Here is a 57,671-nt window from a genome sequence, read left to right as displayed (position 1 = left end):
ACGCGGGGCGAATTGAGCGTCAGCGTGCGACCGCGCTGGCCGCTGGCAGAACTGCCCGCCATCTGATGTGAAACTGGAAAGCCTGAACCAGGAATCTGGCCGCAGCGGATACGCGCCACGCACATGGAACAGAGACAACAGAGACAGAAGAGGGACGCGCTACGGATGGTGCGGGCCGGGCGGTCAGGGATGACGGCTTTTGCGTCTTTCCGATCTGCCCCTGCTTCCTGTGCAGTCCCGGTCGCACAGCCACCGTTTTTGGACAACCACTTTCCCGCTTTTTTATGGCTGAGATTTCTTTTTGCGCTTCCAGATTTTGCCTTCCTGACCCCGCCACAGCCGCTGAATATTATCGTGATGACGCAGCAGAATCAGGCAGGAGAGCATGGAAACCGGGAAGGTGAACTGCGGTTTGAACCACCAGACATAGAATGGCGCAATCAGAGCACTGACAATGGCACCCAGCGATGAGTAGCCACTGAGTAATACCGTTAACAGCCAGGTGCCGGTGACCAGCCCGGTTAAGTCCCAGCCAATCGGCGCTATCGCGCCAAACGCCGTGGCGACGCCTTTGCCACCGCGAAAGTGAAAGAACACCGGATAGATATGACCGAGGCAGGCGGCAATGGCGGTCAGGCCGAGGTAGAGCGGCGTCACGTGCATCAGGTAAGCCAGCCAGACCGGCACCATCCCTTTCAGCACATCAAACACCAGGACGCTGGCGGCTGCGGCTTTACCACCCAGACGCAATACGTTGGTAGCACCCGGATTGCCGGAACCGTGCGTGCGGGGATCGGGCAGGCCAGCGAGTTTGCAAACCAGAATCGCACTGGAAATCGAACCGCAAAGATACGCGAAAATAATCATACCAAGCGCGAAAGCACTCATAACACCGTACCGTTCCCTTTAGGGTCGTTTTGATCTCATCAACCGTGGATAATACGCATAATCCGCCGGAAGTGGTATCCGGCTTAGCCAAAAACAGAGACCCTCATCATGGATATCGTATTTATAGAACAACTCACGGTGTTCACCACCATTGGCGTTTACGACTGGGAACAGGGTATACAGCAGAAGCTGGTGCTCGATGTCGAAATGGCCTGGGATAACCGTCTGGCGGCCAGCAGCGACGATGTGAAAGACTGCCTCAGCTATGCCGATGTCTCCTCGGCGATCCTGACGCATCTGAACGGCGGTCGCTTTGCCCTGGTTGAGCGCGTTGCTGAAGAAATCGCGGATCTGTTGATGAACCGTTTCAATTCGCCTGGCGTGCGCATTAAGGTAAGCAAACCGGGCGCTGTAGCCCAGGCGGCGCAGGTTGGCGTGCGAATTGAGCGCGGGACTATTCCTAAATAAATACGATGTGATTGCCATCACAATGAAACCAAACCAAATTACTGTCTGTCATAGCATGGACCGTTTCGTTACAGCAGGCGAAACGGGACGGACCTTAAGGTTTAATTCAGGCTAACAGCGGCATGATTTCAGGCGATAGCGACGCGCTACCGCCTTTTTAATGGTTTTGAAACGGATAGAGGGAACATTTGATGGCAGATATTCATCAGCTTTGGGTAGCTGCAATCCTGGGCGTTGTGGAAGGGCTGACCGAATTTTTACCGGTCTCTTCCACAGGGCACATGATTATAGTGGGTCACCTGCTGGGCTTTGAGGGTGAAAAAGCCGAGACCTTTGAAGTTGTGATCCAGTTAGGATCGATTCTGGCTGTGGTAGTGATGTTCTGGCGCCGTCTGTTTGGCCTGATCGGCATCCACTTTGGCGAAGTGAAACATGAAGGTGTTGGCACCGGACGTCTCTCACTGATCCATATCCTGCTGGGCATGGTTCCGGCGGTAGTTGTGGGTCTGGTGCTGCACGATCAGATCAAAACGCTGTTTAATCCGATCAACGTGATGTACGCGCTGGTCGTGGGCGGTGTGCTGCTGCTGGCTGCTGAGTATCTCAAGCCAAAACAGCCAAAAGCGGTAGGCGTCGATGATATTACCTATCGTCAGGCGTTCATGATCGGCTGTTTCCAGTGCTTAGCGCTGTGGCCGGGCTTCTCACGTTCCGGTGCAACCATCTCGGGCGGGATGCTGATGGGCGTGAGCCGCTATGCCGCGTCGGAGTTCTCCTTCATTCTGGCGGTGCCAATGATGATGGGGGCGACCGTACTGGACATGTACAAAAGCATCGGCTTCCTGACGATGGCAGACTTCCCGATGTTCGCAGTGGGCTTTGTCACGGCGTTTATCGTGGCGCTGATTGCGATTAAAGCCTTCCTGGAGCTGATTAAACGCATCTCTTTTGTTTCGTTCGCCATTTATCGCTTTATCGTGGCGGCAGCGGTTTACATGGTCTTCATGTAAACCCGTGGCAGCCTGCTAGTCAGGCTGCCCGATCGCCAGACCCTGCGCGACGGCGGCAATTCGTCGTCGCGTCATTTCTTCCCGCACGTCCACGCCTTTGAATCCCGCGTCGATGACCGCTTTGGTCGGCACCGCCTGCGCCAGTGCAAAGGCACGACGCAGATAGTCGCCCTGCGGATAAGGCATGCTCTCCAGTCCGGCACGCCCGCGCGCATCTGCTTCACTGGTCAGCGCCATCTGCTCAACGCGCTGCGGCTTACGCCAGGCATCGATCCGATCAAACAGAGTGACCAGTGACGCTGCAGACTGCCGTTCAATAGTGTGCACCACGTCGTGAAATTCGGTCACAATCAGCGCCAGATCGCGAATTGCGTTGGGCACCCGCAGGCGCTGGCACAGCGCCTCGACCAGTGGAACGCCCGCCAGACCATGACCATGGTGACTGGGCCACAGCGCAGGGGGCGTCAGCGCCTTGCCGACGTCATGGAAAAGGGTGGCGAATCGCACATCAATCTCATCGGAGAGCGCGGCGGCCATCGCCAGCGTCATCAGCGTATGCACACCGGTGTCGATCTCAGGGTGCCATTTTATCGGCGCAGGAATACCAAACAGATTATCCAGCTCAGGGAACAGAACGTTTAACGCACCGCAGTCGCGCAGGACCTGAAAATAGACCTGCGGATTACGGGTACTCAGCGCTTTTTCCGTCTCTTTCCACACCCGCTCGGCAGTAAGATTCGACAGCTCACCGCTTTCAGCCATCTGCTGCATCAGCTGCTGGGTTTCGGGAGCAATACGAAAGTTAAGATGGGCAAAACGTGCAGCAAAGCGGGCGACGCGCAATACGCGCAGCGGGTCTTCGCTAAAGGCTTCCGAGACGTGACGCAGCAGGCGACGGGCAATATCACGCTGGCCGTTGTAAGGGTCGACCAGTTCGCCGTTTTCATCCTGCGCGATAGCATTAATGGTGAGATCGCGGCGCTCTAAGTCCTGCTCCAGCGTCACGTCGGGCGCAGACCAGGTGACAAATCCGGTGTAGCCTTTCCCGTTTTTCCGCTCGGTCCGTGCCAGCGCATACTCTTCGCGACTGACGGGATGCAGGAAAACGGGAAAATCGCGACCGACCTGTTGATAGCCCTGCTCAAGCATGGCTTCGGGCGTGGAACCTGTAACCACCCAATCTTTGTCTGTAACCGGCAGATTCAGCAGCGCATCACGCACCGCACCGCCAACAAGAAACATCTTCACGCAAAACTCCAGAGAAAAAGAAATGACCTGCACGCCGTGCGCCTCCCGCGCCTGAAATCAGCGGTGCATCTCATTTTATTGTTGCACAGATTCCCCGGATTGCAGACATGCCAAAAGGGGGATCCCGCGATCCCCCTCAAACCCGACAGCATGTTGTCAGTTCATCCAGCGATCGCTTTTCTTACGGCGAGGCAGCATGTGCGGCAGTAACAGACCCAGCAGCAGGCCAACGCCCAGCACGCCACCGCCATACATAAACCACTGCATGATGATGGTGCGCTGCTTGTCATCCAGCTGAACGTTAGCGGCGCTGACTTTCTTCTGCGCGACGATCAGCTCATTTTTCAGCTTCTGATTCTCACCTTTCAGCCCGTTGATCACGCCGTCGCTGCTGGCGACTTTGTTCTGCATCTCAGCGGTACGCTGATTCCAGCTGTTGTCGATGTTATCCAGTTTGGCGGTCAGGTCTTTAACCTGTTGCTCAAGCTGAGGCACACGGGTGCGCAGGCTCGGGTTGGCGCTGAGCTGCGACAGGGGGATCCAGGTGGTACGGCCTTCCGAATCACGGATCTGACCATAATGGGTGTCGTTGTTGGTCTGTAACAGCTGTACCTCTTCCCCGGCATTCAGCTTACCGAGCAGGCGGAACTGGTCGCCCGGCCCGCTGCGTACCCAGGTCGAGAGTTCATCAGAAACATAGCGTTTTTCGTCGGCATGGGCAGGTGCAAGGGTGCTGAGGGCCAGCAAAGTGAGTCCAGCGAGTGTGATTTTTTTCATTCGTTTTCGTTTGGCTTAGTCTGACTAAAATTTACCGGCACAGTCTGGAGAGGGCTCACATAAATCTGAATGAGAACTATCCTGGTCTCATGAGAGTGCGAAAAGGTCTGCGAAAGAACAAAGAAAGCAGAGACAGCGCGGCTTCTGTGCATTAATCTTCGCCTGATAACCCCTTGCCCTCAAGGCGACAGCTTGAATAACCTGCTGATAATCGCCTGAAATATGCAGGAAACACCCTCTAAAGTGCCAGCGGCGTAGTGAATAAAAAATTATGACCATCGAAATCGAACTAAAGTTCATTGCAACTCCACAGGCGGCCGGGAAACTGGCTGAACTGCTCTCCACTCTGCCGCATCAGCATCAGGCTGCTCGCGAGCTGACCAACATCTACTTTGAAACCGACGACAATCAACTGCGACGCTGGGATATGGGATTGCGTATCCGCGGCGTTGACCAGCGTTATGAAATGACGCTGAAAGCAGCGGGCCAGACGCTCGGCGGGCTGCATCAGCGCCCGGAATACAACGTTGAACTCAGCGAGCCGGTGCTGGATATTGCCCGCCTGCCAGCAGAAATCTGGCCGCAGGGCACGGATGTCGCGGCGCTGCAAACGCGCTTACAGCCGTTATTCACCACCCATTTCCAGCGCGAAATCTGGCTCGTCACCACTGGCAACAGTGAAATTGAAGTGGCGTTTGATCAGGGTGAGGTTACGGCAGGTGAGCTCAGCGAACCGCTTTGCGAGATCGAACTGGAGCTGAAACGCGGCGAACGCCAGGATCTGCTGGCTTTTGCACAGCAGCTGGCGGCGCTGGGCGGCCTGCGCATGGGCAGCCTGAGCAAAGCCGCCCGCGGCTATCAGCTGGCACAGGGTAATCCGCCACGCCAGACTGAGGCTTTCCCGCTACTGAAAGCCGGCGGCAAAGCCACAGTAGAGCAGGGCATGGTCGCGGCGATGTCGGCTGGTCTCCGTCACTGGCAATATCATGAGGAAGTGTGGCTGCGCGGCAATGCGGCGGCACAGGATGCGGTGCGTGAAGCGCTGGATCTGCTGCGTCAGGCGTTCAGCCTGTTTGGTGCGCTGGTCCCGCGTAAAGCCAGCAGTGCTTTGCGTCAGCAACTGACCACGCTGGAAGAGACACTGGTGAATGAAGAGCAGGAGGCGGCAACATTCTGCTTATCTTCCCTCTCGGTTGAAACGCAGCTGGCGCTGACCCACTGGCTGGCTGAATCGCAGTGGCGTCAGTGGATTGATGCCAAAGGGGAAGCCAAGCTGCAGGGGTCATTTAAGCGCTTCAGCGACATCATGCTGAGCCGCGTCAATGCTGACCTGAGGGAAACATTCATCACCATCAAACAGCCCAATGAGTATCAGGACAAAGCCACCCGTCTGGCGCGTCAGCTGCTCACGGTTCATCTGCTGGCGGGATCCTATGCGCCTGAAACGGTCGCCAGCTGGCTGGAGCCCTGGCAGCAGCTGCTGTCAGCCATTCATGAAAAGCAGGAATCTGGCTTAGCCTGGCTGGCGTCGCAGGCGATGAAACAGCAGCCGTTCTGGCTCACCAGCGGCGCTGGCCGCTAACGGGCAATACGTACCGTCATCAAGGAGGGAGTTATGTTGTCTGCACTTCCCGCGTTGCTACGCGATCAGGCCGAAGAGGCCGCCCGACAGCTTGGGGTTCCGCTGGCTTCGCTGAGTCCCGAGCAGGTCGCCGGGCTGGCTTTCAGCGATTTTGTGCTGGAAAACCTGCAACAACATCCCGACTGGTGGCAAGCGATGCTCGACCAGCCGCCACAGCCTGAGGAGTGGCAACACTATTCTGCGTGGCTCAGCGAGGCGCTCAGCAGCATCGACAGTGAAGCGAGCCTGATGCGCGAACTGCGGCTGTTTCGCCGCCGTATGCTGGTGCGTATTGCCTGGATGCAGGCTCTGCAACACGCAACAACCGAACAGAGTCTGCAGCAGCTTAGCGTGTTAGCTGAAGTACTGATTAGCCGGGCGCGTGACTGGGTTTATCAGGATTGCTGTCGTGATTTTGGCACCCCCAGCAATGCGGATGGCGACGCGCAGCCGCTGCTGATTCTGGGCATGGGCAAGCTGGGTGGCGGCGAACTCAATTTCTCCTCAGACATCGACCTGATTTTTGCGTGGCCGGAAAACGGCACCACGCGCGGCGGGCGGCGTGAGCTCGACAACGCCCAGTTCTTTACCCGCATGGGCCAGCGGCTGATTAAAGTGCTGGATCAACCCACGATGGATGGCTTTGTTTATCGGGTGGATATGCGGCTGCGCCCGTTTGGCGACAGCGGTCCGCTGGTGATGAGCTTTGCCGCACTTGAAGATTATTACCAGGAGCAGGGACGCGACTGGGAGCGTTACGCCATGGTGAAGGCACGCCTCATGGGCGATGACCACGACCGCTGGAGCCTGGAGCTGCAGCAGATGCTGCGGCCATTCGTCTACCGGCGCTATATCGATTTCAGCGTGATTCAGTCGCTGCGTAACATGAAAGGAATGATCAGCCGCGAGGTGCGGCGACGCGGGCTGAAAAACAATATCAAACTGGGCGCGGGCGGCATCCGTGAAACCGAGTTTATCGTGCAGGTGTTCCAGCTGATCCGAGGTGGACGTGAGCGCTCGCTACAGCTGCGTGCGCTGCTGCCGACGCTGGAGGCGATCAAAAATCTGAGCCTGCTGCCTGCTGAACAGGTTGATGCGCTACGTGTTGCCTACCTGTTCCTGCGGCGGCTGGAGAATCTGCTGCAAAGCCTGGGCGACGAGCAGACCCAGACGCTGCCAGAGGATGCGCTGCATCGCGCCCGGCTGGCGTGGGCCATGGATTGTGCGGACTGGCCAGCGCTGATGACCCGGCTCGATGGTCAGATGGCGGCGGTACGCGCCATCTTTGACGAGCTGATTGGCGAAGATACGCCTGAGATTGGCGATCAGCGTGAGCTGGCGGAGTATCAGGTGCTGTGGCAGGACCAGCTGGAGGATAGCGAACTGGCGTCGCTGGTGTCGCAACTGAGTGACGATCAGCGGGTTACGCTGCATCAGACGCTGGAAGCGTTTCGTCAGGATATCAGCCGTCGTACCATTGGCCCGCGTGGCCGTCAGGCGCTGGACCAGTTGATGCCGCGTCTGCTGAGCGAAGTCTGTCCGCGTGAAGACGCGGCGGTGACGCTGAGCCGCCTGACGCCGCTGCTGCTCGGTGTGCTGACACGCAGTACTTATCTGGAGCTGCTGACCGAATATCACGGCGCGCTCCGTCACCTGATTCGTCTGTGCGCGGCCTCACCGATGGTGGCCAGCCAGCTGGCGCGTCATCCGCTGTTGCTGGATGAACTGCTTGATCCCGCTACGCTCTATCAGCCGACCGCTACCGACGCCTATCGCGATGAGCTGCGACAGTATCTGCTGCGTATTCCCACTGAGGATGAAGAGCAGCAGCTGGAAGCGGTGCGGCAGTTTAAGCAGGCGCAGCATCTGCGTATTGCCGCCGCTGACATTGCTGGCACGCTGCCGGTGATGAAAGTCAGCGATCATCTCACCTGGCTGGCGGAAGCGATCATCGATTCTGTGGTGCGTCAGGCGTGGAATATGATGGTGCAGCGCTACGGACGTCCTTCTCACCTGAGTAATGAACATGAACGCGGTTTTGCCGTGCTGGGCTACGGCAAATTGGGTGGCTGGGAGCTGGGTTACAGTTCCGACCTCGATTTGGTTTTCCTGCATGACTGTCCGGCAGACGCCGTGACAGAAGGGGAACGCAGCATCGATGGCCGTCAGTTTTACCTGCGTCTTGCCCAGCGCATCATGCACCTCTTCAGTACCCGTACCGCCTCCGGCATTCTCTATGAAGTGGATGCGCGGCTGCGTCCATCCGGCGCGGCGGGCATGCTGGTCAGTACCTTTGAGGCATTTGAAGAGTATCAGCGCAGTGAAGCCTGGACCTGGGAGCATCAGGCGCTGGTCCGGGCGCGTGTGGTGTTTGGCGAGGCGGCACTGGGCGATCGTTTCAACGCGATTCGTCAGGCGATTCTGTCGCTGCCACGCGCTGCGGAAGCACTGCAAACCGACGTGCGTGAGATGCGTGAAAAGATGCGTGCTCACCTCAGCAACAAACATAAAGGTCGCTGGGATATCAAAGCTGACGCGGGCGGCATTACCGATATTGAATTCATCGCCCAATATCTTGTCTTACGCTACGCCGCTGAGCTGCCTGAACTGACGCGCTGGTCTGACAATGTGCGCATTTTTGAGCTGATGGCGAAGCACCATAAAATGCCCGCCGATGAAGCGCAGGCGCTGACGCAGGCTTACGTGACGCTGCGCGACGCCTTGCACCATCGCGCCCTGCAGGAACTGCCGGGTCACGTTGAGCCAGAGGCTTACGCAGCGGAGCGGCAGACGGTTCTGAACAGCTGGCAACGCTGGCTGATAACGCCAGCGTCTATCCTGGCGTGATGCTGATAGCACAAATCGCAACTGTGCTATCATCCGCGCACTATTTTTAATGCAGTCTGGAGTGTCTGGAATGAAAGTGACTCTGCCCGCGTTCGGCCAAGCCTCAGTGCTGGTTGTAGGCGATGTAATGTTGGATCGTTACTGGTATGGCCCAACCAGCCGTATCTCACCTGAAGCACCGGTTCCGGTGGTGAAAGTGGACACGGTTGAAGAACGTCCTGGCGGCGCGGCAAACGTGGCGATGAACATTGCAGCACTCGGTGCCGCGTCTCGCCTGATCGGCCTGACCGGTGAAGATGATGCGGCGCGAGTGTTAAGCAACACGCTGAAAGACGTCAACGTTCACTGTGACTTTGTGGCGGTGAAAAGCCATCCGACTATTACCAAACTGCGCGTGCTTTCCCGTAATCAGCAGCTGATCCGTCTCGACTTCGAAGAAGGCTTTGAACAGGTTGATCCGGAGCCGATTCACCAGAAAATGCGTGCGTCACTGGCAGCAGCAGGTGCGCTGGTGCTGTCCGATTATGCCAAAGGCGCGCTCTCCAGTGTGCAGACCATGATTACCCTGGCGCGTGAAGCGGGCGTGCCGGTGTTAATCGATCCGAAAGGTACCGACTTTGCGCGCTACCGTGGCGCGACGCTGCTGACGCCGAACCTCTCCGAATTTGAAGCCGTGGTTGGCAAATGCAAAAACGACGAGGAGATCGTGGCGCGTGGCACGCAACTGATTGCTGATTTTGATCTCTCTGCGCTGCTGGTGACCCGTTCAGAAAACGGCATGACGCTGCTGCAGCCGGGCAAAGCGCCACTGCATCTGCCAACCCAGGCGCAGGAAGTCTATGACGTGACCGGTGCAGGCGATACGGTGATTGGCGTGCTGGCGGCGGCGCTGGCTGCAGGCGATTCACTGGAAGAAGCCTGTTTCCTGGCCAACGCGGCTGCGGGTGTGGTGGTGGGTAAACTCGGCACCTCGACCGTCAGCACCGTTGAGCTGGAAAATGCGATTCACGCCCGTCCTGAACAGGGTTTCGGCATCATGACGGAAGCGCAGTTAAAAGCCGCCGTTGAGATGGCCCGCCGTCGTGGCGAGAAAGTGGTAATGACCAATGGCGTGTTCGACATTCTGCACGCGGGACATGTCTCTTATCTGGCAAACGCACGCAAACTCGGCGATCGACTGATTGTCGCGGTGAACAGCGATGCATCGACTAAACGTCTGAAAGGCGAAAGCCGTCCGGTCAATCCGCAGGAAAACCGGATGATCGTGCTCGGTGCGCTGGAAGCGGTCGACTGGGTGGTTGTTTTTGAAGAGGATACGCCGCAGCGGCTGATTGCGGGCATTCTGCCTGACCTGCTGGTGAAAGGCGGTGATTACAAGCCGGAAGATATCGCGGGCAGTAAAGAAGTGTGGGCAAATGGCGGCGACGTGCAGGTGCTGAACTTCGAAGATGGGATCTCCACCACCAACATCATCAAAACCATTCGCGGCAGCTGACGCAGAGAGTAAGCGGGAGCCAGGCTCCCGCTAAAACGCTTATTCTGGCTTGTTGTCCGGCACAGGTTTCACGACATCAGCAACCGGTGGCGGAGAAACCGCGGGTGATGTGGCTACTGTGGCAGAAGGGGTAGCCGCTGCAACAGGTGTTGCCGGTGCGGTTGCCGTCGGGGGCGTACCGGCGGATGAACCCTGACTTTCCAGCTGGGCCAGACGCTGCTCCAGGGCCGCCAGTTTCTCCCGCGTACGCAGTAATACCTGCGTCTGCACATCAAACTCTTCACGGTTGACCAGGTCCATGCGGGTCAGCTGCGCCTGAAGAACCTGACGAATTTTCTTTTCGACATCATCACCAAACTCACGAACACCTTTAGGCATCGCTTCGTGAACCTGACGGGCAAGTTGTTCAATTTTTTTCGTGTCGATCATGATGATTTCCTGGTTACGGGGAGCTGTGTCAGCGTGTTTACCAACGTAATAAGTGTTAAGTGTAATGCCAGAAATGAAAAGGATAAACCTCAAATCGGTAACGCAGGAAATGCAAAAGCAATTGCGCTATTGATGATTGCCGCCTCTGACGATCGGCGTTATAGTTGAATAGCTTATTCTCAGGGCGGGGCGCAATTCCCCACCGGCGGTAAATCAGCTTCGGCTGAAAGCCCGCGAGCGCTTTATCTTGATGAAAAGAGAGGTAAAGGTCAGCAGATCCGGTGTAATTCCGGGGCCGACGGTTACAGTCCGGATGGGAGAGGGTAACGACATCTGTCGGACAATTGTGTCTGCTTCACGTTATTGCCACGTCTTTTTGACGTCACTCCTAAGCACGCCCTGATTCTGGTAACCCATACATTTTAAGGTTTTTATTACCATGAATCAGACGCTACTTTCTGAATTTGGCACGCCTGAACAGCGTGTAGAACGTGCTATCGCCGCCCTGCGTGAGGGACGCGGTGTGATGGTACTCGACGATGAGAATCGTGAAAACGAAGGCGATATGATCTTCGCCGCAGAAACCATGACCGTGGAACAGATGGCGCTGACTATTCGTCACGGCAGCGGCATCGTCTGCCTCTGCCTGACCGAAGCGCGTCGCCAGCAGCTTGATCTGCCCATGATGGTGGAAAACAACACCAGCTCGTTTGGTACCGGCTTCACCGTGACCATTGAAGCGGCGGAAGGTGTTACCACCGGCGTCTCTGCACAGGATCGAATCACCACTATCCGCACGGCCATTGCCGATGATGCCAGGCCTGCCGATCTGAACCGCCCAGGTCATGTCTTCCCGTTGCGTGCCAGCGAAGGCGGCGTATTAACCCGTGGTGGACATACTGAAGCGACCATCGATTTAGTTACCCTGGCTGGTTTCAAGCCCGCAGGCGTACTGTGCGAGCTGACCAATGACGACGGCACCATGGCCCATGCGCCTGAGGCGATTACTTTCGCCCGTCAGCACAACATGCCGGTGGTGACCATCGAAGATCTGATCGCCTGGCGTCGCGGGCACGAAACGCGCCACGCCAGCTAATCGCTATGCAGCAATAACAGGCCCTGACCCGGGCCTGTTTTATGTCTGCCCTGTCATCATAGTGCAACCCGAAACCTGACTTCTCCTCTCCCTTTTCTGCTAAATGCCTGTCCGTACTGCCACCATAAATCTCATTCAAATTTCCTGGTGATCATCATCATGCTTATCCGCGTGATAACCTGGCGAATGCGCGTATCGTAATGGCTATCAGATAACCGATTCCGGGAATAACACATGAGCCAGTTACGCATGCCCGCGCTGTTTTTAGGTCACGGCAGCCCGATGAATGCCCTTGAAGAGAACCGCTATACCGCCGCGTGGCGTCAGGCGGGTGACACTCTGCCACGTCCACGCGCAATCCTTGCGGTGTCGGCGCACTGGTATACGCGTGGCACCGCCGTGACGGCAATGGCACAGCCTAAGACCATCCATGATTTTGGTGGTTTTCCACAGGCGCTGTTCGATACGCGCTATCCGGCTCCGGGGTCGCCTGAGCTGGCACAGCAGGTGGCTGAACAGTTAGCGCCCGTCGAGGTAAGACTCGATCATGAATGGGGACTGGATCATGGCTCATGGGGTGTGCTGATTAAGATGTACCCGGATGCCGATATTCCGGTAGTGCAGCTCAGTATTGATGGTACACGACCTGCGGCATGGCACTTTGAGATGGGCCAGAAACTGGCTGCACTGCGCGATCAGGGCGTAATGATTGTCGCCAGCGGCAACGTCGTCCATAACCTGCGTAAAGTTCGCTGGGATGGCAACAACGACGTTTATCCGTGGGCCAGCAGTTTTGAACAGTTCGTCCGGGATAACCTGGCGGTGCAGAGCGATGCGGCTTCTCATCCGCTGGTTAACTTTATGGATCACCCCGGTGCAGCGCTCTCTAACCCGACGCCTGAGCACTATCTGCCGCTGCTTTATGTGCTTGGCGCACGTCAGCCGGATGAGGCTGTCAGCATTCCGGTTGATGGCATGGAGATGGGTGCCATCAGCATGTTGTCAGTTCAGGTAGGTTAGGGCGACGCTGGCAGCAATCGAAGAGCGTATTGTGCAGGGAACACGATCAGAAGAGGAAAGCGTCCCGCCGCCCGGAAAAAAACGCCGGGAGCGTTTTTGAACAACGCAAAGCGTTGGCCCGACAAGGGCGTACCTCAGGGATGAGGTGCGTAATCGCGCGGGCCGAGCGTGTCATGGATAACGGCTTTTGCCTCTTTCCGAACTGAGCGTGTTTCCTGCATCTGCTCAGTCTCACCGCTAAACTAACCTGTTGATATCGCGGTGCGTTAACCGATAAAGGCGTGGGGGTAGAATCGGGAAAGATCCTGGGTGATCAGTTCGCGATCTTCACGCAGGCCGATCCCGGCGGGTTGATCGTCAATCAGCCAGCTGCCGATCAGCGTATAGCTGTCGCCAAATTGAGGCAGCGGATGGAACTGCTGGACGATCATTCCCTCTTCACCGTACGGCCCATCAACGCGGGCAATCTCCTGACCTTTTTCCACGATGCGGATGTTAGCCCCTTCACGCGAAAACAGCGGCTTCACCACATACTTGTCCATGTGCGGCACGTCATCTTCGGCGAACCAGGCGGGCAGCAGATTAGGGTGATTCGGGAACATCTCCCACAGCAGCGGCAGCAGAGCTTTGTTCGAAATGATGCTTTTCCATGCCGGTTCCAGCCAGCGCACGCCAGCATCGCCCAGCTTGGTGGAAAACATCTCCCGTAGCATGAACTCCCACGGATAGAGCTTGAAGAGATTACTGATCACCTGGTCCTGTGCGTCGGTGAATTCACCTTTTTCGCCCAGACCAATCTCATCAATGTAAAGAAACTCGCTGGGCAGGCCCGCTTCCGTGGCGCAATCCTGAAGATACTGCACGGTGCCGCGATCTTCGTCAGTGTCGCGGCAGCAGGCAAAGTGCAGCCAGTTAAAGCCGTGCTGCTGATGCAACGCGGCAAAACGTTCAATCAGCTTCTCCTGCAGGCTATTAAACTGATCGCTGCCGGCGGGGAGCTGACCGGCGTTAAGCTGGTCTTCAAGCCAGATCCACTGGAAAAATGCCGCTTCATACAGTGAGGTCGGCGTGTCGGCATTGTTCTCCAGCAGCTTGATATCGCCTTTGCCATCCCAGGCGAGATCCAGACGCGAGTAAAGCGACGGCTGACGCTGATGCCATGAATCGCGCACGAAATCCCAGGTGTGTTTGGGAATGCGGAATTTCGTCAGCAGCGCTTCGCTGTTGACCACTTTTTCTACCACCTGAAGGCACATCTGATGCAACTCAGCGGTTACCTCTTCCAGATGCTCGATTTGTGCCAGCGTAAACTGGTAATAGGCATCCTCACACCAGTAGGGCTCGCCGTGCATGGTGTGAAAACGAAAACCGAACTCGGTGGCTTTTTCGCGCCAGCCCGGGCGCTCTGAAATGGCAATGCGTTCCATCGGGGCGTCAGCCTCCCATTGAGCGGCTGGAGGTGCCGGTGGCGCTGCTGCGCTGCATGCTGTTCTGCTTCGCGACAGTTTCACCGAAGCCACCACGGGTAATAGTGGAGGTGGTAGCGGGTTTCGGTGCCAGCGCTGTTTTTGGCACGGTCATGGTCTTGCCGGAGGTGGCAGCGCCGTAATTACGGCCGGACGCATCAACAAACTGGCCGTTGGCCGGACTGCGGGCGTTTTTCGGCGAGAACAGCGGTTGCTGCGCAAAGCCCGAACCACCACCCATCATGCGGCCCATCATGTAACCCGCCATCAGTGGCATCCAGAAGCTGCCGCCACTCTGCTGCGATTCCGCATTGGTTGTGCCCACGCCTGCCTGAGCCGGTGTCTGCTGACACTGGTTCTCGCCAAATTCAGCGACGCAATCTTCACGCGTGGCATATTTTGGCGCGGTGCGTTCAGCCTCTTTTTTGGCCTCATTGAATGCGGTCGTACATTGCGCACTCTGGCCCGGATTGGCTTTCGAACAGTCATCGGCGTTCTGGTACATCGAAACCGTTTCATCGTTCTGTTCACAGCCAGCCAGCATAAATACCGCCGAAACGGCGATAGCAACGGGCGTTAAATGGCGTGCCTGCCAGCTCTTACGAAAAGCGGCATAGCGAATAGATTTTGTGCGTTTCATTATGATTATCCTGTGCCCAAAGGTAGCGCATAGAATAGGGGATGGGGGGGTAAAATTGAAGCTGGAGGCCTGATGCAACAGGGATCTTTACTTAGTTATACGTTCAACAGAGAGACGGGCCGCAAAGCAGCCCGTCCACTGATTAATTACCGAAAGGATTACCGCTGCTGTGGCGAGCCGCAGGGCGCGCTGCCTCAGAAGAGCCGGTTGCCACCGGACCGTTATCCACACGGGCGGTCTGGCTGGCATTTTCCGGTGCCACCGTTTCCGGTGAGGTCGGGATCTCTTTGCCCAGCTGGCTGTTCAGTTTCTGCAGGCTCTGCTCATTGAGCGTACCCAGTGCATAACTGATATTCAGCTGGTTAATCAGATAGCTATAGCGGGCATCAGAAAGCTGCTGCTTAGCGTTATAGAGCACGGTGGTCGCATCCAGCACATCGACGATAGTACGCGTACCGACCTGATAGCCCGCTTCTGATGCATCCAGAGAGCTTTGCGCAGAGACGACGGCCTGTTTGTAGGCGTTGATGCTGCTGATAGACGCATTCACGTTGTTAAACGAGGAACGTACCGTCTGAACCGCAGAGCGGTGCGCGCTTTCCAGCTGTTCGCTGGCGCTGACAAAACTGTACTGCGCCTGTTTCACCTGAGAGGTGACGCTGCCGCCGCTGTAGAGTGGCAGTGAGAAGCTCAGGCCAACCTGGTTTGAACCGGTAATGGAGTCAGTTGAACCCTGACTCTGGTTCGCACGGCTGCCGCCATATTTGCTGTTCGACATACCGGTAGACGCGGTCAGATCCAGCGTTGGCATATGACCTGTTTCCGCAGAGCGGATCTGCTCACGGGCTAAATCCTGATTCAGACGTGCAGAGAGAAGCGACAGGTTGCGGCTTTCTGCCTGCTTCAGCAGCGCACTGACCGCTTCAGGCTTATCGGTTCTGAAACGATCGATGCTCAGCGAAGCCAGCGACATATAATCCATGCCGGTGATCTGACGCAGCGTTTCTACGTTGTTATCCAGGTTATTACGCGCGGTGACTTCATTGGCCAGCACGCTGTCATATTGCGCACGGGCGTTCTGTACGTCAGTGATGGCAACCAGGCCCACGTTAAAGCGCTGCGTGGTCTGATCCAGCTCGCGGTAAATCGACTGTTTCTGCGCTTCGGTGTAAGAAAGCGTATCAATCGCTTTCAGCACGTTGAAGTAGGCGGTCGCGGTGTTCAGAATCAGATCCTGCTGCGCCACCTGATAGGTCACATCCTGAATACCGGCAGCTTTTTCCTGCAGGGTCAGTGCGCGCCATTTCGACATGTCGAAAATCGTCTGGGTTAATTGCAGCGAGCCACTGGTCGTGTTGGAATGAAGTCCGCTATTGTCGCGATAGCCGCTGTTATAGGTGTAATCTGCACCCAGGCCGAGCTGGGGTAATAATGGGCTACGCGCTTCGTTGATTTTCTCAAAAGCCGAATCGCGATCGGCAGCGGCGCTGCGCAGATCCGGGTTGCTCAGACGCGCTTGCTGGTAAACCTGAAGCAGGTCTTCGGCCTGGCTGGCGAAGCTGAAACCGCCCAGGCTCAGCCCAATAAAAAATGGGAGCAGTTTTTTCATTTGCATTCCTTTTGTTGCAGCAAATTGCAGTGGGTGCGCTGCCGGGTAAGCCAAAAAATTATCGCCGATTCTAGCAGAGGGCAACTGTGAGATAAGTTGGCTGAACGTGCCTTCTCCCTCTAATTTACGTAAATAATTCAGAAAGAACACCTTACATGGAGCACAGTTACAGGCTTTTTTCGCTCCACCCCAATCTGCACAAGGACCCTGAAGATGCCAGACGAAAAAAAATCCCCTGTGACTTTCACAAAAAACGATGTAGAAATTATTGCACGCGAAACCGTCTACGATGGTTTTTTTTCCGTTGAACGTTACCGCTTCCGTCACCGCCGGTTTAATGGCGAAATGAGTGGAGAAGTGCAGCGTGAAGTTTTTGAGCGCGGACATGCCGCCGTGCTGCTACCTTATGATCCCTTACGCGATGAAGTGGTGCTGATTGAGCAGATCCGCATCCCGGCATATGACAGCAGTTCTTCACCCTGGCTGCTGGAGATGGTCGCTGGCATTATCGACCCCGGCGAAACTGTTGAGCAGGTTGTACGCCGTGAAGCCGTTGAAGAAGCAGGATTAGACGTTGGCCGGGTTAAGCCCATGCTTAGCTATCTGGCCAGCCCCGGGGGCACCAGCGAACGTCTGTCGGTGCTGATCGGGGAAGTGGATGCCAGCCAGGCAGAGGGATGTCATGGGCTGGAGGAAGAGAATGAGGATATTCTTGTGCATGTGGTGAGCCGCGAACAGGCTTATCGCTGGGTGGAAGAGGGGATAATCGACAATGCGGCGTCTGTCATCGCCTTGCAATGGCTGGCGTTGCATCATGAAAAACTACGCGAAGAGTGGATACAAAAATGAAACAGCGCTATACCCCTGACTTTCCCGAAATGATGCGGCTCTGCGAAACCAATTTCGCCCAGTTACGCCGCCTGCTGCCGCGCAACGATGAGGCGGGTGAATCGGTGATTTATCAGGTGAGTGGCGCCCGTTATCAGCTGACTATTCAGGAGTCGACGCGCTACACCACCCTGGTAGAAATCCGCCAGGTCGCGCCTGCCGTAAGTTACTGGAGCCTGCCCTCAATGTCGGTACGGCTCTATCACGATGCGATGGTCGCCGAAGTGTGTTCAACTCAACAGATCTATCGCTTCAAAGCGCGCTATGATTATCCTAATAAAAAATTGCATCAGCGCGATGAAAAGCATCAGATAAACCAGTTTCTCGCAGACTGGCTGCGCTACTGCCTGGCACATGGCGCAATGGCAGTTCCGGTCTGCTGATGCGTATAATGCAGTAAATGGCGTGGAGACGAAGGAAACGCTTTGGATAGCCTGCTAACTCTTCCTGCAGCGAACGGTTCCGAAATCAGGATTTTGCAAATCACGGATACCCACCTGTTCGCGGGAAAACATGAATCGCTGCTTGGGGTGAACACCTGGTCAAGCTACGACGCCGTGCTGGATGCGATTATTGCGCAACACCGCGACTACGACCTGATCATCGCCACCGGCGATCTCGCCCAGGATCACTCTGTCGAAGCCTATCAGAATTTTGCTGAGGGTATCTCACGTTTACCGCGGCCCTGTGTCTGGCTGCCCGGTAATCACGATTTTCAGCCCGCAATGGTCGACACGCTGGCAGCGGCACACATCAATGCCCACAAACAGGTGCTGGTGGGTGAGCAGTGGCAGATTGTGTTGCTCGACAGCCAGGTTTACGGTGTCCCGCATGGGATGCTGAGCGACTATCAGCTGGAGTGGCTCGATAACGCGCTGGCCCGCTATCCGCAACGCCATACGCTGGTCCTGCTGCATCATCATCCACTGGCCTCGGGCTGTACCTGGCTCGATCAGCACAGCCTGCGCAATTCTCATCAGCTTGATGCGGTGCTACAGCGTTACCCGTTAGCCCGGACGCTGGTCTGTGGTCATATTCATCAGGAGCTGGATCTGGCGTGGCATGGCCGCCGCGTGCTGGCCACGCCGTCAACCTGCGTCCAGTTTAAACCGCACTGCACCAGCTTTACGATTGACACCGTGGCACCCGGCTGGCGCTGGTTTACCCTGCACCCGGATGGCGGCCTTGAGACCGAGGTTAACCGGCTCAATACCGACGCTTTTCGCCCGGATTTAGACTCAGAAGGATACTGACGCGTGGCGGCATTGCTTTATCTGCACGGTTTTAACAGCTCGCCGCAGTCGGCGAAGGCAACGCAGTTCCGGCAATGGTTAGAGGCGCAGCATCCGGCGGTCGACATGATCGTGCCACAGCTGCCGACTTTCCCGGCCGATGCCGCCGCTATGCTGGAAGATCTGGTGCTGAGCCGGAGTGGCGAAACCCTGGGTCTGGTAGGCTCTTCGCTGGGCGGTTATTACGCCACCTGGCTGTCGCAATGCTTTATGCTGCCCGCCGTAGTCGTTAATCCTGCGGTGCGACCTTTTGAGCTGCTGGCGGATTTCCTGGGTGTAAATCAGAATCCCTACACCGGCCAGCAATATGTGTTAGAGTCACGCCACATTTACGATCTCAAAGTAATGCAGATTGAACCGCTGGAAGCGCCCGATTTACTCTGGCTGCTGCAACAGACCGGCGATGAAGTTCTCGATTACCGACAGGCGCTCGACTATTACAGCGCGTGCCGTCACACGGTAGAAGAGGGCGGAAATCATACATTTACTGGATTCGAGCGCCATTTCCCGCAGATTCTGGACTTTCTCGGTCTGAATCACCCCTGAGTAATGCGGAAATCGCACCCCCTTTCACCCTTCTAATCAGACATTTACGATGAGTCAATCTAACTATAACGCGGATGCCATTGAGGTCCTGACTGGCCTTGAGCCTGTTCGCCGTCGTCCGGGCATGTACACCGATACGACGCGGCCCAACCATTTGGGTCAGGAAGTGATTGATAACAGCGTCGATGAGGCGCTGGGCGGCCATGCGAAGCGGGTTGAAGTGATTCTGCACGCTGACCAGTCGCTGGAAGTTATTGATGATGGTCGCGGCATGCCGGTGGATATTCATCCGGAAGAGGGCGTGCCAGCCGTCGAGCTGATCCTGTGTCGCCTGCATGCGGGCGGCAAGTTCTCCAATAAAAACTATCAGTTCTCGGGCGGTCTGCACGGCGTCGGCATCTCGGTGGTCAACGCCCTGTCAAAACGCGTCGAAGTCACGGTGCGCCGTAATGGCGAAATCTATGACATGGCGTTTGAAAATGGCGACAAAGTGCAGGATCTCACCGTCACCGGCACGGTAGCGAAACGCAACACCGGTACGCGCGTCCATTTCTGGCCTGATGAAAGCTTCTTCGACAGCCCGCGTTTCTCGGTATCGCGTCTTTCCCATCTGCTGAAAGCCAAAGCGGTGCTCTGTCCTGGCGTCGAGATTGTCTTTAAAGACAAGCTGAACAATACCGAACAGCGCTGGTGCTACGAAGATGGTCTGACCGACTACCTGTGTGAGGCGGTGAATGGCCTGCCGACCCTGCCGGAAAAACCGTTTGTCGGCAGCTTTGCCGGTGATGTGGAAGCGGTTGACTGGGCGCTGTTATGGCTGCCGGAAGGCGGCGAGCTGTTAACGGAAAGCTACGTTAACCTGATCCCGACCATGCAGGGCGGTACGCACGTCAACGGCCTGCGTCAGGGGCTGCTGGATGCGATGCGCGAGTTCTGTGAATACCGCAACATCCTGCCGCGTGGCGTGAAGCTTTCAGCGGAAGATATCTGGGATCGCTGTGCCTATGTGCTGTCGGTGAAGATGCAGGATCCGCAGTTCGCCGGGCAGACTAAAGAGCGTCTCTCTTCCCGTCAATGCGCTGCCTTTGTCTCTGGCGTCGTAAAAGATGCCTTCAGCCTGTGGCTGAACCAGAACATTCAGACGGCAGAAATGCTGGCTGAGCTGGCGATCTCCAGCGCCCAGCGGCGTATGCGGGCAGCCAAAAAAGTGGTGCGTAAAAAGCTGACCAGCGGCCCGGCTCTGCCAGGAAAACTGGCGGACTGCACCGCACAGGATCTGAATAAAACAGAACTGTTTCTGGTCGAAGGCGACTCGGCAGGCGGATCGGCCAAGCAGGCGCGCGATCGCGAATATCAGGCGATCATGCCGCTGAAAGGCAAGATCCTGAACACCTGGGAAGTCTCCTCCGATGAGGTGCTGGCGTCGCAGGAAGTGCATGATATTTCGGTGGCGATCGGCATCGATCCCGACAGCGAAGACCTTTCACAGCTGCGCTACGGCAAAATCTGCATTCTGGCGGATGCTGACTCCGATGGTCTGCACATCGCCACGCTGCTCTGTGCGCTTTTCGTGAAACATTTCCGCTCGCTGGTCAGAAACGGTCACGTTTACGTTGCCATGCCGCCGCTCTACCGCATCGATCTCGGCAAAGAGGTCTACTACGCGCTGGACGAAGATGAGAAAGAGGGCGTGCTGGAACAGCTGAAGCGCAAGAAGGGCAAACCCAACGTTCAGCGTTTTAAAGGACTGGGTGAGATGAACCCGTTGCAGCTGCGCGAAACGACGCTCGATCCGAATACCCGCCGCCTGGTACAGCTGACCATCAGCGAAGAGGATGTTGATCAGACGCTGCGCATGATGGATATGCTGCTCGCGAAAAAACGCTCTGAAGACCGGCGTAACTGGTTGCAGGAAAAAGGCGATATGGCCGACATTGAAGTGTAAAAAACAGGACGCGAAAGCGTCCTGTTCTCTTTGTGCCCGCTTCTGACCCGGTTCCCTGCGTGTTGCGCTAATCTGTTGCTGCCAGAGGCTCTCTGCTTTATGTTTTCTGCAGTCTTAACAACATCTGAAGACTGCAGAAAGATTCGCAACAATCAGGCGCTGGGTTCCAGCACCAGAATCTTCACATCCACCACATCATCTTTAATGATGGCGCGATGCGCATCCATGTGCGGCATCTGCTGATGCTGCTCCAGATGGCGCAGGGTTTCCCACTGCTCAAGCATAAAAATAGAGTCTGGCGAATTTTGCTTCCAGGGCACCTGCGCCTGATGGTCCAGCAGCGCGTCATACTGATGGCAGCCTTCTTCTTCCAGCACCTGCGGGATCAGCTTTTTCACTGCATCCAGCACGGCCTGACGGCGACCGGGTTTAATACAAATTTCAGCAACGACTGTTAACATTCGCGAATTCCTCTTTCGTGGAAAATAGGGGGTATCCCCTGACTATCTTACGCAAAAACGTGGCTAAGATGGGTCCGATAAGCGGCGATATCGCGTGGCACGTCCGGTGCTTTGATCACGTCGTTGCAGATAAAGGTCGGCAGCGCTTCCATTCCCAGGAACTGGTTGGCCTTGTGGAAGTGCAGATAAAGACCATCAACGCCGACGCCTTCAAAGAACTGTTCCGGGTCGGTAAAGGCCTGCAGCGGCGCATTCCAGGTCAGTGACAGCATATATTTTTTGCCCTGCAGCAGACCGCCGGAACCGTATTTCTTGGCCGCGTCGGAGCGGGTACGGCCATCACTGGCGTAAAGTGAGCCGTGGCCTTCAGTAAACACTTCATCGATGTAACGCTTCACGGTCCAGGGTTCACCCATCCACCAGCCTGGCATCTGATAAATCACCACATCGCTGTCGACATATTTCTGCACTTCATCGGCGACCACATAATCGCTGTCCGCCACGGTGACTGACACGTCATGGCCCATGTCACGCAGCTGGCTGGCCGCAACGTCGGTCAGCGTGTGGTTAAGTTCGCCTTTAGAGTGGGCAAATGTTTTACCGCCATCGATAATTAAAATTCTGCTCATGAATAGGTTGCCTCGTTTTCTGAATATGGCGCTCAGCTTACGCGGGCCTCAGCCGCAGAAAAATGCGGGGTTGATCACAACACTTTTGCTGTAGCAGCAATAATGCGCCGGTTTATGGCACCATCGGTGGGGCAAACTCACCCTGAAAATCACAGAAAAAATCAGAATGAAAAAATTAATTCCCGCCTTGCTGCTGGTCAGCGGCGCTGTCCATGCACAATCTCACCTCGACACCGTTCTCAGCACCAAAACGCTTAAAGTCTGCACCACCGGCGATTACAAGCCGTACAGCTATCTGCGACCTGATGGTCAGTATGAAGGGCTGGATATCACTATGGCGAACGCGCTGGCGACCTCACTCGGCGCAAAAGTTGAGTGGGTACAGACCAGCTGGAAAAACCTGATGCCCGACTTTCTGGCAAAGCAGTGTGACATCGCCGTCGGCGGCGTCTCGGTTACGCTGAAACGTCAGCAGACCGCCTGGTTCGCTCAGCCGCTGGACGTGGACGGTAAAATTCCGCTGGTGCGCTGCAGCGACAAAGATCGCTTTCAGACGCTCGAACAGCTCAACCGGCCTGACGTGCGGCTGATTGAACCGGCTGGTGGCACCAACGAAGCCTTTGTACACAGCCATCTGCCAGAGGCCTCGCTGACGCTGTTCCACGACAACGTCACCATCTTCCGGCAGCTGGTCGACAACAAGGCGGATGTGATGATCACTGATGCCTCAGAAGCACGTTATCAGCAGCAGCATTACCCGACGCTCTGCGCGATCAATCCCGACAAACCGCTGCAGTATGGCGAGAAGGCGTACATGATTCCGCGTGACGACATCAGCTGGAAACTCTATGTCGACCAGTGGGTGCATCTCAGCACCGCCACCGGCGACTATCGTGATATTGCCCGTCAGTGGATGGGGGCAAAGCCCTGATTCACGTCCGCAGAGTGGCCTTGCGCCTGGCGGCCGGAATCAGACGGGCATCCGGCAGTTAAAATCGCGCTTCAGAACGCCTGCTGCCCCGTGCTTCCCCTGTGACTAACATCAGGGAATAAGGTACTATCCTCGCCAAACCACCGCCGGGTGTCCCGCCGTTGTGGGCCACGATGTGAGGATGAGAAATTAATGAGTGAACTGACTCAGGATGGTGCAGAGCGTCTTGCCCTGCACACATTCACCGAGAATGCGTACTTAAACTATTCGATGTACGTCATCATGGACCGTGCCCTGCCTTACATTGGCGACGGATTAAAGCCGGTTCAGCGACGTATCGTCTACGCCATGTCCGAGCTGGGCCTGAGCGCCAGCGCAAAATTCAAAAAATCGGCACGTACCGTCGGTGACGTACTGGGTAAATACCATCCGCATGGCGACAGCGCCTGTTATGAAGCGATGGTGCTGATGGCCCAGCCGTTCTCCTACCGTTATCCGCTGGTCGACGGTCAGGGCAACTGGGGTGCGCCGGATGATCCCAAGTCGTTCGCGGCGATGCGTTACACCGAATCCCGTCTGTCAAAATATGCCGAGCTGCTGCTGGGCGAGCTGGGTCAGGGCACGGTCGACTATCAGCCGAACTTTGACGGCACGCTGCAGGAGCCGAAGATGTTACCGGCTCGGCTGCCCAATATTCTGCTGAACGGCACCACGGGTATTGCCGTGGGCATGGCGACCGATATTCCGCCACACAACCTGCGCGAAGTGGCTCAGGCCGCTATCGCACTGATCGACGCGCCAAAAACGACGCTGGACCAGCTGCTGGATATTGTTCAGGGGCCTGATTATCCGACCGAGGCGGAGATCATTACGCCGCGTGACGAAATCCGCAAAATCTATCAGACCGGGCGCGGCTCCATCCGTCAGCGTGCGGTATGGAAGAAAGAAGAGGGCGAGGTGGTTATCACCGCGCTGCCGCATCAGGTGTCGGGCGCACGCGTGCTGGAGCAGATTGCTAACCAGATGCGCAATAAAAAGCTGCCGATGGTGGAGGATCTGCGTGATGAATCGGATCACGAGAATCCGACCCGCCTGGTGATCGTGCCGCGTTCCAACCGCGTCGATCTCGATCAGGTGATGAACCATCTGTTCGCCACCACCGATCTTGAGAAGAGCTACCGCGTTAACCTCAATATGATCGGCCTGGATAACCGCCCGGCGGTGAAAAACCTGCATGAGATCCTGACCGAATGGCTGGTGTTCCGCCGCGATACGGTTAAACGTCGTCTTAACTACCGACTGGATCGCGTGCTGCGTCGCCTGCATATCCTGGAAGGTTTGCTGGTTGCGTTCCTGAACATTGATGAAGTGATCGACATCATCCGGACTGAGGATGAGCCGAAGCCGGTCCTGATGTCGCGTTTTGGCATCAGTGAAACGCAGGCCGAATCGATCCTCGAACTGAAGTTGCGCCACCTGGCAAAACTGGAAGAAATGAAGATTCGTGGCGAGCAGGCGGATCTGGAAAAAGAGCGCGATCAGCTTCAGGCTACGCTGGCCTCTGAACGCAAGATGAACACCCTGCTGAAAAAAGAGTTACAGGCTGACAGCGCCAGCTACGGCGACGATCGTCGTTCGCCGCTGTGTGAGCGTGAAGAAGCCAAAGCCCTGAGCGAAACCGAGCTGGTGCCGTCTGAACCGGTAACCATTGTGCTGTCGCAGATGGGCTGGGTGCGCAGCGCCAAAGGTCACGATATCGACCCGGCCGGACTCAGCTACAAAGCGGGCGACAGCTATCTGGCTGCGGCACGTGGCAAGAGCAATCAGCCGGTGGCCTTTATCGACTCTACCGGTCGCAGCTACACGCTGGATCCGACGTCGCTGCCTTCCGCACGCGGACAGGGTGAGCCGCTGACCGGTAAGCTGACGCCACCGCCGGGTGCGGTGGTTGAACAGGTGCTGATGGAGCCGGACGACCAGCGTCTGCTGATGGCGTCTGATGCGGGCTATGGCTTTATCTGTACCTTCAGCGATCTGGTGTCGCGCAACCGCGCCGGTAAAGCGCTGCTGACGCTGCCGGACAATGCCCGCGTGATGACGCCGATGGCGGTCCATCATGAAGATGACATGCTGCTGGCAATCACTCAGGCGGGACGGATGCTGATGTTCCCGGTCGGGGAACTGCCGCAGATGTCGAAAGGCAAGGGCAACAAAATCATCTCGATTCCATCCGCGGAAGCGGCCGCCGGTCAGGATAAACTGGCCTGGCTGATGATTCTGCCGCCGGGCAGCGCTATCACGCTGCACGTGGGCAAGCGTAAAATGCTGCTGCGCAGTGAAGAGTTACAGAAATTCCGCGCCGATCGCGGACGTCGCGGCACGCTGTTACCGCGCGGCCTGCAAAAAATTGATCGTGTTGAACTGGATGCGCCAGCGCGTCCGGCGAGCCCGGATAGCGAAGCGTAAACAACCCGGCTGACACTGCGTCAGCCGTGGCTCAATGAGGGAACTATGTTACTGATTCTGCGCACCATTATCGTCGTCATCTATTCGATCTTAGTCTGTATCTTTGGCTGTATCTGGTGTCTTTTTTCACCGCGTAATCCGCGTCACGTCGCCACCTTTGGCCATCTGTTTGGCAAATTGTCGACCGTGTTTGGCCTTAACGTCGAACTGCGCAAACCGGAAGGCGCAGAGAATTATGGCAATGCGATTTACATCGCCAACCACCAGAACAACTACGACATGGTCACCGCGGCCAAAATTGTGCAGCCCTCAACGGTGACGGTGGGCAAAAAAAGCCTGCTGTGGGTGCCCTTTTTTGGCCTGCTCTACTGGCTGACCGGCAACCTGCTGATTGACCGCGATGACCGGGCTAAAGCACGCGGCACCATCGGTGAGCTGGTGGATCAGTTTAACCGTAAGCGCATCTCCATCTGGATGTTCCCGGAAGGGACGCGCAGCCGTGGCCGTGGCCTGCTGCCGTTTAAAACCGGTGCCTTCCACGCCGCCGTGGCAGCGGGTGTGCCGATCATTCCGATTGTGGTCTCCAATACCCATGGCAAGGTCGATCTCAATCGCTGGAACAACGGGCTGGTCATTGTGGAGATGCTGCCACCGGTTGATGTCAAAGCTTTCGAGTCTTCGTCGGTGCGTAAGCTGGCTACCCACTGTCGCGAACTGATGGCGGCAAAGCTGGAAGAGCTGAACGCCGAAGTCGCAGAACGCGAAAAAAACGGAAAAATCTGACCGGCGAGTCATTCGCCGAACTATCCTGCATGGATGCCGCGCGGCGGGCCTTTTCCGACTCGCCGTGAACGCAGCACAGCAAAAACAGATCAATAAAAACAGGGCCGGCGCTTAGCGCCACGCGTAAAGGGTCAGAAGTTTTATGTCTTTCAGCAGACGTCAGTTCATCCAGCTTTCTGCTGGCGCAGCGCTCAGCGCCAGTTTACTCCCGCCTGCGGCGCATGCCGCGTCGTCAGCCAATGGTGATACGCCACTTCCGGTGCCGCCGTTGCTGGAATCCCGTCGCGGCCAGCCGCTGTTCCTGACGATGCAGCGCAGCCACTGGTCATTTAATGGCGACAATAACAAAGTGCCGGTGTGGGGCATCAATGGCCTCTACCTTGGCCCGACCGTTCGGGTTTACAGCGGTGACGACGTTAAGCTGATCTACAGCAACCGGCTGAATGAGCCTGTTTCCATGACTGTCAGCGGCCTGCAGTTGCCGGGTGCGCTGATGGGGGGCGCGCCACGGATGATGTCGGCCGGTGTTGACTGGTCGCCGGTGCTGCCGATTCGTCAGGCGGCCTCAACCTGCTGGTATCACGCTAATACCCCGAACCGCATGGCTCCGCATATCTACAACGGTCTGGCGGGCATGTGGCTGGTGGAAGATGATATCGGCAAACAGCTGCCGCTGCCGAAGCATTACGGCGTAGATGACTTCCCGATCATCATTCAGGACAAGCGGCTCGATAACTTCGCCACGCCGGTCTATGACCCGCCGCAGGATGGCGGCTTCCTGGGTGACACGCTGCTGGTGAATGGGGTGCGCAATCCCTATGTTGAGGTGTCACGCGGCTGGGTGCGCCTGCGTCTGCTGAACGCCTCAAATGCGCGACGCTATGAGATGGTGCTCAGCGACAATCGTCCGTTTATGGTGATTGCCAGCGATCAGGGCTATCTGCCTGCGCCGGTTGCGGTGCAGCGTCTGTCACTGGCACCGGGCGAACGCCGCGAAGTGCTGGTGGATATGTCGCAGGGCGATGAAGTGTCGATTACCGCCGGGACGGCGGCGGGCATTATGGATCGGCTGCGCGGTTTCTTTGAGCCCTCTTCGATTCTGACCTCCACCCTGATCCTGACGCTGCGGCCAACCGGCTTACTGCCGCTGGTGACGGATAACCTGCCGATGCGGCTGCTGGCCGATCAGATTCTGGATGGCGTGGCGGTTCGCACACGCGAATTCCGCATCGGTGACAGCATGCCGGGCATCAACGGCGCGCTCTGGGATATGAGCCGCATTGACACCACTGCGCAGCAGGGCACCTTTGAACGCTGGATCCTGCACGCCGATCGGCCACAGGCGCTGCATATTCAGGGCGTCATGTTCCTGATTAAAAGTGTGAATGGGGCACAGCCGATGGGCGAAGATCGCGGCTGGAAAGATACGGTGTGGGTCGATGGCAGCGTGGAGCTGATGGTCAGCTTCCCGCAAAGTTCGTCAGATCACTTCCCGTTCGTCTATTACAGTCAGACGCTGGAACTGGCCGATCGCGGCACGGCGGGGCAGCTGGTGGTGCAGCCCACCACCTGACCGTGCGGTCAGGCAGGCGAACCCGCCTGACCGCCTGACGCGCGTACTGCCCGGCACCCGCAGGGCAGTCAGCGCGTAACAGGATGACGCTTAGTTAAAGGTTTCCGGGTCCGGCCCCAGACGATTGCCGCTGTCCAGTTTCGCAATATCACTCACTTCATGCTTATCCAGACGGAAGTCGAACACCTTAAAGTTCTCTTCAATGCGTGCTGGCGTTACCGACTTCGGAATCACCACCAGACCGCTGTCCAGATGCCAGCGGATCACAATCTGTGCCGGTGTCTTGCCATACTTCTTCGCCAGCGACTTAATGATCTCCTGATCAAAGACGCCTTTGCCGCCCTGTGCCAGTGGGCTCCAGGATTCAGTCTGGATCTGGTGCAGTGCGTTCCACGCGTGCAGCGTGCGCTGCTGTAGCATCGGGTGCAGCTCAATCTGGTTCACGACCGGCGTCACACCGGTTTCATCCAGCAGACGCTTCAGGTGCGCTTCATGGAAGTTACAGACACCGATACTTTTGGTCAGTCCCTGCTGCTGCAGTTCGATCATTTTCTTCCAGGCATCAACGTAGTGGTCTTTCTCCGGGCACGGCCAGTGCATCAGATAGAGATCGACCTGCTCCAGTTTGAGCTTTTCCAGACTGGTTTCCATCGCCTGCTGCACGTTCTGCTGATCGTCGTTCCACAGTTTGGTGGTCACGAAAATCTCGTCGCGTGGTACGTCGGTTTCCTGCAGAGCCTGACCAATCGCCTCTTCATTCTTATAGGCGGCGGCGGTATCGATTGAGCGATAGCCGACCTCAAGCGCTTTCAGTACTGCATGACGCGCATCTTCGATGCTGGCCTGCCACACACCGAGTCCGAGTTGCGGCATCATATTGCCATCGCGCAGTTTAATAATGGGCTGGTCTGCCATAGTTGCTCCTTTCCGTTGCGGTTAACCCGTGAAATTTCACTGTGCTTAAGTCTAGCCAACAATTTTCAGCCTGCTCAGCTCCGGCAACAACCGCGGTGCTGTTCTTCTGCCCGATTCGGTAAATTTCTTGCCTGATTCTCCAGGCTGCTGGCGGTTCAGGCATTAGCACGGCACACTGGCTTTTTGCCCCGAAAAGGAGTCGCTATGGCGCACGATGCACTGTGTCACCGGCTGGCACAGCAGGTAGTCACCTTAATGACCCACGGTCACGACCGTCTTTGCCCGGTCGAAAATGTGTCGCTGATTTATGCGAATCAATATCGCCCCCGCACGCCGATGATGTACCAGCCCGGCCTTGTCATCCTGTTTCAGGGCAGCAAAACCGGCTATCTCGGCAGCACCGTGTTTCAGTATGACGCCAGTAAATACCTGATGCTGACCGTGCCGCTGCCGGTGGAGTGTGAAACCTGGGCCTCGCCGGAGATACCGATTGCCGGGCTGTGTCTCAGGGTTGATACCGCCAGCCTGCAGGATCTGCTGATTGAGATCGGCGACGACGATCAGTTCCAGCCACAGCCGCAGACCTCGGGTATCCACTCGGCGTGGCTGACGGAACCCATGCTGTGTGCTGCAGAGCGGCTGCTGGATGTGATGACCCAGCCGCGTGATGCGCGAGTGCTGGGGCCGCATATCGTGCGGGAAATCATCTACTATGTGCTGACCGGCCCGATCGGCGGCGCGCTGCTCTCACTGGTGAGCCGCCAGACCCAGTTCAGCCTGATTGCGCGTGCGCTGCGCCGGATTGAGAATCACTATGCGGAAAACCTCAGCGTTGATGCGCTGGCAGCGGAAGTGAACATGAGCGTCTCAGCCTTTCACCATAACTTTAAAGCGGTGACGCAGACTTCGCCGTTGCAGTATCTCAAGCGCTATCGCCTGCATCAGGCGCGACTGCTGATGCTGCACGATGGTGTGAAAGCGAGTGCGGCGGCGGTGCGGGTTGGCTATGAAAGCCCCTCGCAGTTTTCGCGGGAATTTAAACGCTATTTTGGCGTGACGCCGGGGGAAGAGGTCAATCGTGTCAGGCAGACGGTAGCCGATCCGTCCGCCTGAGTGGCGGCGGATCTGAACGCCAGACGCGCGTCAGGCGCGTTTCTGGCGACGCTTTTTCCAGATCACCACAATGCTGCCGGACAGGCCGAGCACCAGCAGCACCATCGGCAGTATCATCAGAATCGCCATGACCTGATCTTCATGACGCTTGATAAAGGGCACCTGGCTGATGCCATAGCCAAAGGCAACCACAATGCCGACCCACAGCACGCCGCTGAGCCAGTTAAACAGCTGAAAGCGGCCATTCTGCAAGCCTGCAATACCCGCCATCGTTGGCAGGATGGTGCGGACAAAGGCGAGAAAGCGGCCAACCAGCAGAGCCATCAGCCCGTGACGGTTAAACATATTCCAGGCGCGCTGGTGATACTGTGCGGGCAGATGCATCAGCCAGCTTTTCACCAGTCGGGTATTGCCCAGCCAGCGACCCTGCAGATAACTCAGCCAGCAGCCAAGGCTGGCGGCGGTCGTGAGGATCACCATCGTCGGCACAAAATCCATCACCCCTTTAGCCACCATCGCCCCGGCCAGCAGCAGCAGGCTGTCGCCCGGCAGGAAAGAGGCGGGCAAAAGACCATTTTCCAGAAACAGCGTCAGGAACATCACGCCGTACACCACCCACACCACATCCGGGTTTGCCAGGGCGGCAAAATCCTGATGCCAGAGCGCCTGGACAATCTCGTGTAAAACACCCATTAGCGATTCCATCACGTCACAAGGAACAATCCGTCTGCGTTCAGACCGTGCAGCGATCTCACTGACAACCTGAACGATGCGGGATAAATTTTAGCAACAAATGCGCCGCTGCCCGGCAAACTCTGCGGACCGCCGCGACGTGGTTTGTTTTCTGTTTACTCTTTGTTTAACTGACTTAGCGTGTCAGGCGAGCGAAACCGGCCTCCAGGTCAGCCAGCAGGTCATCAACGTGCTCCAGACCAATATGCAGGCGCACCAGCGTGCCGGTGAAATCCACACCGCCCGCCGGACGAATCTCTGCCAGCTCGTCCGGCTGATTCGCCAGGATCAGCGATTCATAACCGCCCCATGAATAAGCCATGCTGAAATGATGGAAGTGATCGAGATATTCCGCCAGCTGAGGCGCACGCAATTTTTCCTGCAGAATAAAGGAGAACAGGCCGCTGCTGCCGTTAAAATCGCGCTGCCAGAATTGATGTCCTTTGCTTTGCGCCAGCGCCGGGTGATTCACCCGCGCCACTTCCGGCCGCGCCGCCAGCCGCTCTGCCACCTGTATCGCGCTCTCTTCATGCTGACGCAGACGGGTGCCCAGCGTACGCAGACCGCGGCTCGCCATGTAGGTGGTATCGGCATCGACCATCTGGCCCATCAGATAAGAGTTTTCACGCAGCTGGTCAATGCAGCGCGCATTGGCGACGGCAGTGCCAATCATCGCATCGCTGTGACCAATCAGATATTTGGTGCCCGCCTGAATGGAGATGTCGATGCCGTGTGCCAGCGCGTTAAACAAAATACCCGCAGCCCAGGTGTTGTCGATCATGATGATCGCCTCAGGCGCTTTAGCGCGTACCGCTGCCACAATCGCCGGAATGTCCTGCACTTCCATAGTGATAGAGGCGGGTGATTCCAGGAATACCACACGGGTATTGGGCTGCACCAGTTCACCGATTTCACGGCCGATGCAGTGATCGAACCAGGTGGTGGAAACCTGCAGCTTAGCCAGGATTTTCGTACAGAAGTCCTGCGTCGGTTCATAGACCGCGCCGCTCATCAGCACGTGATCGCCTGCTTCGACAAACGCCAGAATCGCATTCGCCACGGCAGCCGCGCCGCAGGGGTAGAGCACGCAGCCCGCACCGCCCTCCAGCTCGGTCATTGCATCCTGCAGCGCAAAGTGCGTCAGGGTGCCACGACGGCCATAAAAAAGTTCGCCTTTTGCCCGACCCGCGGTGGCGCGTTTCTTCTCTGCGACCGTATCAAAAACCAGCGAAGAGGCGCGTTGAATAACGCTGTTTACCGAACCCTGGGTATAACGCTTGCTGCGTCCTGCACTGACGAGCGTGGTATCAATTTTTCTGGTGGTCATGAGTCGCCCTTGCCGCTTCTGACTAAGCTCTCACGTTATCACGAAACGGCCAGCGGGGTTGAGACTCAATGGTGATTATCAGAGTGCATCGCAGGAAAAAAACCGGCCTGTGAACAGGCCGGTTTTCAGCGTGCTACATCACGCCCATCAGGCGCGGCAACCAGAGTGAAATTGCGGGAACATAGGTAATCAGGAGCAGCACCAGGAACAGCATGCCGTAGAACGGCAGCATCGCCCCGACGACCTGCTCAATCTTCTGCTTACTCACCGCGCTGGCAACAAACAGCACGGTGCCCACCGGCGGCGTAATCAGCCCGATGCCCAGGTTCGTCAGCATGATCATGCCAAAGTGAACCGGATCCACCCCAAGTGCGGTCGCGACGGGGAGCAGCACCGGCGTCAGGATCAGAATCAGCGGGGCCATATCCATCAGCGTGCCCACGACCAGCAGCAGAATGTTGATGCACATCAGGATCACATATTTGTTGTCAGAGAGGCTGGTGAACGCTTCGGTAATCAGGGTGGGCAGCTGCATAAAGGTCATTACCGCGCCAAACCCGGCGGCGAAAGCGATCAGCACCATCACGATGGTGACGGTTTTAATGGTGCGGAACAGCAGGATATGCAGCTGGCTCCATTTAAAATCACGATAGACAAACATGGTGACGAAGAAAGCCCAGATGCAGGCGATCGCGGCGGACTCCGAGGCGGTAAAAATGCCGGAGAGAATTCCCCCCATAATGATGACCACGGTAAACAAACCCCAGAACGCGTCGAAGAAGATTTTCAGCGCCTGACGAAACGGAATGCGTTCGCCTTTGGGATAGCCGCGTTTGCGGGCAAAGCCCAGGCACATCACCATCAGGCAGGCCCCCAGCAGCAGGCCGGGAAAGATGCCCGCAACAAACAGCGAGGAGATGGTCACCATGCCGCCGGTCGCCAGTGAGTAAATCACCGAGTTGTGGCTGGGGGGCGTCAGCACTGCCTGAACGGAGCCACTGGCGGTTACGGCAGCCGCGAAGTCACGCGGATAGCCTTTCTCCTCCATTTGCGGGATCATCACCGAACCAATCGAGGCGGTATCCGCCACTGACGAACCGGAGATGGCACCAAAGAAGGTTGACGCGACGATGTTAACCAGCGACAGCCCGCCGCGGATAAAACCGACAAAGATATAGGCAAAGTTGACCAGCCGCCGCGCAATGCCGCCCTCCGCCATGATGGCGCCAGCCAGGATAAAGAACGGAATGGTCAGCAGCGAAAATTTGTTAATCCCGTTGGTCACCTGAATTACCACCGCCTCCAGCGGCAGATCGATCCACCAGGCACCGATAAAGGCGCTCAGGCCCACGGCAAAGGCGACAGGAAAGCCCACCATCAGCAACACCAGCAAACTGCCTAACAAGATCAATGCATCCATTATTCTGCTCCGCGTTAGTGGGTGCCGCCCAGCGTGACAATCGGCCGCTGGCTCTGATCGCCGCTCAGCAATCGCTCAATGACAAACAGCAGGGTGAAGATCGCGCCAATCGGGATGGGCAGATACATCTCGCCGTAGGTCACCGCCGGAAGTGAGGCGAGGGTCTGCACCCACATGGCTTCGCACAGGCTGTAACTGGCCTGGAAGATCACCAGACAGGTGATGATCATCAGCAGATCGCTGACGCGCAGCATCAGGCGCTGCCGGGCAGGCGACAGGCGATCGGTCACCATCGATACGCAGATGTGCGTTCCGGCGCGCAACCCCACCGGCGCACCGATAAAGGTAAAAATGATCATGCAGATAATGGCAACCGGCTCCGGCCAGGAGAGCGCGCCGTTCATCACGTAACGGGCGAAGATCCCAACTGGGATCACCGTGACCATGATCAACAGCGCCACGGCGGCCACCAGCATGCAGAGCAGATACAGCCCATCCATCAGACGCGTATAAGCAGACATAATTGATCCCTGATTAAGCACGCCACACGGCAGTGTGGCGTCTGGATTATTTCACCTCAGCGATCCGGGTCATCAGATCCTGATATTTGCCGCCAAACTGATCGCGCACCGACTGGGTCGCTTTGACGAAGTAGTCGCGGTCGGTCTGCTGGAAGGTGACGCCGCCCGCCTTCATTTTGGCGATCGACGCGTCGGTATACGTCGCCCAGAGCTGGCGCTCCTCATCCTGTGCCTCTTTGCCGAGCTTTTTCAGCAGGGCCTGATCGTCGGGTTTCAGCCGATCCCAGGCGCGTTTCGAAAACAGGATCATCTCTGGCTGGATAAAGTGGCCGCTGAGGGTGTAATACTTCGCGACCGGCATGTAGTTATGGGCAACAAAGGTAGGGGGGTTGTTCTCGGTGCCGTCTACTACGCCGGTCTGCATGGCACTGAACACTTCACTGACGCCCATCGCCACCGGATTGGCCCCCATCGCTTTCAGCGTCGCCAGCGAGATGGCGCTGTTCTGAACCCGGATCTTCATGCCTTTGAGATCGTCCGGTTTCGCCAGCGGCTTTTTGGTGATCATGTTTCGCTCACCGGCATCGGTCCAGCCGAGGAACACCATGCGCGCATTGGGATCGTTATCGAACCTGTTGGCAATCTCGCGGCCTATCTCGCCATCCAGCACCTTATGCATGTGGTCAACGTCGCGGAAAATGTAGGGCAGGGTCAGCACGCTGGTTTCCGGTGCAATGGAGGTGACCGGCGCCAGTGAGACGCGGATCATATCGATGGCACCCAGCTGCACCTGTTGTAGCGTCTGATCTTCATCACCCAGCACGCCACCGGCGTAGATCTTCATCTCCAGCCGTCCATCAGTGGCCTGTTTCAGTTTGTCGCCCATGTGTTGCAGGGCGACCACGGTGGGATAACCGGCAGGCTGCACTTCAGCCACTTTGATCACCTGTGCCGTGGCCGTCGCGCTCACCATCATCGACGCCAGGGCACTGGCCAGGCATGTTTTCATCATTCTCATTATGTTGTCTCCCGCAGAGGTAAGACGGCCTGAGATCGGGGCTGATAGCAGAAGGCCGTGTGGAGCCAGCATAGTGAAAACGCGCCTGAGTAAAATGCAGCAATGCTGATTGAATGAATGCCGTCACATTTTGAAACGTTGTTTTAATAAATTTTCATGCAACTTCACATTTTCGAAACATCCCTGAAAACAGGTCTGAACCCGCTTAATGACAGGTCAGTCGCGGGATCAGCTTTGTAAATACTAATGAGAACTACTATCAATTCGCCGTCATTTTGCTATCATTCGCGCTTGTTTCGCATCCCTGAATCAGAAGTTGGAGAAGCAGCGTGGTAGCCAGTGATTTGATGCAAACGGACCTCTCCGTTTGGGGCATGTATCAACATGCCGATATCGTGGTAAAGATGGTCATGATTGGCCTGTTGTTGGCCTCAGTGGTGACCTGGGCGATCTTCTTCGGCAAATATGCCGAACTCAGCGCGGCTAAGCGTCGCCTGAAGCGTGAGCAACTGGCTCTGGGCGACGCCCGCACTCTGAATGACGCCGCCCGCATTGCCCAGTCGTTTACCGGTCAGAGCCACAGTGTGGTACTGCTGAACGATGCGCAGAATGAACTTGAACTGTCGGCGGGTGTGGAAGATACCAACGGCATTAAAGATCGCACCAGTTTCCGCCTTGAGCGCCGTGTCGCTGCCGTCAGCCGCCATGCAGGGCGGGGCAATGGCTTTCTGGCAACCATCGGATCTGTGGCACCCTTTATCGGCCTGTTCGGCACCGTATGGGGCATCATGAACAGCTTTATCGGCATCGCAAAAACCCAGACGACTAACCTTGCGGTGGTGGCGCCGGGTATCGCCGAAGCGCTGCTGGCGACGGCGGTGGGCCTGGTTGCTGCGATCCCGGCGGTAGTCATCTATAACGTTTTTGCCCGCATGATCGCCAACTACAAAGCCTCGCTGGGTGATGTCGCCGCTCAGGTGATGCTGCTGCAGAGTCGTGATATCGACCTGGGCACCGTTGCCAAAGATGTTCCGCGTCCTGCGACGGCCCAGAAACTGCGCTTAGGGTAAGTTCTTATGGCCATGCGATTAAACGACGATCTGGAAACCGATGGTGAAATGCATGAGATCAACGTGACGCCGTTTATCGACGTCATGCTGGTTCTGCTGATCATCTTTATGGTGGCCGCGCCACTGGCCACGGTCGACGTGCGTGTCAATCTGCCCGCCTCCACCAGCGCACCGCAGCCGCGCCCGGAAAAGCCGGTTTATCTGTCGATCAAAGCGGATAAGCAGCTTTACGTTGGCAACGACGAGGTGACGCCAGACTCGCTGGTTAACGTGCTGACCAGCCAGACGCAGGGCAACAAAGAGACCACCATTTTCTTCCAGGCAGACAAGTCAGTAGATTATGAAACGCTGATGAGCGTAATGGATAAGCTGCGTACGGCGGGCTATCTGAAAATCGGTCTGATGGGCATGGAAACCGTGCAGAAATAGCAGGTTATCCGGCACCACAACAAGGCGACTGTTTCAGTCGCCTTTTTTATGTCAGCTGTTCAGCCACACAAAATCAGGCAAATCCGCGTACAGAGTGATCACTTATGCTGCCTGATCTAAATTGTTAATTGGTTGTTACTTATGTACATAGAATTGTAAAGTGCAATGGTGAGCCAGGTCACATTAATCTCACTTCAGGCAGGCTAAAACGGCTAAAAAACAACAGGAAGCCGTTATGAGTCACACCCCGTCTTTACAAACGCCGCCGAAAAGTGCTGCCCGAACCATCTTCAACGTCACCAGTGGTAACTTTCTGGAGATGTACGATTTTATGGTGTTTGGCTATTACGCCACCGCCATTGCCAAAACCTTCTTTCCCGGTGATGACCCGTTTGCTTCCCTGATGCTGACGCTGATGACCTTTGGTGCTGGCTTCCTGATGCGGCCGCTGGGGGCCATTATTCTGGGGGCTTATATCGATCATCACGGTCGTCGCAAAGGCTTGTTGCTGACGCTGGGCCTCATGGCAATTGGCACCCTGACCATTGCGCTGGTGCCGGGCTATGCCACGCTGGGCGCGGCGGCACCGATTCTGATCTTGCTGGGACGTCTGTTGCAGGGCTTCTCGGCAGGCGTTGAGCTGGGCGGCGTGTCCGTCTATCTGGCGGAAGTCGCACCCAAAGGCCGTAAAGGCTTTTTCGTCAGTTGGCAGTCGGGCAGTCAGCAGATTGCGGTGATTTTTGCCGCCCTGCTGGGCCTGATGCTGAATCATCTGCTGGCAAAAGAGGCGGTGACGGAGTGGGGCTGGCGTATCCCGTTTGTGGTCGGCTGCCTGATTGTGCCGTTCCTGTTCTATATCCGTCGGATGCTGGAAGAGACTGAAGCGTTCAGCAAACGTAAACATCACCCCTCCATGACGGAAATTATGCGGTCCGTTGCCAGCAACTGGGCGCTGGTGCTGGCCGGGATGCTGATGGTGGTCACCACCACGGTCATGTTTTACATGATCACCGCCTTTACCCCTACCTTTGGTAAAACCGTGTTGATGATGAGCGACAAGCAGGCGTTCCTGGTGACCCTCTGCGTCGGGATCTCAAACCTCTTCTGGCTGCCGCTGATGGGTGCGCTATCAGACCGCGTGGGTCGCCGTCCGCTGCTGATCATCTTTACCCTGCTGATGATTGTGACAACCTGGCCGGTGCTGCACTGGCTGGTGGGGTCGGCCAGCTTCGCCCACCTGCTGGAAGCAGAACTGTGGCTGTCATTTCTTTATGCCAGCTATAACGGTGCGATGGTGGTTTATCTGGCAGAGATTATGCCTGCGGAGGTGCGCGCCGCCGGTTTCTCCATGGCCTACAGCCTGGCGACGGCGCTGTTTGGCGGTTTTACACCTGCAATCTCCAGCTATCTGATCCACGCCACCGGTGATAAGGCGATGCCGGGCGTCTGGCTGACCTTTGCTGCCGTCTGCGGGCTGATTGGTACGCTGTTGATTGGCCGGATGGTGAAGCAATATCAGCTGCGCCACAGCGCGTCGCCGGTCAGCGCGTCACTTTAAAAGGACAAGTCGACCACCACGCTGTCGCTGTAGTTGCCAGCAGGCGGCGTGTTCTGGGTGGTCAGGATACGCGCGGTGTAGTTAAAGCCGCGCGTCAGTCCATCCGCTGATACCGCCGTCGAGGTGGTACTGCTCCAGCGCTCCGTGCCTGCCGTTCCCCAGCGATTACTGGTCGTGTCTTTGTAAATCTCATAGCTCAGACGATTCGCGCCGCTCGCCATATTCCTGACGCTGCCCACTGCATAACTGCCATTGCTCAGCCCGACGGTATAGGTGCTGCCTTTGCTGCATAACACGTTGATGGTCTGCGAAACGGCAGAGAAGCTACTGACCAGCGGCGCGCTGCCAAAACTGATGTTGGGTGCGGTAATCGTTGTGCAATCATTGGTAAGAACAGCCGTGATGTTAATCGGGATAACGCCGCTGCCGTTCTGCTCACTCAAACAAATATTGCCAATACTGACGCTGGTACAGACGCGGTACGTCACCGCCATGTTCAGCGTGACCTGATAAGTCCCGGCGGCCACCACCTGACCGGGCACGGTGCGCAGATAGACCGGAATGGCGAAGTTGAGACTGCCCAGCAATCCCGCCAGGTTGATCAGCGTCTGCGACCCATAAACAAACGGCGTGCCGCCAATCGTCAGTTCACTGGCACAGGCGCTGTCGGTGCAGAGCCGCACCGGCACATTATCAGTGCCGGTGTCACCGCTGCGCTTCAGAGTACCGCGCGTGCCGCTGACGGTGGTTGCGCCAGTCAGCTGGAAGGTTATCTGGTTATTGCCGAGCAGCGACAGCGTCGAGCCGGAGCCACAGTTAACGTTGGCGTTGGTGGTCGTTGAACTGACGGTGGTATTCGCCACAAAGGTGGTGACCGAACCAAAGCTGGCCGTGGCGGCGGGCAGAGTGCAGGCGGCAAAGCTCAGTGACGGCAGTAACAGCAGCAGGCCAGCCAGTAACAGAGATTTCATCATGGTGCGGTTCCGGACGTAAAAGATTCAGCAGAAGAAGCGGCGCTGCCTGCGGCAGGTGCGGGCAGCGCACAAGTCAGGGGGCCGTAGGTTTTCAGCGCCTGCGGCTGACCGCTGGCGATAGGCAGTTCGGTTTCGCAGCGGCGACCATCAGGCGTCACCACCGCCATCGGGTTACGGGCAGAGAGATCCTCCATCCAGACGATGCCATCCCAGCCTACATATTCGGTGGGATGACCGGGCCGCTGCACCTGACTTGAGACCGGCAGCGGCTGGCCCTGCGCATCGAGCAGGATCACGCTGGCGGAACGCAGTTTCTCCACCGGGAAGTTGAGCAGATAGCCGCTCTGGCGCTTCACCGCGAAACGCTGCTCAACCTGTGGCGTGGTCATATCGGCGGGCAGGTCGAGGGTGTCGATGTCATATTTGGCCGGGTAGTAGCTGCTGATGGCGGGCACCAGCAGATAGCCCTGTTTGCTGGTGCGTCCCATCGACTGATTTTCATAGCGTACGTTCACGTCGGGATAGCGGGTTTTCACCAGCACAAAGGCGTCGTTGATGGCGTTGGCAGCAAAAACACGGTTATCCATCAGCACCAGTGCGCCGGAGAGATCGGCCCACTGGGTGAGGTTGTCATCGTCGCCATAAAACCCTCCTGACGTGTCAATCTGGTTGTTGCGATAGCGCAGGCTGCCCTGACGATAATCGCCGCTGTCACCGCTCTGATTCGCCCAGGAAGCATCCCAGGCAAACCCGCCGTCGCTGGGCATGGCGCGTGAGGTATAAACGCGCTGGCTGTCGCGGCCGCGCTGATCGCGTTCGGTGCTGATCGCCGCGCTGCCCTGCTCGCCAAAGGGGATCACCAGCGAGATAGCACCGGTCCAGCTTTTCTCCTGCTGATCGCGGCTGGCGGAGACATAGAGGCTACTGTTGCCCCACAGATTTTTACTCCATGAGAGGTTCCACAAGCGGGTGCGGTCACCCTGACCGTCGGTGATGTCGATAAAGGCGGCACCGACGCTGCCAAAGCGGTTCAGCGAGAGGCTGGCGCTGTACTGCGCACTGCGGCGCGACAGCGCGTAGCGACTACTGGCCTGGCTCCCGGCACGGCTGCCGACCAGCGCCAGATTGCCGAAGTCACTGCTGCGCTGCGTCTGCTGCGTACCGATGTTGAACCAGCTGTTGTTGTACTGATAGCCCCAGCTGTATTGCCTGCCGTGCTCGTCATCGAGCTGACTTTGTGCCACCGCGCCGTTGACCACTCCCCAGCTGCCGACGCGCAGCTGACCGCCCAGCCCGCCCATCGCCAGGCTTTCGCTGCCTTCGGCGTGGCTCTCCAGCGTCAGCCAGTCGGTCATGCCATAGCGATACGAACCGCTGGCGGCGGCCTGCCCATAATCAAAGTTTTTAATGCCGTAGTTTTCGCGGATGGCACCTGCAGAGAAGGCGTAGTCCGACAGGCCCGCTTTCAGCAGGCTGCTGGAGACGTAAAACGGCATGGTGGTCGTGACGCGCCGGCCCACGGCATCGGTGGTTGTGATAACCGCGTTACCCGCGCCGTTAACAAAGGGCACATTGGTCATCGACCAGGGGCCAGGCTGCACGTTTGCCTGGCTGGAACGATAGCCGTTGATAAAGAGATCGACGGTCGAGGGGACGGCAGCCTGGCCAGAAAAGGCGGGCAGCGGATAGGTCACCAGATCGGGACGAACGCTGAAGTCGCGGCCGACGCGGATACCGCCGAGCCGCACGCTGCTGCTCCAGGCGAGCGAGTCGGTGACCAGATCGCCGACCCGCCAGCTCACCGCCGCGTTCTCATCTTCATTGCTCCACCAGCTGTCGTAGCGGATATAGCCGTTGTCCTGAGAAGGGGTACTGCCTTCCAGCTGCTGCTGCCAGACGCCGTTGGTGGAGACGTGCCCGGCGTCACCAAAAAGCCGCAGTTCGTTCCAGGCAGAAAGGCGCGTGCCGCTGGTATCAGTGCGGCTGGCGTAGAGGTCGTAGTTAATCAGCGCGCCGTTGCTGGTACGCCCCGGATAGCGCGGCCCGTTCTTCGCCTCGCCAATAACCTGACCAGGCAGCCACTCAGGCGGCACGGTCAGCAACAGGCGCTGCCGTGCAGCGTCATACTCGGTGCTGATGGCAGACAGGCTGCTGACATCAACCTGTGGTTGCTGGCCCAGCTTATCCGGTGGCAGACCGGCACGCTGCAGATCGCTGCTGCGCAGCCAGAAATGACCGTCGCGCTGCTCTGCCTGCACAATGTTGCCGCTTGCCTGCTGGTTAATCACCAGCTCCAGCATATATTGCTGGCCGGTGCCGCTGGTCTGCAGGCCGGGCGGCGGTGGCAGGGATGAGTAAGTCTCCGCCAGCGACGAATCCGGCGTAAAAGCACAGATGGCGCTGACCACCGCCAGCGCACAGGGATGCAGGGAAAAAGGTCTCATTCAGCGCTTACTTCTGGGCGGCGCTGCGCCACTGGCTCTTGTTGACCTCTGCGGTGAGTTCGCCGCTGACCGGCGTGGTGAGCGGCCAGCGATGCAGGCTGTCCGCCAGCACATAGCCGTATAAACCGTCGCCCAGTTTGCGACCGCCAATCGCCACATTGCTCAGCCGGGCATGTCCATTACCGCTGTTGGTCAGCTGCAGCCAGCGTCTGCCGCCTTCACTGACCTGCTGCCAGCGCAGAGCCGGGCGGGCGCTGTCGGTGGTCAGCCCGGTGCCATAAACAAAAAGCGGCACTGAATAGCGCATCTGAAAGGTCAGCCCGGCCTGATTCTCGCCAGGATTGCGCGGCGTCGGGATCTCATCCAGCACCACCCGATAGGCCAGCTCCCGACCGGCCGCCGGGGCGGTCTGTTTAATCAGTCTGACCAGCTGCTTCTGGCCTGGCTCCATCCTCACCATCGGCGGACTGGCAACCACCTGCTGCTGGGTCTGGTACTGCTCCTGGCCGTTAATCTGCTGCCAGCTGAACACACGGATCTGCATCATGGTGGTGCTGTTACCGCGATTCTCCAGCCAGAGTTCGCTGGCTTTCTCTTCAGGATTAATGGCGGGATCGATGGGCCAGATCATCACCGAGTTAGCGGCGAATGCCGGGGAGAGCAGGGTGGAATTCAGCAGCAGCAGCAGGGCGCGCAGTGACTTCATGATCATATCCTTGTTTTCTATCGCCTCACCAGCTCAGGGTGACGGTCAGCGTATCGGTATAGACGCCGGCGCGCGCAGTGCCGGGCAGTTGCAGCTGACCATAGATGGGCAGCGTAATGTTATTGGCATTGCTATAGCTGAGCGACACCGCCTGATTGACCGGGATCACCGTGGTGCGGCTGGCATCGCTAAAGAGCGTATAGGGAACGGTATTGCTGAAATTGGGCAGCTTCAGGTTGCGGGTAGTGGTGAAGTTCGCGCCCTGATTAATGCTCATGCTCAGCGTGGTGCCTGGTGTACAGGCAAGATTAATGGTGGTGCTCTGCACGAAGCTGGCGTTGACGGCACGGGTCGCCACGCCAGACTGCGTGCCGAAGTTAAGTGTGCCGAAAACGCCGGTGTTGGTGCCGGATATCACGCAGCCCGCCACGACAGACGCGGTCACCTGGAAGGTGCTGGTGGGCAGACTCCAGGCACTGACACTCGCTGTCAGCAGGGGCAGACCGCATGCGATCGTCAGGCAGCATCGCCAGAGAACCACCTTTAGTTACCTGCGAGAGCGGTTAATAGTTCACGGCAACGTTAATCGTATCGGTATAGGTTCCGGCCGGGATCAGGGGGTTAAAGCCGCCGCCGACGACCCGGCCATAAATGGCGTAGTTGGTGCCGAGCGTCGGATCGGTGGTTCCACTGGCCGCAATAGGTGTGTTGTTGGCGATCGCGGTGGTGAAGGAAGCGTCACTGTAGAGGGTATAGGCGATGCCCTGCGCATTGTCCGATCCCAGAATCAGATAACGCGGTGATGTCGAGGCGGTGCCATAAACCGTCGCTGGCGCAGTATTGCTGCTGGTTACCACCACGTTGTAATCCTGACCGGTCGTGCAGCGCACAAAGATGCCGTTACCGGCTGCACCCACCAGGGTGGCGTTCAGGGTATCAAAGGTGGCGGCGCTGCTGCCAAAGTTCAGGGTACCGAAGTTAACGCCCGCCGTGGCTGACTGGCCGTTTACCAGGCAACCGGTGGTCAGCGTTAACGTGGCATTGATGGTTCCCGAGGTCGTAGCCGCCTGGGTTAAGGATGGAATGGCAACGGTTAATCCTGCAGCGGCACACAGAAAAAGCTTGAGTTTCATAATATTTCCTTACGGATTATCGAGAGTCAGTGCTTTTTCACCCGGTGTTTATTAACGATTAAACCCAAAGTAAGGAAATAAAAATAACAAGGCGGGCAGCGCCGCAGTCTTAAGAAAAATCCTAGACTTAAGAATGATGATTTATATCAGTTTTACTTACTATAGATCAGTTAAAGCGTCAGGCGAAGTCCTGCCGTTTATTTTTCATTAATCAAATGGCCTCTTTGGCCGATAACCCAGTTACAGCAAGGCATGAAAGCGAGACGGCAAAACAAAACCCTTTGTTTTTTCGGCCTCTGGCATGCTTTCTGCTTCGGTGATATGTTCCTGTACCAATCAGACATAATAACGATTAACCGGCAAATTCAGCGGGCGGGGAATAAGATGCAGGTCATCAATGGCCCTGCGTTTGCAGGCCTGTTTTGCCCGGTTTTCAGGTCCGGTCAATCCCGAAGTTTACTTATTTCACCCGTTGGGTGGTTTAAAGATTACGTTTCTGATTTTACACAGCACCTGTTTCTCTGCGGGTGGTGAGGAGTTGCACATGTTGCTTGTCACCTGGGATGGCGTTCTGATCTGCGTGTCGCTGATCGTGGCGTTTATTGCCTCTTTTACAGCGCTGGATACTGCCGGAAGGGTGGCGGTATCCCACGGCTGGAGCGCCCGCTTCTGGCTGCTGGTGGGCGGCACCGCAATGGGGATTGGCATCTGGGCAATGCACTTTATCGGGATGCTGGCAATGATGATGCCAATGACGATGCGCTATGACACGCGGCTGACGATCCTCTCGCTGCTGGTGGCGATTCTGGCCTCCATCTTTGCCTTCGGTCAGACGGTTGGCGGGCTACATCTCACCCGTCGGCGGCTGCTGCGCGGTACGCTGATCCTGGGCGCAGGTGTGGTGGTGATGCACTATCTCGGTATGTCTGCGCTGCTGATTGATCCACGACCTGAGTGGAATATGTTGCTGGTGGCGATCTCTGTGCTGATTGCGTTTGCGGCCTCAGGCGTGGCGCTATGGCTGGCGTTTCACCTGCGGCAGGGCGACCACCATCTGCTGCTGATGCGTGGGCTGGCCTCACTGGTCATGGGGATCGCCATTGCTGGCATGCACTACGTGGGTATGGCGGCGGCGGCGTTCAGCCACGGCAGCACAATGTCGCCCTATGGCGTCAGCAGTCCGGGAATGGCGGTCTGGGTGGCACTGGTCACGCTGATTATCCTTGGGATCACGCTGCTGAGCTCAATGCTGGATGCGCAGTTGCGCGCCGCGCGGCTGGCGGCCCGGCTCCGGCGTGCTAACCAGGAGCTGCGTCTGCTGGCGATGCATGACAACCTGACCGCGCTGCCCAATCGGGTGATGCTGGAGCAGCAGCTCGATCTCGCCATCAAACAGGCGATGCTGAATGAAAACCGCTTTGCCGTGATCTATATGGATCTCGATGGCTTCAAAGCGGTCAATGACACCTGGGGACATCACGTCGGTGACCGGTTGCTGGTGGCCGTGGCGGAACGGCTGCGTAGCCAGCTCAGCGACGCGATGCTGCTGGTGCGTCTGGGCGGTGATGAGTTTGTGCTGATGGCGGAATGTGACATCAGCCCGGCCCGGCAGCTGGCGCAAAAGCTGGTTAAAGTAATCAGTACGCCATTTGAACTCGACCGTTATGTACTGCACGTTTCACTCAGCGCAGGTATTGCGGTCTTTCCACTGCATGGCCGCAACCGGCAGGAGCTGCTGTTTAATGCCGACGCGGCGATGTACCACACCAAACACAGTGGCCGAAACGGCTGGTGCCTGTTTGAACCGGCCATGAGCGCTGCAACGCAGCATCAGCTGGAGCTGGCAAACGATCTGTGGGAAGCCATCGATCGCCAGCAGATGCGGCTGTTCTATCAGCCCAAATTCCGTTCCGGCGGCACCCGGTTGATGGGATTTGAAGCGCTGCTGCGCTGGCAGCATCCGCAGCGCGGTTTGCTGACGCCTGAACTGTTTTTGCCGCGCGCCGAAAAAACCGGCCAGATTGTGGCGCTTGGCAACTGGGTGATCGAGGAGGCCTGCCGTCAGTTAAGGATCTGGCACAACCAGGGCCACAGTGACTGGACGGTCTCGGTGAATCTCTCGGCATTGCAATTTCACCAGCGTGATCTGCTGAGCACACTGCATCAGACACTGACGCGTTATCAGCTGTCAGGCAGTGCGCTGATGCTGGAGATCACCGAAGCGATTGCCATGCGCGATCCCGTTTTCAGCCAGCAGCGTATTCGTGAATTGCAGCAGGCGGGCGTCAGCGTCGCCATTGATAACTTCGGCATTGGCTATGCCAATTTGCTGCACCTCAAAGATCTGGATGCCAGCGAACTCAAGATTGATCGCAGTTTTATCAACTGCCTGCGACCCGGCAGCGAAGATGCGACCGTGGTCAGCGCGATGCTGGCGCTGGCGCAGAGTCTCAATCTGCGCATGGTGGCGGAAGGGGTTGAAACGGAGGAGCAGCAGCATTTGCTTACCAGCTTAGGCTTTGATGCGCTGCAGGGATACCTGCTGGGTAAACCGACGCCGCCGGATCGGGTTGACGCGTTTAGTTTTCCCTCACTGCGGCCGCCAGTGGTGTCCCTGTCAGGCTGACGCTGATGATAGATTTCATCACTCAGAATGAGTGGCAGGGATGCCGCGTTTCCGGCTCATTAACCGCCCGGCGATGCCGATAACTAAAACAATAATTTTAAAACCCTCACCCCCACCACCAGCACGGCTTTCGCGGGAATGCACTATGTTAGCAACCTCATACGACTCTTTTATCGTCATCGTCTCAGTCCTTGTCGCGATGCTGGCTTCATTCACCGCCTTAGATATGGCGGGACGGGTGGTGCATTCAACCGGCAAAGTCGCGCTGGTCTGGCTGTTCGGCGGCGGTTTTTCCATGGGCATTGGAATCTGGGCGATGCACTTTATCGGCATGCTGTCGATGAACATGGCGATGGTCATGAGCTACAGCGCCGGGCTGACGGCTTTCTCCGCCGCCATTGCGGTCTGTGCGTCGATATTTGCGCTGTGGCTGGTCTGCAGTGGCGATCTCCCCATTCCGCGCCTGGCGGGCGGCGCGTTAATCCTCGGCAGCGGCGTGGTGGCGATGCACTATACCGGCATGGCTGCGCTGATGTTTTCCCCCGGCATCGTCTGGAAATGGGGCTGGGTGGCGCTGTCGGTGGTGATCGCCCTGGCCGCCTCGGGCGCGGCGCTGTGGCTGGCATTTAATCTGCGTGAGGGTCAGACCGGCCGGGTGACTCTGCTGCGTGTGGGGGCCTCGGTGGTGATGGGGTGTGCGATTGCAGGCATGCACTACACCGGCATGATGGCGGCGCAGTTTCCCGCCCACAGTCATTCAGTAGGGCAGGGCGTTAACAGCAACTGGCTGGCAATTCTGGTCACGGTGGTCACCATTTCCATTCTGGGCATTACCCTGCTGGTCTCAATGCTGGATGCGCGGATGCAGGCGCGGACCTCAATTCTCGCCAGCTCGCTGGCAGAAGCCAATCGTGAGCTGGCACAGCTGGCATTGCACGATAACCTGACCCGGCTGCCCAACCGCATTCTGCTTGAGGATCGCCTGGAGCAGGCGATTAACAAAGCCAACCGTGAGCAGACGCAGTTTGCCCTGATGTTTATGGATCTCGATGGGTTCAAGGCGGTTAATGACGCCTTCGGGCATCACATTGGCGACAGCCTGCTGGTGGGCGTGACCGAGCGGATGAGTCAGCAGATGACCGGCTACTACACGCTGGCGCGGCTCGGCGGGGATGAGTTTGTACTGCTGGTGGAGATCGACGATCCCAATGACGCTGCGGCCATCGCCGATAAGCTGGTTAAAGCGGTGGATCGCCCGTTTGATATCTCACGCTATGAACTGGTGGTCTCCCTCAGTCTCGGCATCGCGGTCTATCCCGGCGATGGCGTGGATGAGCGTGAACTGATGTTCAACGCCGATGCGGCGATGTACCACACCAAAAATAACGGCCGCAACGGCTACACCTTCTTCCAGCCTTCAATGAACCTGCAGGCGCAGAGCCAGCTTCAGCTCAATAACGATCTCTGGCAGGCGCTGGACAACGATGAACTGCGCCTGTTCTATCAGCCAAAATTTTGCGCGCCGCGTGGCCCGATTCTGGGTTTCGAAGCGCTGCTGCGCTGGGAACATCCGAAGCGTGGCCTGCTGTCGCCCGATAAATTCCTGCCGATGGCGGAAAAGACCGGCATGATTGTCAACATCGGCAACTGGGTGATCCATGAAGCCTGCCGCCAGCTGCGCCAGTGGCATCTGCAGGGGCATCCGGACTGGTCGGTGGCGGTCAACCTGTCGGCGTTGCAGTTTGAACAATCGAATCTGGTGGAAACGGTGGTGGATGCGCTGTCAAAGCACCAGATTCCGGCCGAACTGCTGACGCTGGAAGTGACGGAAACCACGGCGATGCGCGATCCCGATGCGAGCGTTCGTATTCTTACCGAGCTGACCGGGCTTGGCGTGAAAGCCTCGATTGATGACTTTGGCACCGGCTACTCCAGCCTGCTCTATCTGAAACGCCTGCCGGCCAGCGAGCTGAAGATCGACCGGGCCTTTGTGAATGAGCTGCAGCATCAGAAAGAAGATGCCACCATCGTGTCAGCGATTGTGGCGCTGGCGCAGTCGCTGCAACTGAAAGTGGTGGCTGAAGGCGTTGAAACTGCCGAGCAGCAGGCTTTTCTGACCAGCCTGGGCTGCAATACGCTGCAGGGCTACCTGCTGGGCAGGCCGGTTCCCCCTGAGCAGGTGCCGGAGCTGGCTGACTTTGTGGTGACGGAAACGGAAGCGGCGACGGCAAACGTCAGCCAGAGTGCTGACGTCGATCAGCCACTGACGCCGCAGGTGGCGGTGATCTGACGCGCCAGCGCTGAGTCCGCGTAACCGGAGGCGATGCGCGAGCCTGTCTTTGTTCGCCGTGCGTGGTAAAGTCTCGCGGTTAATCAGGGAGAGGCGAGCCGTGGCGAAATACCAGCGATTGATGGATGAGATTCAGCAGCAGATAGAGGCCGGTATCTGGCTGCCCGGCACCCGTTTACCGTCACTGCGTCAGCAGGTGGCGCAGCAGGGTGTCAGCCTGATGACGGTACTGCATGCCTATGAATTGCTGGAGAGTCAGGGCTGGATCGTCTCGCGCCCTCAGTCGGGTTACTACGTGGCACCGCGTGCCCTGGCACCCGCACCGCTGAGGGTGGCGATCAGCGAACAGGTCGACATCAACGACTTTGTGTTTGATGTGCTGCAGGCAACGCGCGATCCGGCCATCGTGCCGTTTGGCTCCGCGTTTCCTGATCCTGCACTTTTTCCGCAGCGCCAGCTGATGCGCTCGCTGGCGAACGTCTCCCACCATCTGACCCCAACCGATGCGCTGCACAATCTGCCGCCCGGCAACGCCACGCTGCGACAGCTGCTGGCGCAGCGCTATGCGCGTCAGGGCATCACCCTGTCGCCGGATGAAATTGTTATCACCAGCGGGGCGCTGGAGGCACTGAACCTCAGTCTGCAATCGCTGACCGGGCCGGGTGACTATGTGGTCATTGAGCAACCGATATTTTATGGCGCACTGCAGGCGATTGAGCGGCTCAGGCTTAAGGCGCTGGCCATCCCGGTCGATGCGAAGCAGGGCATCGATCTCGTCCAGCTGGAGGAGACACTGCAACGCTGGCCGGTCAAAGCCTGCTGGCTAATGACGACGTTGCAGAATCCGCTGAGTGTGACGCTAACGCCGGAGCGCAAACAGCAGCTGGTGGCGCTGCTGTCGCGTTATCAGGTGCCGATGATTGAAGATGATGTCTACGCGGAACTCGGGGCGGGGGAGGCTGCACCGCTGCCTGCGAAGGCCTGGGATCGCCAGGGAAACGTGCTGCACTGTGGCTCGTTTTCCAAGTCGCTGGTGGCGGGATTTCGCGTCGGCTGGGTGGCGGCGGGGCAACATGCGCAGCGCATTCAGCGGCTGCAGCTGATGAGCACGCTTTCGACCAGCGCACCGATGCAGCTGGCGCTGGCTGATTTTCTTGCCACGCGGCGTTACGACACCCATCTGAAACGGCTGCGACAGATACTGGCAACGCGACAGCAGATGGTGCGTCAGGCACTGCTGAAGGTGCTGCCGCCCCAGGCCACGGTCAGCGAGGCGGGCGGGGGGTATTTTCTCTGGGTGACGTTGCCGGACAGCATCAACACGACCCGGCTCTACCAGCGGGCACTGGCGCAGGGCATCAGTATTGCACCGGGGCAGTTATTTTCGGCTGGGGAGCAGTTCTGTCACTGCTTCAGACTGAATACCGCCTGGCCGTGGGATAGCCGGGCCGAGGCGGCAATCGCGACGCTGGGTCAGTTGATAGCGGAACCGCTGGCGGATTAAACCCACGCCGCGACCCGGTTGCTCCGGGTGAAGGAGCAGACACCCTAAAAGCCACTTCCCTTTTTCGCGCCAGCGCCTGACATTTTGCAACACTTTGCCGCAGTAAGAACCGCTACCCGTCGCCGTACAGGCACACGCTCGCCCTATTGTTAACGACACATTTGGCTTTAGTCAGCAATATCAGTTAATTATCTTAATTGTGTCGTCCGGCGCACATTGCATTGTGCTGCGGGTTTGCCACACTTAGAAAAAAACCGGAGAACCTGTATGCGTGCCTCATCCTCCAGTCTGTTATTAATGATGTCCTTTGCTGCGGGCACCTTCGCGGCCGGGGCCTCTGATAATCCTCAGCATCTGATGCTCGCCATTCCGTCAGGCGGCGTGCCCAATAACCCATTACCTCTGATAATCTGGCCGCGTGTGGTGCCGGAAGAGGAGGAGATCGCAACGTGGTTTGAGAAAACCTTCGACGAAAACGGATGGCCACCCGCCTGGCGTTATCCGATTTTCCCCTACACCCACTATCATCCCAACACCCATGAGCTGCTCGGGGTTGCGGAAGGCTGGGCGGAAGTGCTGTTTGGCGGTGACAGTGGCCGGATGGTCACCCTGCGTGCCGGTGATGCGGTGCTGATCCCGGCGGGCGTCGGCCATCGTCAGGTCAGCGCCAGCGAAGATTTTATGGTCGTCGGTGCCTATCCACGCGGCATGTCGCCCGAGACGCTGCGCGACGAACCCGCGAAGCTGAAAATGGCGCAGGAGCAGGTGAAAAACGTGCCCTTGCCGACGCAGGATCCGTTTACCGGCAAAGAGGGCGCGTTAACCGAGATCTGGCAGCCGATTGCCGCAATGCATTTACAGCAACAGATGGACCTGTAAACGCCGTTTCTGTCGCGGAATCATTAAGCGCGGGCCTGCCTCGCGCTTTCACCTGATCTGCGGTTAACCCTGCCTCAAAGCGTGACCTCATGCGCTTATCCCGATCATCACACCATTGAACATTTGCTCGCCGCTGCCGATATATCCCCTGTTAAGATTAGTTATTCTTCTTAGTACGCTTGTCTTTGCAGACCTTTTCCGCTTTAGTCTCGGCTCGCGATTAAGAACATTCCTAAGCCATTACCGGGCTACCGAGCAGCAGGCAAATAACAATGGATAATAACTCTGATGTCATGTATCGCATGCTGGTACAAAGCGTGATCGACTACGCGATCACCATGCTTAAACCGGACGGAACGGTCGCCAGCTGGAACGGCGGTGGGGTACACGTCCTTGGTTACAGGCCAGACGAAATTATTGGACAGCACACCGCCCTGTTTTATAACGAAGAAGATCGCCGTCGGGGGCAGCCGCAGCGCGAGCTTGATATCGCTGTCACTAACGGACGTTACGAAAATGAAGGCTGGCGCTGTCGCAAAGATGGCAGCGCCTTCTGGGCCCACGTGGTCATCTACCCGATCCGCGACGAGAGAGCTCAGCTGATTGGATTTGCTTCGGTCTGCCGCGACTGCACCCGGCAGCAGGAGCAGCAGCGCAAAGAGCGGGAGCAGGAGATGCGCTTCCGCCTGCTGGTCGAGGGCGTCACCGATTACGCCATTTATATGCTTGATCAGGACGGTAACGTCGTGAACTGGAATGCCGGCGCACAGCGGGCCAAAGGCTATGTGGCGGAAGAGATTGTCGGCCAGCATTTTTCCCGTTTCTACAGCGCGCAGGATCGACGCAATCATATCCCCAGCCAGAACCTGCAAATTGCGTATCGCACCGGCCGTTTCGAAGATGAAGGCTGGCGCTACCGCAAAGATGGCAGCGCGTTCTGGGCGCATGTGGTGATCGACACGATCCGTGACGATCAGGGTAAGCTGCTGGGCTACGCAAAAATCACCCGTGACTGCACCGAACAGCAGCGCATCCGCAGCGAGCAGCGGGAACAGGAGCAGCGTTTTCGCCTGCTGGTGGAGGGCGTCACGGATTACGCCATCTACATGCTCGATATTGATGGCGTGGTGGTGAACTGGAATGCCGGTGCTCAGCGCGCCAAAGGCTACAAAGCAGACGAAGTGGTGGGTCAGCACTTTTCGCTGTTTTACAGCGCTCAGGAGCGGCTGAACCGCACGCCTGAAGCGAACCTCGGTATTGCGCTTAAAACCGGCCGTTTTGAAGATGAGGGCTGGCGTTACCGCAAAGATGGCAGCGCGTTCTGGGCGCATGTGGTCATTGACGCGATCCATGATGATGACGGCAGGTTGATCGGTTTCGCCAAGATCACCCGCGACCGCACGGAAGGCCGTGAGCAGGAGCAGCAGATTCTGCGCGCCCGGGATCTGGCCGAAGCCCAGAGTGCGCAGAAAACCGCGCTCTCCCGATTCCTGGACAATATCATTGCCAACATTCCCTCCTGCGTGATTGTGGAAGATGCGATCACCCGCGAAATCCTGCTGGTTAACGACCGCACCCAGCAGCTTTTTGGCCTGTCAAAATCACTGATCGTCAACAAACGCCCGCACGAATGTATGTCGCCTGAACTCAGCGATTACTTTAACAATCTGGCAGATGTTGCCTTGCGCAGTGAGGGCATGCATGAGCGTGAGCAGTTACTGATGACCGCCAGCGGCGAACGCATTCTCCATACCCGTGCGACCGCGATTAACGGGCAGGATGCACGCCGCAACTACCTGATGCTGCTGGTGGAAGATGTGACCGACCAGCGCGCCGCCGATGCCCGTATTCACCATATGGCGCACCACGACAACCTGACCAGCCTGCCTAACCGCATTCTGTTCCGCCAGCGTCTGAGTGAAGCCTTACGCACCGCGAATCAGACGCAGCGCCAGACCGCCGCGCTCTGCCTTGATCTTGATAACTTCAAAAATGTGAACGATGCGCTGGGCCACCAGATTGGCGACGAGCTGCTGCGCAGCGTGGCGAAACGTCTGCGTAACACGCTGCGTGATCAGGATACGCTGGCGCGTATCGGCGGCGATGAGTTCGCTATCGTGCTGCCGGCGGTGGCCGGTAATGAAGAGGCGAGTATTGTGGCACAGCGTCTGATCGAGGCGATTCGGCCGCCGGTCAACGTCGAAGGACATAACCTGTCGGTCGGGCTCAGTGTCGGCATTGCGCTCAGCACCACCATCACGAACACGCCGGAGCAGCTGCTGCGCTGTGCGGACATGGCGCTGTATGAAGCCAAACGCAACGGCCGTAACCGCTATGAGCACTTTACACTTGCGATGGACGATGTGGCGCGCAGCCGACGCCTGATTGAAAACGATCTGCGCGATGCGATTAGCGGCGGGCATTTGCGCCTCTACTATCAGCCCATTACCAATGGCGATCATCGCACGATCATTGGCTATGAGGCGCTGATGCGCTGGCATCATCCGATCCGCGGGCTGATTATGCCCAACGACTTCATTCCGATTGCGGAAGAGACCGGCCTGATTCATATGCTGGGGGCGTTTGCGCTCTATGAAGCCTGTCGTGAAGCGGCGAGCTGGGAAGGGCAGCAGTCGGTCTCGGTCAACCTCTCACCGCTGCAGTTTAAAAACAGCTCGCTGGTGCAGGTGGTTGAAGGGGCGCTGAAGGAGTCGGGTCTCGATCCGGCGCGGCTGGAAGTTGAGATCACCGAATCGGTGCTGCTGGATGACTCACTGGGGAATATCCGTACCCTGCAGAATCTCAAGGCGCTGGGCGTACAGATTGCGCTGGATGATTTCGGCACCGGTTATTCATCCCTGAGCTATCTGCGATCGTTCCCGTTCGACAAAATCAAAATCGACAAATCGTTTATCAACGATATGGGCGACAGCCGCGAGGCGCTGGCGATTATCCGCGCCATCACCGGCATGAGCCGCAGCCTCGATATCCAGATAACCGCCGAAGGCGTGGAGAGCGATGAGCAGTTTACGAAGCTGCGCGATGAGGGCTGTACGCTGTTCCAGGGCTTCCTGTTCGGACGACCTCAGCCGTCGGAACTGCGGCTGAAAACGCTGGGCTAACCCGCGCCCGGTTAATCATAGAGGCCATGCTGCTGAACCGGCGCATGGCTGAGATTATCGCGAATGCGGCGCACCGATTCGCGCACCACCAGCCTGCCATTCAGCAGCAGGCTGCCGGTGGGTGTGCCGGGATTCAGCCGCATCTCCTGCAACATTTTCACTGCCGCGGCACCCAGCTCATCACGCGGCACCTGCACCGAGGTCAGCGGAATATCGTGGATAGCGGCAAGGTTAAAGCCATCCATGCTCATTACCGACATATCCTGCGGCACCCGCAGTCCGGCCTGCTCCAGTGCGGTGACAGCCCCTGCCGCGATGTAATCACCGCTGGCGAGAATCGCGGTCGGGCGCAGCGCATCAGGGCAGTGGCGCAGGTATTCACCCAGCCGCTCTGCCGCCTCATTGCTGCTGAAACTGTTCAGGGTCAGCAGATGCTGGCGGCTGTCGAAGCGCAAATTCATGGCATGCCAGGCGTCGCGCACGCCCTGTAGCCGCTGCTCCATGGTGTAGCGGCGCAGGCAGTGCAGCGACAGGATCTGCCGGTGTCCCTGCTCAAACAGATAGCGTGCGGAGAATTCACCAATCAGCTGATGATGCGGCGAGACTGAAGGCAGGCGCATCCGGCGATCGCGGGCGTTGATCAGCACGCAGGGTTTGTTCATCTCCGCCGCCAGCTGGTGAATATGCTCATCATCAATGCCAATCAGCAGGGCGGCTTCGGTCTGCTGCATCTTATCGATAAACAGCGCGGCATTGCTCTCCACCTCTTCCAGCGGACAGTAGCGCAGCCGCACCTCATGCGGTTCCACCGCCTGGCTGATGCCCTGAATCACCTTGTAGTAAAAAATGTCACTGCGCACGTCGAAGGCACGCGGCGGGGCAAAGACCATCAGGTTATTCAGCAGCAGGCGACCGCTGTGCAGGTTATCCAGCACGCCCTGCTGCTGTGCCACAGCCAGCACTTTGTCACGCGTTGCGGGCCGGGTATTGGCTTTCCCCGCCAGCACCCGCGACACCGTGCTGATCGAGACCCCGCTCAGCGCCGCAATTTCACCGATTTTCAGCCTTTGTTTCATTCTGTGATCGCCTTCAAATCTGCTGATGAAAACTTTTTCATGGTCTGCTGAATCGCGTCATATCAGCATTTCCGTGCCCTTTCCTGCAGGTCATCAGCCTGCCATGAAAAATGTTGCAAAAAAGTGTCTGTACCCACGTTTCGCACTTTTCTAAGTTCGATAAAAGGACACGCGGTACGCCAGCAGGCGGTGTGCGTCATCAATGGCAATCAGGAGTGGCACAATGAGCCTCGAATCAACAACCAAACCCATCAGTGCATCCCGCACGGTGCGCGTGATTAAACATTTACGCTGGTGGATGCTGGGAATGTTTCTGCTGGGTGTAACCGTTAACTACATCACCCGCAACTCCCTCGGCATTCTGGCACCGGAACTGAAAACCAGCCTGAACATGACCACCGAGCAGTACTCCTGGGTCGTCGCGGCGTTTCAGCTCGCCTATACCCTGTTTCAGCCACTCTGCGGCTGGCTGATCGATGTGATCGGACTGAAGATGGGGTTCCTGATCTGCGCGCTGATCTGGTCAGTGACTTGTCTGCTGCACGCCGGAGCGGGAAGCTGGCTGCACCTGGCGCTGCTGCGTTTTGTGATGGGCGCGTCAGAAGCGGCGGCCACGCCCGCAAACGCCAAAGCGATCGGCGACTGGTTCCCGAAAAAGGAGCGTCCGGTGGCGGCGGGCTGGGCGGGCGTCGGCTTTTCGGTTGGTGCGATGCTGGCCCCCCCGATTATCTATGTTGCGCACATTACCTTTGGCTGGCAGGGCGCATTTCTGCTGACCGGCGGGCTGGGCCTGCTGTGGGTGGGACTCTGGTGGTGGGGCTATCACTCGCCTCAGAGCCATCCCCGTCTCTCTGATCAGGAGCGTGCCTTTATTAATCAGGACAACGAGGTGATGGGTGAAAAGCTGCCGTTCTTCGCCGCGCTGAAAGTGATTGGTAAAGAGAAGAAATTCTACGGCATCGCCATTCCGGCCTTTCTGGCTGAACCGGCCTGGGCGGTGCTGAGCTTCTGGGTGCCGCTCTATCTTGCCAATGAGCGCGGCATGGATCTTAAGCAGATCGTGATGTTCGCCTGGCTGCCGTTTCTGGCCGCCGACCTCGGCAGCGTCGCCAGTGGCTATCTGACCCGAATCTATGTGCGCTGGTTTGGCATGACCCGCGTCAACTCGATTGTCGCCAGCTCGGTGACCGGCGCACTGCTGATGGTGTCGCTGGCACTGATGACGCTGGTGAAAGATCCCTGGCTGGCCATTGCCCTGATCTCCGTCGGCGGCTTCGGCCATCAGGTGATCTCCTGCATGCTTAGCGCACTGGTGGTGGAACGGTTTGATCGTCGCCAGATGGCCACGGTTAACGGCATGCGCGGCTCCTGCGCCTGGATTGCCAGCTTTATCTTCTCGCTGATTATCGGTGTGACCGCCGATACCATCGGCTTTAATCCGCTGTTTGTGGCGATGGGCTTCTTTGACCTGATTGGTGCCGTTTTCCTGGTAATGCTGATTGCCGAACGTCGCCAGCGCCCTGCTAACCCATAAGGATACCTGGATGAAAACCCTGAAGAACTGGACGCTGCATCAGCAGGCCGGGCATTTTGTTGAACTCAAGGTCGAAGACCGTCATTTCCTGCGGCTTTACGTGCTGGAAGAGAAGCTGATGCGCGTGCTGTTAAAGCGCGACGGTGAGCTGGCGCTGAACCGCACCTGGAGCATTGCCCCTGTCACGGATGTGCCCTGGCAGGGACGTGACCGCGAGGCGCTGGATGGCTTTTCGTTACCGGCGTTTCAGGTGGAGCACGATGCACAGCAGCTGCGCATCAGCACGCAACAGCTGCGGGTTACGGTGCATCAGCCGCTCTGCCTGAGCTGGGAGCAGTTTGATGGTGCGGGCTGGCAGCCGCTGACCGCCGATCGTCACACCGGGGCCTATCTGCTCAATGCCCACGGCGACGGGGTGGAGCACTATCAGCGTCGTCAGCCGCAGGATCGGGTGTATGGCCTGGGCGAGAAGAGTGGCGAACTGGACCGCGTTAACCGGCGGTTTGAGATGCGTAATCTCGACGCTATGGGCTACAACGCCGCCAGCACCGATCCCCTCTACAAGCATATTCCGTTTACCCTGACGCAGCGTGATGGTGTCAGCTTCGGTCTGTTTTATGACAACCTCAGCAGCAGCTGGCTCGACCTGGGGAACGAGCTGGATAACTATCATTTGCCTTACCGCCGTTACCGCGCCGAGGCGGGCGATCTCGACTACTACATGATGCTCGGCCCGACGCTGCTGGACGTGACCAAAGCCTTTGTGCGCCTGACCGGGCGCACGCTGTTTCAGCCAAAATGGAGCCTGGGTTACAGCGGCTCCACCATGCACTACACCGATGCCCCCGACGCACAGCAGCAGCTGCAATCTTTTATCCGTCTGTGTCGTGAGCATGAAATTCCCTGCGACTCTTTCCAGCTCTCTTCCGGTTACACCTCGATCAATAACAAGCGCTACGTCTTTAACTGGAACTACGACAAAGTCCCGAATCCCAACGCGCTGAGCGACGCGTTTCATCGTGCCGGAATGAAGCTGGCGGCCAACATCAAGCCGTGCCTGCTGCAGGATCATCCGCGCTATCAGGAAGTGGCGGCGCAGGGCCTGTTTATCCGGGACTCGGAACAGGATCGCCCTGAACGCTCGGTATTCTG

Annotated in this window: 49 protein-coding genes and 1 riboswitch (2 of these 50 running past the window's edge); of the genes, 28 read left to right on the top strand and 21 right to left on the bottom strand. The window is 57.5% G+C overall.

Going from position 1 to position 57,671, the window contains the following annotated elements; genetic code table 11:
• On the top strand, window positions 1–66 hold the 3' portion of the coding sequence (tsaD, locus tag N5J69_RS13770) for a tRNA (adenosine(37)-N6)-threonylcarbamoyltransferase complex transferase subunit TsaD (protein ID WP_279771042.1). Its footprint begins 948 nt before the window's first position; only the last 66 of its 1,014 coding nucleotides appear in the window; its start codon lies off the left edge, out of view; the stop codon is at window positions 64–66.
• Between the two features lie 216 nt (window positions 67–282).
• Here the strand turns inward: tsaD and plsY are convergent, their stop codons facing one another.
• Complete coding sequence (gene plsY / locus N5J69_RS13765; RefSeq protein WP_098052336.1) at window positions 283–888, bottom strand: glycerol-3-phosphate 1-O-acyltransferase PlsY; 606 nt, start codon at window positions 886–888, stop codon at window positions 283–285.
• 108 nt (window positions 889–996) lie between these two features.
• Between plsY and folB the strand changes: the two genes are divergently transcribed.
• Window positions 997–1,356, top strand: coding sequence for a bifunctional dihydroneopterin aldolase/7,8-dihydroneopterin epimerase (folB, locus tag N5J69_RS13760; protein WP_013359068.1), 360 nt, complete (start codon window positions 997–999; stop codon window positions 1,354–1,356).
• Between the two features lie 191 nt (window positions 1,357–1,547).
• A complete protein-coding gene (gene bacA, locus N5J69_RS13755; protein WP_003848438.1) occupies window positions 1,548–2,366 on the top strand; it encodes an undecaprenyl-diphosphate phosphatase in 819 nt (272 codons plus the stop codon).
• 15 nt (window positions 2,367–2,381) lie between these two features.
• On the opposite strand, the gene N5J69_RS13750 is transcribed toward bacA, so the two are convergent.
• Both N5J69_RS13750 and N5J69_RS13745 read right to left on the bottom strand, forming a co-directional pair.
• Window positions 2,382–3,614: a multifunctional CCA addition/repair protein gene (locus N5J69_RS13750; protein WP_279771041.1), complete on the bottom strand. Its 1,233-nt coding sequence runs from the start codon at window positions 3,612–3,614 to the stop codon at window positions 2,382–2,384.
• A 156-nt stretch (window positions 3,615–3,770) separates the two neighbouring features.
• Window positions 3,771–4,391: a TIGR04211 family SH3 domain-containing protein gene (locus N5J69_RS13745; protein ID WP_008925741.1), complete on the bottom strand. Its 621-nt coding sequence runs from the start codon at window positions 4,389–4,391 to the stop codon at window positions 3,771–3,773.
• A gap of 271 nt (window positions 4,392–4,662) precedes the next feature.
• On the opposite strand from N5J69_RS13745, the gene N5J69_RS13740 reads away from it, so the two are divergent.
• From N5J69_RS13740 to hldE, 3 genes are all read left to right on the top strand, one after another.
• Window positions 4,663–5,973, top strand: a complete 1,311-nt coding sequence (locus N5J69_RS13740; RefSeq protein ID WP_279771040.1) for an inorganic triphosphatase — start codon at window positions 4,663–4,665, stop codon at window positions 5,971–5,973.
• 33 nt (window positions 5,974–6,006) lie between these two features.
• Window positions 6,007–8,859, top strand: coding sequence for a bifunctional [glutamate--ammonia ligase]-adenylyl-L-tyrosine phosphorylase/[glutamate--ammonia-ligase] adenylyltransferase (glnE, locus tag N5J69_RS13735; protein ID WP_279771038.1), 2,853 nt, complete (start codon window positions 6,007–6,009; stop codon window positions 8,857–8,859).
• A 70-nt stretch (window positions 8,860–8,929) separates the two neighbouring features.
• Window positions 8,930–10,354 carry a bifunctional D-glycero-beta-D-manno-heptose-7-phosphate kinase/D-glycero-beta-D-manno-heptose 1-phosphate adenylyltransferase HldE gene (gene hldE, locus N5J69_RS13730; protein ID WP_279771036.1) on the top strand — a complete coding sequence of 475 codons (1,425 nt, stop codon included), beginning with the start codon at window positions 8,930–8,932 and terminating at the stop codon, window positions 10,352–10,354.
• Between the two features lie 39 nt (window positions 10,355–10,393).
• Here the strand turns inward: hldE and N5J69_RS13725 are convergent, their stop codons facing one another.
• Complete coding sequence (locus N5J69_RS13725; protein WP_279771035.1) at window positions 10,394–10,783, bottom strand: accessory factor UbiK family protein; 390 nt, start codon at window positions 10,781–10,783, stop codon at window positions 10,394–10,396.
• A 171-nt stretch (window positions 10,784–10,954) separates the two neighbouring features.
• A riboswitch (FMN riboswitch) is annotated at window positions 10,955–11,112 on the top strand.
• 110 nt (window positions 11,113–11,222) lie between these two features.
• Between N5J69_RS13725 and ribB the strand changes: the two genes are divergently transcribed.
• Together ribB and ygiD are read left to right on the top strand one after the other, a co-directional pair.
• Window positions 11,223–11,879 (top strand): 3,4-dihydroxy-2-butanone-4-phosphate synthase, encoded by a 657-nt coding sequence (gene ribB / locus N5J69_RS13720; protein WP_279771033.1) that lies wholly within the window; start codon window positions 11,223–11,225, stop codon window positions 11,877–11,879.
• Window positions 11,880–12,113: 234 nt separating this feature from the next.
• Window positions 12,114–12,899 carry a 4,5-DOPA dioxygenase extradiol gene (gene ygiD, locus N5J69_RS13715; protein WP_279771032.1) on the top strand — a complete coding sequence of 262 codons (786 nt, stop codon included), beginning with the start codon at window positions 12,114–12,116 and terminating at the stop codon, window positions 12,897–12,899.
• 266 nt (window positions 12,900–13,165) lie between these two features.
• Here ygiD and N5J69_RS13710 read toward each other — a convergent pair whose 3' ends face one another.
• The 3 genes from N5J69_RS13710 to tolC form a co-directional block, all read right to left on the bottom strand.
• Window positions 13,166–14,326, bottom strand: coding sequence for a glutathionylspermidine synthase family protein (locus N5J69_RS13710; RefSeq protein ID WP_279771031.1), 1,161 nt, complete (start codon window positions 14,324–14,326; stop codon window positions 13,166–13,168).
• Window positions 14,327–14,333: 7 nt separating this feature from the next.
• Window positions 14,334–15,005 (bottom strand): DUF1190 family protein, encoded by a 672-nt coding sequence (locus N5J69_RS13705; RefSeq protein WP_033733914.1) that lies wholly within the window; start codon window positions 15,003–15,005, stop codon window positions 14,334–14,336.
• A gap of 142 nt (window positions 15,006–15,147) precedes the next feature.
• Entirely contained in the window at window positions 15,148–16,614 is a 1,467-nt protein-coding gene (gene tolC, locus N5J69_RS13700) for an outer membrane channel protein TolC (RefSeq protein WP_279771028.1), read from the bottom strand.
• A gap of 213 nt (window positions 16,615–16,827) precedes the next feature.
• Between tolC and nudF the strand changes: the two genes are divergently transcribed.
• Genes nudF through parE form a run of 5 tightly spaced genes read left to right on the top strand, consistent with a single transcriptional unit; the run spans window position 16,828 to window position 21,285 of the window.
• Entirely contained in the window at window positions 16,828–17,463 is a 636-nt protein-coding gene (nudF, locus tag N5J69_RS13695; RefSeq protein ID WP_279771026.1) for an ADP-ribose diphosphatase, read from the top strand.
• Window positions 17,460–17,885, top strand: coding sequence for a DUF1249 family protein (locus tag N5J69_RS13690; protein ID WP_008925735.1), 426 nt, complete (start codon window positions 17,460–17,462; stop codon window positions 17,883–17,885). Before nudF ends, N5J69_RS13690 begins: the two co-directional genes overlap by 4 nt.
• A 42-nt stretch (window positions 17,886–17,927) precedes the next feature.
• The gene (gene cpdA, locus N5J69_RS13685; protein WP_279771023.1) at window positions 17,928–18,755 is read left to right on the top strand and encodes a 3',5'-cyclic-AMP phosphodiesterase; all 828 of its coding nucleotides are present in this window, start codon (window positions 17,928–17,930) and stop codon (window positions 18,753–18,755) included.
• A 3-nt stretch (window positions 18,756–18,758) separates the two neighbouring features.
• Window positions 18,759–19,340, top strand: coding sequence for an esterase YqiA (gene yqiA, locus N5J69_RS13680; RefSeq protein ID WP_279771021.1), 582 nt, complete (start codon window positions 18,759–18,761; stop codon window positions 19,338–19,340).
• A gap of 49 nt (window positions 19,341–19,389) precedes the next feature.
• Window positions 19,390–21,285, top strand: coding sequence for a DNA topoisomerase IV subunit B (gene parE / locus N5J69_RS13675; RefSeq protein WP_033733909.1), 1,896 nt, complete (start codon window positions 19,390–19,392; stop codon window positions 21,283–21,285).
• Window positions 21,286–21,437: 152 nt separating this feature from the next.
• Here the strand turns inward: parE and N5J69_RS13670 are convergent, their stop codons facing one another.
• Window positions 21,438–21,746 carry a putative quinol monooxygenase gene (locus N5J69_RS13670; RefSeq protein ID WP_279771019.1) on the bottom strand — a complete coding sequence of 103 codons (309 nt, stop codon included), beginning with the start codon at window positions 21,744–21,746 and terminating at the stop codon, window positions 21,438–21,440.
• Window positions 21,747–21,793: 47 nt separating this feature from the next.
• Complete coding sequence (locus N5J69_RS13665) at window positions 21,794–22,375, bottom strand: NAD(P)H-dependent oxidoreductase (protein WP_279771017.1); 582 nt, start codon at window positions 22,373–22,375, stop codon at window positions 21,794–21,796.
• A gap of 166 nt (window positions 22,376–22,541) precedes the next feature.
• Here N5J69_RS13665 and N5J69_RS13660 point away from each other — a divergent pair, with 166 nt between their 5' ends.
• From N5J69_RS13660 to ftsP, 4 genes are all read left to right on the top strand, one after another.
• Window positions 22,542–23,306, top strand: coding sequence for a transporter substrate-binding domain-containing protein (locus N5J69_RS13660; protein ID WP_279771015.1), 765 nt, complete (start codon window positions 22,542–22,544; stop codon window positions 23,304–23,306).
• Between the two features lie 192 nt (window positions 23,307–23,498).
• Window positions 23,499–25,772, top strand: a complete 2,274-nt coding sequence (gene parC, locus N5J69_RS13655; RefSeq protein ID WP_279771014.1) for a DNA topoisomerase IV subunit A — start codon at window positions 23,499–23,501, stop codon at window positions 25,770–25,772.
• Between the two features lie 45 nt (window positions 25,773–25,817).
• The gene (locus tag N5J69_RS13650; protein ID WP_279771006.1) at window positions 25,818–26,555 is read left to right on the top strand and encodes a 1-acylglycerol-3-phosphate O-acyltransferase; all 738 of its coding nucleotides are present in this window, start codon (window positions 25,818–25,820) and stop codon (window positions 26,553–26,555) included.
• A 142-nt stretch (window positions 26,556–26,697) separates the two neighbouring features.
• Entirely contained in the window at window positions 26,698–28,128 is a 1,431-nt protein-coding gene (gene ftsP / locus N5J69_RS13645) for a cell division protein FtsP (protein WP_279771005.1), read from the top strand.
• Between the two features lie 90 nt (window positions 28,129–28,218).
• Here ftsP and dkgA read toward each other — a convergent pair whose 3' ends face one another.
• Window positions 28,219–29,043, bottom strand: a complete 825-nt coding sequence (dkgA, locus tag N5J69_RS13640) for a 2,5-didehydrogluconate reductase DkgA (RefSeq protein WP_279771003.1) — start codon at window positions 29,041–29,043, stop codon at window positions 28,219–28,221.
• 204 nt (window positions 29,044–29,247) lie between these two features.
• On the opposite strand from dkgA, the gene N5J69_RS13635 reads away from it, so the two are divergent.
• Entirely contained in the window at window positions 29,248–30,156 is a 909-nt protein-coding gene (locus N5J69_RS13635; RefSeq protein ID WP_279771002.1) for an AraC family transcriptional regulator, read from the top strand.
• Between the two features lie 30 nt (window positions 30,157–30,186).
• Here N5J69_RS13635 and N5J69_RS13630 read toward each other — a convergent pair whose 3' ends face one another.
• The 5 genes from N5J69_RS13630 to N5J69_RS13610 form a co-directional block, all read right to left on the bottom strand.
• Complete coding sequence (locus N5J69_RS13630) at window positions 30,187–30,849, bottom strand: DedA family protein (RefSeq protein ID WP_279771001.1); 663 nt, start codon at window positions 30,847–30,849, stop codon at window positions 30,187–30,189.
• Window positions 30,850–31,024: 175 nt separating this feature from the next.
• A complete protein-coding gene (metC, locus tag N5J69_RS13625; protein WP_279770999.1) occupies window positions 31,025–32,215 on the bottom strand; it encodes a cystathionine beta-lyase in 1,191 nt (396 codons plus the stop codon).
• 133 nt (window positions 32,216–32,348) lie between these two features.
• The gene (locus N5J69_RS13620) at window positions 32,349–33,635 is read right to left on the bottom strand and encodes a TRAP transporter large permease (RefSeq protein WP_279770998.1); all 1,287 of its coding nucleotides are present in this window, start codon (window positions 33,633–33,635) and stop codon (window positions 32,349–32,351) included.
• A 14-nt stretch (window positions 33,636–33,649) separates the two neighbouring features.
• On the bottom strand, window positions 33,650–34,156 hold the full coding sequence (locus N5J69_RS13615) for a TRAP transporter small permease (RefSeq protein ID WP_279770997.1): 507 nt from the start codon (window positions 34,154–34,156) through the stop codon (window positions 33,650–33,652).
• A 46-nt stretch (window positions 34,157–34,202) separates the two neighbouring features.
• On the bottom strand, window positions 34,203–35,174 hold the full coding sequence (locus N5J69_RS13610) for a TRAP transporter substrate-binding protein (RefSeq protein ID WP_279770996.1): 972 nt from the start codon (window positions 35,172–35,174) through the stop codon (window positions 34,203–34,205).
• A 347-nt stretch (window positions 35,175–35,521) separates the two neighbouring features.
• On the opposite strand from N5J69_RS13610, the gene exbB reads away from it, so the two are divergent.
• The 3 genes from exbB (at window position 35,522) to N5J69_RS13595 (ending at window position 38,231) form a co-directional block, all read left to right on the top strand.
• Window positions 35,522–36,244, top strand: coding sequence for a tol-pal system-associated acyl-CoA thioesterase (exbB, locus tag N5J69_RS13605; protein WP_279770995.1), 723 nt, complete (start codon window positions 35,522–35,524; stop codon window positions 36,242–36,244).
• A gap of 6 nt (window positions 36,245–36,250) precedes the next feature.
• Window positions 36,251–36,673 (top strand): TonB system transport protein ExbD, encoded by a 423-nt coding sequence (gene exbD, locus N5J69_RS13600; protein WP_279770994.1) that lies wholly within the window; start codon window positions 36,251–36,253, stop codon window positions 36,671–36,673.
• Between the two features lie 235 nt (window positions 36,674–36,908).
• Window positions 36,909–38,231, top strand: a complete 1,323-nt coding sequence (locus tag N5J69_RS13595; protein ID WP_279770993.1) for an MFS transporter — start codon at window positions 36,909–36,911, stop codon at window positions 38,229–38,231.
• Here N5J69_RS13595 and N5J69_RS13590 read toward each other — a convergent pair.
• The 5 genes from N5J69_RS13590 to N5J69_RS13570 are packed head-to-tail and all read right to left on the bottom strand — an operon-like array spanning window position 38,228 to window position 43,488.
• Window positions 38,228–39,205, bottom strand: a complete 978-nt coding sequence (locus N5J69_RS13590; protein ID WP_279770992.1) for a spore coat U domain-containing protein — start codon at window positions 39,203–39,205, stop codon at window positions 38,228–38,230. The two genes, N5J69_RS13595 and N5J69_RS13590, sit on opposite strands and share 4 nt — an antisense overlap.
• Window positions 39,202–41,649, bottom strand: coding sequence for a fimbria/pilus outer membrane usher protein (locus N5J69_RS13585; RefSeq protein WP_279770991.1), 2,448 nt, complete (start codon window positions 41,647–41,649; stop codon window positions 39,202–39,204). Before N5J69_RS13585 ends, N5J69_RS13590 begins: the two co-directional genes overlap by 4 nt.
• 7 nt (window positions 41,650–41,656) lie before the next feature.
• On the bottom strand, window positions 41,657–42,355 hold the full coding sequence (locus tag N5J69_RS13580; protein ID WP_279770990.1) for a molecular chaperone: 699 nt from the start codon (window positions 42,353–42,355) through the stop codon (window positions 41,657–41,659).
• 25 nt (window positions 42,356–42,380) lie between these two features.
• Window positions 42,381–42,896 carry a spore coat U domain-containing protein gene (locus tag N5J69_RS13575; RefSeq protein WP_279770988.1) on the bottom strand — a complete coding sequence of 172 codons (516 nt, stop codon included), beginning with the start codon at window positions 42,894–42,896 and terminating at the stop codon, window positions 42,381–42,383.
• A 22-nt stretch (window positions 42,897–42,918) separates the two neighbouring features.
• Window positions 42,919–43,488, bottom strand: coding sequence for a spore coat protein U domain-containing protein (locus N5J69_RS13570; RefSeq protein WP_279770987.1), 570 nt, complete (start codon window positions 43,486–43,488; stop codon window positions 42,919–42,921).
• A gap of 544 nt (window positions 43,489–44,032) precedes the next feature.
• Here N5J69_RS13570 and N5J69_RS13565 point away from each other — a divergent pair.
• The 5 genes from N5J69_RS13565 (at window position 44,033) to N5J69_RS13545 (ending at window position 53,909) form a co-directional block, all read left to right on the top strand.
• Complete coding sequence (locus N5J69_RS13565; RefSeq protein WP_279770984.1) at window positions 44,033–46,114, top strand: bifunctional diguanylate cyclase/phosphodiesterase; 2,082 nt, start codon at window positions 44,033–44,035, stop codon at window positions 46,112–46,114.
• A gap of 145 nt (window positions 46,115–46,259) precedes the next feature.
• Window positions 46,260–48,404 (top strand): bifunctional diguanylate cyclase/phosphodiesterase, encoded by a 2,145-nt coding sequence (locus N5J69_RS13560; RefSeq protein ID WP_279770983.1) that lies wholly within the window; start codon window positions 46,260–46,262, stop codon window positions 48,402–48,404.
• Between the two features lie 100 nt (window positions 48,405–48,504).
• Window positions 48,505–49,908, top strand: a complete 1,404-nt coding sequence (locus N5J69_RS13555; protein ID WP_279770981.1) for a PLP-dependent aminotransferase family protein — start codon at window positions 48,505–48,507, stop codon at window positions 49,906–49,908.
• Window positions 49,909–50,175: 267 nt separating this feature from the next.
• Window positions 50,176–50,787 carry a cupin domain-containing protein gene (locus N5J69_RS13550; protein ID WP_279770979.1) on the top strand — a complete coding sequence of 204 codons (612 nt, stop codon included), beginning with the start codon at window positions 50,176–50,178 and terminating at the stop codon, window positions 50,785–50,787.
• A gap of 272 nt (window positions 50,788–51,059) precedes the next feature.
• Window positions 51,060–53,909, top strand: a complete 2,850-nt coding sequence (locus N5J69_RS13545; RefSeq protein ID WP_279770978.1) for a bifunctional diguanylate cyclase/phosphodiesterase — start codon at window positions 51,060–51,062, stop codon at window positions 53,907–53,909.
• Window positions 53,910–53,920: 11 nt separating this feature from the next.
• Here N5J69_RS13545 and N5J69_RS13540 read toward each other — a convergent pair whose 3' ends face one another.
• Window positions 53,921–54,985 (bottom strand): LacI family DNA-binding transcriptional regulator, encoded by a 1,065-nt coding sequence (locus tag N5J69_RS13540; RefSeq protein WP_279770976.1) that lies wholly within the window; start codon window positions 54,983–54,985, stop codon window positions 53,921–53,923.
• A 223-nt stretch (window positions 54,986–55,208) separates the two neighbouring features.
• Here N5J69_RS13540 and N5J69_RS13535 point away from each other — a divergent pair, with 223 nt between their 5' ends.
• Together N5J69_RS13535 and N5J69_RS13530 are read left to right on the top strand one after the other, a co-directional pair.
• On the top strand, window positions 55,209–56,519 hold the full coding sequence (locus N5J69_RS13535) for an MFS transporter (protein WP_279770974.1): 1,311 nt from the start codon (window positions 55,209–55,211) through the stop codon (window positions 56,517–56,519).
• Between the two features lie 10 nt (window positions 56,520–56,529).
• On the top strand, window positions 56,530–57,671 hold the 5' end (the start) of the coding sequence (locus tag N5J69_RS13530; RefSeq protein ID WP_279770973.1) for a glycoside hydrolase family 31 protein. It continues 1,222 nt past the right edge of the window; only the first 1,142 of its 2,364 coding nucleotides appear in the window; it begins with the start codon at window positions 56,530–56,532; its stop codon lies off the right edge, out of view.

The sequence above is a fragment of the Pantoea sp. GD03673 genome (assembly GCF_029844725.1).
Classification (GTDB): Bacteria; Pseudomonadota; Gammaproteobacteria; order Enterobacterales; family Enterobacteriaceae; genus Pantoea.
The sequence above is the reverse complement of the archived record's forward strand: the minus strand, read 5'-3'. Positions and strand labels throughout refer to the sequence as shown.

What these genes read in the sequence shown, in the direction of transcription:
- plsY (WP_098052336.1), bottom strand. Translation starts at nt 888, where the DNA reads ATGAGTGCTTTCGCGCTTGGTATGATTATTTTCGCGTATCTTTGCGGT.
- folB (WP_013359068.1), top strand. Translation starts at nt 997, where the DNA reads ATGGATATCGTATTTATAGAACAACTCACGGTGTTCACCACCATTGGC.
- bacA (WP_003848438.1), top strand. Translation starts at nt 1,548, where the DNA reads ATGGCAGATATTCATCAGCTTTGGGTAGCTGCAATCCTGGGCGTTGTG.
- N5J69_RS13745 (WP_008925741.1), bottom strand. Translation starts at nt 4,391, where the DNA reads ATGAAAAAAATCACACTCGCTGGACTCACTTTGCTGGCCCTCAGCACC.
- N5J69_RS13740 (WP_279771040.1), top strand. Translation starts at nt 4,663, where the DNA reads ATGACCATCGAAATCGAACTAAAGTTCATTGCAACTCCACAGGCGGCC.
- glnE (WP_279771038.1), top strand. Translation starts at nt 6,007, where the DNA reads ATGTTGTCTGCACTTCCCGCGTTGCTACGCGATCAGGCCGAAGAGGCC.
- hldE (WP_279771036.1), top strand. Translation starts at nt 8,930, where the DNA reads ATGAAAGTGACTCTGCCCGCGTTCGGCCAAGCCTCAGTGCTGGTTGTA.
- N5J69_RS13725 (WP_279771035.1), bottom strand. Translation starts at nt 10,783, where the DNA reads ATGATCGACACGAAAAAAATTGAACAACTTGCCCGTCAGGTTCACGAA.
- ribB (WP_279771033.1), top strand. Translation starts at nt 11,223, where the DNA reads ATGAATCAGACGCTACTTTCTGAATTTGGCACGCCTGAACAGCGTGTA.
- ygiD (WP_279771032.1), top strand. Translation starts at nt 12,114, where the DNA reads ATGAGCCAGTTACGCATGCCCGCGCTGTTTTTAGGTCACGGCAGCCCG.
- N5J69_RS13710 (WP_279771031.1), bottom strand. Translation starts at nt 14,326, where the DNA reads ATGGAACGCATTGCCATTTCAGAGCGCCCGGGCTGGCGCGAAAAAGCC.
- N5J69_RS13705 (WP_033733914.1), bottom strand. Translation starts at nt 15,005, where the DNA reads ATGAAACGCACAAAATCTATTCGCTATGCCGCTTTTCGTAAGAGCTGG.
- tolC (WP_279771028.1), bottom strand. Translation starts at nt 16,614, where the DNA reads ATGAAAAAACTGCTCCCATTTTTTATTGGGCTGAGCCTGGGCGGTTTC.
- nudF (WP_279771026.1), top strand. Translation starts at nt 16,828, where the DNA reads ATGCCAGACGAAAAAAAATCCCCTGTGACTTTCACAAAAAACGATGTA.
- N5J69_RS13690 (WP_008925735.1), top strand. Translation starts at nt 17,460, where the DNA reads ATGAAACAGCGCTATACCCCTGACTTTCCCGAAATGATGCGGCTCTGC.
- parE (WP_033733909.1), top strand. Translation starts at nt 19,390, where the DNA reads ATGAGTCAATCTAACTATAACGCGGATGCCATTGAGGTCCTGACTGGC.
- N5J69_RS13670 (WP_279771019.1), bottom strand. Translation starts at nt 21,746, where the DNA reads ATGTTAACAGTCGTTGCTGAAATTTGTATTAAACCCGGTCGCCGTCAG.
- N5J69_RS13665 (WP_279771017.1), bottom strand. Translation starts at nt 22,375, where the DNA reads ATGAGCAGAATTTTAATTATCGATGGCGGTAAAACATTTGCCCACTCT.
- N5J69_RS13660 (WP_279771015.1), top strand. Translation starts at nt 22,542, where the DNA reads ATGAAAAAATTAATTCCCGCCTTGCTGCTGGTCAGCGGCGCTGTCCAT.
- parC (WP_279771014.1), top strand. Translation starts at nt 23,499, where the DNA reads ATGAGTGAACTGACTCAGGATGGTGCAGAGCGTCTTGCCCTGCACACA.
- N5J69_RS13650 (WP_279771006.1), top strand. Translation starts at nt 25,818, where the DNA reads ATGTTACTGATTCTGCGCACCATTATCGTCGTCATCTATTCGATCTTA.
- ftsP (WP_279771005.1), top strand. Translation starts at nt 26,698, where the DNA reads ATGTCTTTCAGCAGACGTCAGTTCATCCAGCTTTCTGCTGGCGCAGCG.
- dkgA (WP_279771003.1), bottom strand. Translation starts at nt 29,043, where the DNA reads ATGGCAGACCAGCCCATTATTAAACTGCGCGATGGCAATATGATGCCG.
- N5J69_RS13635 (WP_279771002.1), top strand. Translation starts at nt 29,248, where the DNA reads ATGGCGCACGATGCACTGTGTCACCGGCTGGCACAGCAGGTAGTCACC.
- N5J69_RS13630 (WP_279771001.1), bottom strand. Translation starts at nt 30,849, where the DNA reads ATGGGTGTTTTACACGAGATTGTCCAGGCGCTCTGGCATCAGGATTTT.
- metC (WP_279770999.1), bottom strand. Translation starts at nt 32,215, where the DNA reads ATGACCACCAGAAAAATTGATACCACGCTCGTCAGTGCAGGACGCAGC.
- N5J69_RS13620 (WP_279770998.1), bottom strand. Translation starts at nt 33,635, where the DNA reads ATGGATGCATTGATCTTGTTAGGCAGTTTGCTGGTGTTGCTGATGGTG.
- N5J69_RS13615 (WP_279770997.1), bottom strand. Translation starts at nt 34,156, where the DNA reads ATGTCTGCTTATACGCGTCTGATGGATGGGCTGTATCTGCTCTGCATG.
- N5J69_RS13610 (WP_279770996.1), bottom strand. Translation starts at nt 35,174, where the DNA reads ATGAGAATGATGAAAACATGCCTGGCCAGTGCCCTGGCGTCGATGATG.
- exbB (WP_279770995.1), top strand. Translation starts at nt 35,522, where the DNA reads ATGCAAACGGACCTCTCCGTTTGGGGCATGTATCAACATGCCGATATC.
- exbD (WP_279770994.1), top strand. Translation starts at nt 36,251, where the DNA reads ATGGCCATGCGATTAAACGACGATCTGGAAACCGATGGTGAAATGCAT.
- N5J69_RS13595 (WP_279770993.1), top strand. Translation starts at nt 36,909, where the DNA reads ATGAGTCACACCCCGTCTTTACAAACGCCGCCGAAAAGTGCTGCCCGA.
- N5J69_RS13590 (WP_279770992.1), bottom strand. Translation starts at nt 39,205, where the DNA reads ATGATGAAATCTCTGTTACTGGCTGGCCTGCTGCTGTTACTGCCGTCA.
- N5J69_RS13585 (WP_279770991.1), bottom strand. Translation starts at nt 41,649, where the DNA reads ATGAGACCTTTTTCCCTGCATCCCTGTGCGCTGGCGGTGGTCAGCGCC.
- N5J69_RS13580 (WP_279770990.1), bottom strand. Translation starts at nt 42,355, where the DNA reads ATGAAGTCACTGCGCGCCCTGCTGCTGCTGCTGAATTCCACCCTGCTC.
- N5J69_RS13570 (WP_279770987.1), bottom strand. Translation starts at nt 43,488, where the DNA reads ATGAAACTCAAGCTTTTTCTGTGTGCCGCTGCAGGATTAACCGTTGCC.
- N5J69_RS13565 (WP_279770984.1), top strand. Translation starts at nt 44,033, where the DNA reads ATGTTGCTTGTCACCTGGGATGGCGTTCTGATCTGCGTGTCGCTGATC.
- N5J69_RS13560 (WP_279770983.1), top strand. Translation starts at nt 46,260, where the DNA reads ATGTTAGCAACCTCATACGACTCTTTTATCGTCATCGTCTCAGTCCTT.
- N5J69_RS13550 (WP_279770979.1), top strand. Translation starts at nt 50,176, where the DNA reads ATGCGTGCCTCATCCTCCAGTCTGTTATTAATGATGTCCTTTGCTGCG.
- N5J69_RS13545 (WP_279770978.1), top strand. Translation starts at nt 51,060, where the DNA reads ATGGATAATAACTCTGATGTCATGTATCGCATGCTGGTACAAAGCGTG.
- N5J69_RS13540 (WP_279770976.1), bottom strand. Translation starts at nt 54,985, where the DNA reads ATGAAACAAAGGCTGAAAATCGGTGAAATTGCGGCGCTGAGCGGGGTC.
- N5J69_RS13535 (WP_279770974.1), top strand. Translation starts at nt 55,209, where the DNA reads ATGAGCCTCGAATCAACAACCAAACCCATCAGTGCATCCCGCACGGTG.